Origin of the sequence: Pseudemcibacter sp., from assembly GCF_965661635.1 — a bacterium.
Lineage (GTDB): Bacteria > Pseudomonadota > Alphaproteobacteria > Sphingomonadales > Emcibacteraceae > Pseudemcibacter.
In genome coordinates, this window is the sequence record NZ_CBFIEP010000147.1 from 1 (window position 1) to 48,484 (window position 48,484).

General features: G+C 40.8%; 48 protein-coding genes and 1 tRNA gene. 14 read left to right on the top strand and 35 right to left on the bottom strand.

What is annotated here, in order from left to right; genetic code table 11:
• Positions 1–714, bottom strand: a 714-nt coding sequence (locus tag ACTF6W_RS09770; protein WP_438994354.1) for a tryptophan 2,3-dioxygenase, incomplete at its 3' end; no start/stop codon positions are given.
• Positions 715–871: 157 nt separating this feature from the next.
• On the opposite strand from ACTF6W_RS09770, the gene ACTF6W_RS09775 reads away from it, so the two are divergent.
• The 4 genes from ACTF6W_RS09775 to ACTF6W_RS09790 all read left to right on the top strand — a co-directional run bounded on the left by ACTF6W_RS09775 (position 872) and on the right by ACTF6W_RS09790 (position 7,014).
• On the top strand, positions 872–2,587 hold the full coding sequence (locus tag ACTF6W_RS09775; protein ID WP_438994355.1) for an arylsulfatase: 1,716 nt from the start codon (positions 872–874) through the stop codon (positions 2,585–2,587).
• Positions 2,588–2,619: 32 nt separating this feature from the next.
• Positions 2,620–3,858 (top strand): kynureninase, encoded by a 1,239-nt coding sequence (gene kynU, locus ACTF6W_RS09780; RefSeq protein WP_438994356.1) that lies wholly within the window; start codon positions 2,620–2,622, stop codon positions 3,856–3,858.
• A gap of 66 nt (positions 3,859–3,924) precedes the next feature.
• Positions 3,925–5,562: an AMP-binding protein gene (locus ACTF6W_RS09785; RefSeq protein ID WP_438994357.1), complete on the top strand. Its 1,638-nt coding sequence runs from the start codon at positions 3,925–3,927 to the stop codon at positions 5,560–5,562.
• A gap of 3 nt (positions 5,563–5,565) precedes the next feature.
• Positions 5,566–7,014: an NADH:flavin oxidoreductase gene (locus ACTF6W_RS09790; protein WP_438994358.1), complete on the top strand. Its 1,449-nt coding sequence runs from the start codon at positions 5,566–5,568 to the stop codon at positions 7,012–7,014.
• Between the two features lie 322 nt (positions 7,015–7,336).
• Here the strand turns inward: ACTF6W_RS09790 and ACTF6W_RS09795 are convergent.
• From ACTF6W_RS09795 to ACTF6W_RS09810, 4 genes are all read right to left on the bottom strand, one after another.
• A tRNA-Met gene (locus ACTF6W_RS09795) sits at positions 7,337–7,413 on the bottom strand.
• Positions 7,414–7,512: 99 nt separating this feature from the next.
• Positions 7,513–8,652: a tRNA 2-thiouridine(34) synthase MnmA gene (gene mnmA / locus ACTF6W_RS09800; protein WP_438994359.1), complete on the bottom strand. Its 1,140-nt coding sequence runs from the start codon at positions 8,650–8,652 to the stop codon at positions 7,513–7,515.
• A 51-nt stretch (positions 8,653–8,703) separates the two neighbouring features.
• Positions 8,704–9,300 carry a flagellin gene (locus ACTF6W_RS09805; protein ID WP_438994360.1) on the bottom strand — a complete coding sequence of 199 codons (597 nt, stop codon included), beginning with the start codon at positions 9,298–9,300 and terminating at the stop codon, positions 8,704–8,706.
• A gap of 126 nt (positions 9,301–9,426) precedes the next feature.
• Entirely contained in the window at positions 9,427–10,053 is a 627-nt protein-coding gene (locus ACTF6W_RS09810; RefSeq protein WP_438994361.1) for a histidine phosphotransferase family protein, read from the bottom strand.
• Positions 10,054–10,146: 93 nt separating this feature from the next.
• Here ACTF6W_RS09810 and cysQ point away from each other — a divergent pair, with 93 nt between their 5' ends.
• Positions 10,147–10,935: a 3'(2'),5'-bisphosphate nucleotidase CysQ gene (gene cysQ, locus ACTF6W_RS09815; RefSeq protein WP_438994362.1), complete on the top strand. Its 789-nt coding sequence runs from the start codon at positions 10,147–10,149 to the stop codon at positions 10,933–10,935.
• Here cysQ and ACTF6W_RS09820 read toward each other — a convergent pair.
• Positions 10,930–11,556, bottom strand: a complete 627-nt coding sequence (locus ACTF6W_RS09820; RefSeq protein WP_438994363.1) for a LysE family translocator — start codon at positions 11,554–11,556, stop codon at positions 10,930–10,932. The two genes, cysQ and ACTF6W_RS09820, sit on opposite strands and share 6 nt — an antisense overlap.
• 70 nt (positions 11,557–11,626) lie before the next feature.
• Here ACTF6W_RS09820 and ACTF6W_RS09825 point away from each other — a divergent pair, with 70 nt between their 5' ends.
• The gene (locus tag ACTF6W_RS09825; protein ID WP_438994364.1) at positions 11,627–11,941 is read left to right on the top strand and encodes a DUF3253 domain-containing protein; all 315 of its coding nucleotides are present in this window, start codon (positions 11,627–11,629) and stop codon (positions 11,939–11,941) included.
• On the opposite strand, the gene ACTF6W_RS09830 is transcribed toward ACTF6W_RS09825, so the two are convergent.
• Positions 11,938–12,294 carry a hypothetical protein gene (locus ACTF6W_RS09830; RefSeq protein ID WP_438994365.1) on the bottom strand — a complete coding sequence of 119 codons (357 nt, stop codon included), beginning with the start codon at positions 12,292–12,294 and terminating at the stop codon, positions 11,938–11,940. The two genes, ACTF6W_RS09825 and ACTF6W_RS09830, sit on opposite strands and share 4 nt — an antisense overlap.
• On the opposite strand from ACTF6W_RS09830, the gene ACTF6W_RS09835 reads away from it, so the two are divergent.
• From ACTF6W_RS09835 to ACTF6W_RS09845, 3 genes are all read left to right on the top strand, one after another.
• Positions 12,293–13,318, top strand: a complete 1,026-nt coding sequence (locus ACTF6W_RS09835; protein WP_438994366.1) for an RluA family pseudouridine synthase — start codon at positions 12,293–12,295, stop codon at positions 13,316–13,318. The two genes, ACTF6W_RS09830 and ACTF6W_RS09835, sit on opposite strands and share 2 nt — an antisense overlap.
• Positions 13,319–13,380: 62 nt before the next feature.
• Positions 13,381–14,274 carry an RNA polymerase sigma factor RpoH gene (gene rpoH / locus ACTF6W_RS09840; RefSeq protein ID WP_438994367.1) on the top strand — a complete coding sequence of 298 codons (894 nt, stop codon included), beginning with the start codon at positions 13,381–13,383 and terminating at the stop codon, positions 14,272–14,274.
• Between the two features lie 149 nt (positions 14,275–14,423).
• Positions 14,424–14,897: a hypothetical protein gene (locus ACTF6W_RS09845; RefSeq protein ID WP_438994368.1), complete on the top strand. Its 474-nt coding sequence runs from the start codon at positions 14,424–14,426 to the stop codon at positions 14,895–14,897.
• A 12-nt stretch (positions 14,898–14,909) separates the two neighbouring features.
• Here the strand turns inward: ACTF6W_RS09845 and ACTF6W_RS09850 are convergent, their stop codons facing one another.
• From ACTF6W_RS09850 to ACTF6W_RS09965, 24 genes are all read right to left on the bottom strand, one after another.
• Positions 14,910–16,217: an adenylosuccinate synthase gene (locus ACTF6W_RS09850; RefSeq protein WP_438994369.1), complete on the bottom strand. Its 1,308-nt coding sequence runs from the start codon at positions 16,215–16,217 to the stop codon at positions 14,910–14,912.
• A gap of 5 nt (positions 16,218–16,222) precedes the next feature.
• Positions 16,223–17,380: an ATP phosphoribosyltransferase regulatory subunit gene (locus ACTF6W_RS09855; RefSeq protein ID WP_438994370.1), complete on the bottom strand. Its 1,158-nt coding sequence runs from the start codon at positions 17,378–17,380 to the stop codon at positions 16,223–16,225.
• Between the two features lie 157 nt (positions 17,381–17,537).
• A complete protein-coding gene (gene serA, locus ACTF6W_RS09860) occupies positions 17,538–19,115 on the bottom strand; it encodes a phosphoglycerate dehydrogenase (RefSeq protein ID WP_438994371.1) in 1,578 nt (525 codons plus the stop codon).
• A gap of 42 nt (positions 19,116–19,157) precedes the next feature.
• Positions 19,158–20,312, bottom strand: coding sequence for a phosphoserine transaminase (locus ACTF6W_RS09865; protein ID WP_438994372.1), 1,155 nt, complete (start codon positions 20,310–20,312; stop codon positions 19,158–19,160).
• 113 nt (positions 20,313–20,425) lie between these two features.
• Entirely contained in the window at positions 20,426–20,959 is a 534-nt protein-coding gene (locus ACTF6W_RS09870; RefSeq protein ID WP_438994373.1) for a DUF6702 family protein, read from the bottom strand.
• Positions 20,959–23,391: a M1 family metallopeptidase gene (locus ACTF6W_RS09875; RefSeq protein ID WP_438994374.1), complete on the bottom strand. Its 2,433-nt coding sequence runs from the start codon at positions 23,389–23,391 to the stop codon at positions 20,959–20,961. The genes ACTF6W_RS09870 and ACTF6W_RS09875 overlap by 1 nt, the downstream gene beginning before the upstream one ends.
• An 83-nt stretch (positions 23,392–23,474) precedes the next feature.
• On the bottom strand, positions 23,475–24,269 hold the full coding sequence (gene thiD, locus ACTF6W_RS09880; RefSeq protein WP_438994375.1) for a bifunctional hydroxymethylpyrimidine kinase/phosphomethylpyrimidine kinase: 795 nt from the start codon (positions 24,267–24,269) through the stop codon (positions 23,475–23,477).
• Positions 24,270–24,271: 2 nt separating this feature from the next.
• Positions 24,272–25,627, bottom strand: a complete 1,356-nt coding sequence (gene glmM / locus ACTF6W_RS09885) for a phosphoglucosamine mutase (RefSeq protein ID WP_438994400.1) — start codon at positions 25,625–25,627, stop codon at positions 24,272–24,274.
• 86 nt (positions 25,628–25,713) lie between these two features.
• Complete coding sequence (folP, locus tag ACTF6W_RS09890; protein WP_438994376.1) at positions 25,714–26,796, bottom strand: dihydropteroate synthase; 1,083 nt, start codon at positions 26,794–26,796, stop codon at positions 25,714–25,716.
• 20 nt (positions 26,797–26,816) lie between these two features.
• Entirely contained in the window at positions 26,817–28,736 is a 1,920-nt protein-coding gene (gene ftsH, locus ACTF6W_RS09895; RefSeq protein WP_438994377.1) for an ATP-dependent zinc metalloprotease FtsH, read from the bottom strand.
• Between the two features lie 147 nt (positions 28,737–28,883).
• Positions 28,884–30,218, bottom strand: a complete 1,335-nt coding sequence (tilS, locus tag ACTF6W_RS09900) for a tRNA lysidine(34) synthetase TilS (RefSeq protein ID WP_438994378.1) — start codon at positions 30,216–30,218, stop codon at positions 28,884–28,886.
• A complete protein-coding gene (gene ybgF / locus ACTF6W_RS09905; protein ID WP_438994379.1) occupies positions 30,209–31,081 on the bottom strand; it encodes a tol-pal system protein YbgF in 873 nt (290 codons plus the stop codon). The genes tilS and ybgF overlap by 10 nt, the downstream gene beginning before the upstream one ends.
• A gap of 94 nt (positions 31,082–31,175) precedes the next feature.
• Positions 31,176–31,691: an OmpA family protein gene (locus ACTF6W_RS09910; RefSeq protein ID WP_438994380.1), complete on the bottom strand. Its 516-nt coding sequence runs from the start codon at positions 31,689–31,691 to the stop codon at positions 31,176–31,178.
• A 189-nt stretch (positions 31,692–31,880) separates the two neighbouring features.
• A complete protein-coding gene (gene tolB, locus ACTF6W_RS09915; RefSeq protein WP_438994381.1) occupies positions 31,881–33,227 on the bottom strand; it encodes a Tol-Pal system beta propeller repeat protein TolB in 1,347 nt (448 codons plus the stop codon).
• A gap of 32 nt (positions 33,228–33,259) precedes the next feature.
• On the bottom strand, positions 33,260–34,078 hold the full coding sequence (locus tag ACTF6W_RS09920; RefSeq protein WP_438994382.1) for a hypothetical protein: 819 nt from the start codon (positions 34,076–34,078) through the stop codon (positions 33,260–33,262).
• 21 nt (positions 34,079–34,099) lie between these two features.
• Positions 34,100–34,537, bottom strand: a complete 438-nt coding sequence (gene tolR / locus ACTF6W_RS09925) for a protein TolR (RefSeq protein ID WP_438994383.1) — start codon at positions 34,535–34,537, stop codon at positions 34,100–34,102.
• A gap of 5 nt (positions 34,538–34,542) precedes the next feature.
• The gene (gene tolQ / locus ACTF6W_RS09930) at positions 34,543–35,277 is read right to left on the bottom strand and encodes a protein TolQ (protein WP_438994384.1); all 735 of its coding nucleotides are present in this window, start codon (positions 35,275–35,277) and stop codon (positions 34,543–34,545) included.
• Positions 35,278–35,300: 23 nt separating this feature from the next.
• Positions 35,301–35,741, bottom strand: coding sequence for a tol-pal system-associated acyl-CoA thioesterase (ybgC, locus tag ACTF6W_RS09935; protein ID WP_438994385.1), 441 nt, complete (start codon positions 35,739–35,741; stop codon positions 35,301–35,303).
• A gap of 2 nt (positions 35,742–35,743) precedes the next feature.
• Positions 35,744–36,793, bottom strand: a complete 1,050-nt coding sequence (gene ruvB / locus ACTF6W_RS09940; RefSeq protein WP_438994386.1) for a Holliday junction branch migration DNA helicase RuvB — start codon at positions 36,791–36,793, stop codon at positions 35,744–35,746.
• On the bottom strand, positions 36,790–37,389 hold the full coding sequence (gene ruvA / locus ACTF6W_RS09945; protein ID WP_438994387.1) for a Holliday junction branch migration protein RuvA: 600 nt from the start codon (positions 37,387–37,389) through the stop codon (positions 36,790–36,792). Before ruvA ends, ruvB begins: the two co-directional genes overlap by 4 nt.
• Complete coding sequence (gene ruvC / locus ACTF6W_RS09950; RefSeq protein ID WP_438994401.1) at positions 37,386–37,946, bottom strand: crossover junction endodeoxyribonuclease RuvC; 561 nt, start codon at positions 37,944–37,946, stop codon at positions 37,386–37,388. Before ruvC ends, ruvA begins: the two co-directional genes overlap by 4 nt.
• 2 nt (positions 37,947–37,948) lie before the next feature.
• Positions 37,949–38,698, bottom strand: coding sequence for a YebC/PmpR family DNA-binding transcriptional regulator (locus ACTF6W_RS09955; protein WP_438994388.1), 750 nt, complete (start codon positions 38,696–38,698; stop codon positions 37,949–37,951).
• Between the two features lie 104 nt (positions 38,699–38,802).
• Positions 38,803–39,615, bottom strand: a complete 813-nt coding sequence (locus ACTF6W_RS09960; RefSeq protein ID WP_438994389.1) for a TIGR00282 family metallophosphoesterase — start codon at positions 39,613–39,615, stop codon at positions 38,803–38,805.
• On the bottom strand, positions 39,616–40,182 hold the full coding sequence (locus ACTF6W_RS09965; protein WP_438994390.1) for a 5-formyltetrahydrofolate cyclo-ligase: 567 nt from the start codon (positions 40,180–40,182) through the stop codon (positions 39,616–39,618).
• A 297-nt stretch (positions 40,183–40,479) separates the two neighbouring features.
• On the opposite strand from ACTF6W_RS09965, the gene ACTF6W_RS09970 reads away from it, so the two are divergent.
• A complete protein-coding gene (locus ACTF6W_RS09970; RefSeq protein WP_438994391.1) occupies positions 40,480–41,124 on the top strand; it encodes a glycosyltransferase in 645 nt (214 codons plus the stop codon).
• Positions 41,121–41,597, top strand: coding sequence for a glycosyltransferase (locus ACTF6W_RS09975; protein WP_438994392.1), 477 nt, complete (start codon positions 41,121–41,123; stop codon positions 41,595–41,597). The genes ACTF6W_RS09970 and ACTF6W_RS09975 overlap by 4 nt, the downstream gene beginning before the upstream one ends.
• Here ACTF6W_RS09975 and ACTF6W_RS09980 read toward each other — a convergent pair.
• Together ACTF6W_RS09980 and ACTF6W_RS09985 are read right to left on the bottom strand one after the other, a co-directional pair.
• The gene (locus ACTF6W_RS09980; RefSeq protein ID WP_438994393.1) at positions 41,594–41,911 is read right to left on the bottom strand and encodes a cell division protein ZapA; all 318 of its coding nucleotides are present in this window, start codon (positions 41,909–41,911) and stop codon (positions 41,594–41,596) included. The two genes, ACTF6W_RS09975 and ACTF6W_RS09980, sit on opposite strands and share 4 nt — an antisense overlap.
• A 16-nt stretch (positions 41,912–41,927) precedes the next feature.
• Complete coding sequence (locus tag ACTF6W_RS09985) at positions 41,928–42,245, bottom strand: hypothetical protein (RefSeq protein WP_438994394.1); 318 nt, start codon at positions 42,243–42,245, stop codon at positions 41,928–41,930.
• A 276-nt stretch (positions 42,246–42,521) separates the two neighbouring features.
• Here ACTF6W_RS09985 and tkt point away from each other — a divergent pair, with 276 nt between their 5' ends.
• Genes tkt through ACTF6W_RS10000 form a run of 3 tightly spaced genes read left to right on the top strand, consistent with a single transcriptional unit; the run spans position 42,522 to position 46,745 of the window.
• Positions 42,522–44,495, top strand: a complete 1,974-nt coding sequence (tkt, locus tag ACTF6W_RS09990; RefSeq protein WP_438994395.1) for a transketolase — start codon at positions 42,522–42,524, stop codon at positions 44,493–44,495.
• A gap of 23 nt (positions 44,496–44,518) precedes the next feature.
• Positions 44,519–45,526, top strand: a complete 1,008-nt coding sequence (gap, locus tag ACTF6W_RS09995) for a type I glyceraldehyde-3-phosphate dehydrogenase (RefSeq protein WP_438994396.1) — start codon at positions 44,519–44,521, stop codon at positions 45,524–45,526.
• Between the two features lie 7 nt (positions 45,527–45,533).
• Entirely contained in the window at positions 45,534–46,745 is a 1,212-nt protein-coding gene (locus ACTF6W_RS10000; protein WP_438994397.1) for a phosphoglycerate kinase, read from the top strand.
• Positions 46,746–46,792: 47 nt separating this feature from the next.
• Here ACTF6W_RS10000 and ACTF6W_RS10005 read toward each other — a convergent pair whose 3' ends face one another.
• Both ACTF6W_RS10005 and ACTF6W_RS10010 read right to left on the bottom strand, forming a co-directional pair.
• Complete coding sequence (locus tag ACTF6W_RS10005; protein ID WP_438994398.1) at positions 46,793–47,602, bottom strand: SDR family NAD(P)-dependent oxidoreductase; 810 nt, start codon at positions 47,600–47,602, stop codon at positions 46,793–46,795.
• Positions 47,603–47,631: 29 nt separating this feature from the next.
• Positions 47,632–48,484: hypothetical protein (locus ACTF6W_RS10010; RefSeq protein WP_438994399.1), on the bottom strand; the 853-nt coding region annotated here is incomplete at its 5' end.

Below are 48,484 nucleotides of genomic sequence, written 5' to 3' on the forward strand. Positions count from 1 at the left end.
ATATTCGAGAGACGTGATTTTTTCTCCTAAGGTATATAAATCCCAGTGTTTATCGACATTTGAATATATATCTCGCCATACATCTTCCACAACCGATGACGGTACATATGGTTTTGAAAAATCACGATCTAATTTATCCTGAGGAATGTTCTGCCCCTTATTGGCTAAAAATTTTAACGTGACGTCGTATAGCGACGGGGCGGCTAAAACATCATTCAAATGCTTATAGACCTGTTCATCTTCCTTATAAACAACGATAAGATCCTTATTTTTATTACCTAATAGAAATTCAAGTTCACGGTATTGATAAGATTGAAATCCCGACCCCTTACGCAGATATTCTCTAAATGTCAAAAAATCATGCGGTGTTAACGTGGCAAGTATTTCCCAAGAGTGAATCATGTGACGTAAGATTACCGCAATGCGATCAAGCGATTTATATGCCTTTGGCAAATAGTCCGATTGCAGAAAACCCGTCACCAAACGCGCTTCATGTATACACTGTTTTATCCATAGTTCCATTGACTGGTGGATAATGATGAACATAAGTTCTTCCGGCTCGTCAGAAACAGGAATTTGGCACGAGAGCAAAGCTTTTGTCTGAATATGCTTACTGTAAGTAAGTGCTTTATCCCACTGTATCTTCTCTCCGTTAATGTCCGCTTCGAAGGTTTCAACACCATCTTCTAGATAATTTTTTACCTTAATGCTCACGATGTCCCTCACTGATTAGTTGTTTTTTTAAACATTACATAAATGCTCTTGTTATGCAATGACCTGCTATTTGTGTTTAAATGAAATCAGATTTACAAGTCTCCCATAATACCCTAATAGTAATTATGTCCAAACTTAAAACTCGCAGGAGAGAGACGTGATTAGTAAAATTAAATATACAAAAAACGTAGAGTTTTTTTTAATAATCATGATCAGCTTTGTTACTGCCTCGTGTTCTGCTAAAAATCAAACAGAACAGATACAAAACACAAAAGCAGCCCAACCAAACATTTTATTAATCGTTGCCGACGACTTGGGCTTTTCCGACCTCGGTGAGTTTGGCGGGGAAATCAACACACCAACGCTCGATGGTCTTGCCAATCAAGGCGTTAAGTTTTCTAACTTTTATGCGGCACCAATTTGTTCATTCACACGTTCGATGCTTCTATCTGGAGTAGACAACCATTTGTCTGGCCTTGGTGGGTTCGATTCAGAAGGAGTAGGCCTCGGAACAGTTCAGGTGGGCTACGAGGGCTATCTAAACTTCAGGGTTGCCTCTATCGGTGAACTGCTGCAGGACGCTGGTTACAGCACTATAATGACCGGCAAGTGGCATTTAGGATTAGAAGAAGATCAGGTCCCCCATAGCCGCGGGTTTGAGCAGACTTATGTTATGCCGCGCGGTTCTTCAAGCCATTACTCGGAGCTAGCGGCTTCTAGCAAAATCCCAACAACAATCTATCTTGAAAATGGTAAAGAAGCAGTTCTACCAAATGATTTTTATTCAACCAAAACCTATACGGATAAGATGATTGAATACTTAAAGAATGTCGAAGATGATAAACCGTTTTTTGCATTTGCTTCATACACTGCACCTCATTGGCCACTGCAAGCGCCAGACGAATTCATCGAAAAGTACGAAGGAATATATGATAGCGGTTACGATGAAATTATGAACGTGCGTCTTAATAAAATGCAAAAGTTGGGACTTATATCTGAAATTCCTAAAGACTTTCCGCGATCACCCATAGTGGCAAATTGGCATGATCTCGACGAAAGTCAAAAAGCAAAGGAAGCCAAAAATATGGCCGTTTACGCGGCAATGGTCGAAGCGATGGATTTTCATATTAATCGAATTATTGAACACTTAAGAGCTTCCGGAAAGCTTGATAATACTTTGATCATATTCATGTCTGATAATGGTGCCGATGGTAATGATCCTTACCATATTGAAGACAACGTAAATTGGGTGCCTGAAACCTTTACTACAGATACAGATAGTCTTGGGAAACCTGGCAGCTTTACGGCTTATGGCCCCGGTTGGGCAAGCGTTAGTTCTGCTCCCTATAAGTTATACAAGGCCTTTTCCAGTGAAGGCGGCATTAAAGTTCCTGCTTTTGTTGTTTGGCCCACGGAAATAGCCGAAAAATCATCATTTGAAAGTAGTTTCATGACGGTTCTTGATGTCGTACCAACGCTGCTGGATGTTGCAGGGGTAACATACCCAACTAGTACGTATAAAGGCCGAGAGCTGTTTCCTCTGCAGGGACGCTCATTACTGCCATATCTTACAGGGAAAGAAGACAACCTAGACGATCAATATACTATGGGATGGGAGCTATTTGGCCGCAAAGCCATTCGCAAAGGCGATTGGAAAATAATTGATAATAACAAACCATACGGCAAGAGTAGGTGGGAGCTTTATAATTTAAAAAGCGACCCTTTTGAACGAGAAGATTTATCAGAATTTGATCCCGCAAAGCTTTCTGAAATGATAGAAGTCTGGGACCAATATGCTGAGCGGAATGGTGTTATCCAATCTGGTTATGCCGATGTGCCTTATAGTAATAAAAATGAGCATTATAAACGCTAAGGTAAGGGCAATATTAATTAAGGAATGAAACTATGACTATATCTCGAGAACAGATGTTGAAATTTGATGAGACCGATCCTGTTAAAAGATATAGGTTAAAGTTTAAATTACCTGAAAAAACGATTTATATGGATGGTAATTCACTTGGTGCGTTACCTATAGCAGCAATAAAGAGAATACAAAATGCGGTCGAAGATGAGTGGGGCCGCGGTTTAATTACCTCATGGCTCGGTGCGGACTGGGTTACGCTGCCACAGAGAATTGGTGATAAAATAGCCAGTTTTATTGGAGCCGAAAAGGATGAAGTGACGGTCTGTGATTCCACTTCAGTTAATTTGTTTAAAGCTCTATGTGCAGCACTACATATTAACGATGACCGGAAAATCATGCTTTCTGAAAAAGGAAATTTTCCAACCGATCTATATATTATGAATGGCATTGAAAACTTCGCAGGACAAAATATTACGTCTAAGATTGTCGAGCCGGAGCAGATACTTGATGCGATTAACGAAGATGTCGCGGTGTTATTGCTTACTCAGGTTCATTATAAAACTGGTGTGATCAGAGATATGGCTGAAATAAACCGAAGAGCACATGAAGTTGGTGTTCTGGTTGTATGGGACTTAAGCCATTCAGCGGGTGCAATTCCATTGGATTTGAATGCTAGTGAAGCAGATTTTGCAGTCGGGTGCGGATACAAGTTTTTTAATGGTGGACCGGGGGCACCTGCTTTTATCTATGTTGCAAAGAGGCACCAGAACGATCAAAGTCCTGTACTTTCTGGATGGTTTGGCCATCAAGACCCTTTCCTATTTACCGACGACTATGCGCCGGCAAATGATGTTCGTAAGTTTTTATGCGGTACTCCACCTGTTTTGGCGTTAACAGTGCTCGAAATTGGGGTAGACATCTTTTGTGAAGTCGATCAGCATCTATTGAGAAAAAAGGCACAACGGCTAGGGGCTTTATTTATAACTCTAATGCAAGAAAAATGCGGGGATTATGGTTTTGAAATTATTAGTCCAGTTGAAGATGAATTAAGGGGTGGTCACGTATCACTTTCCCATGAGAATAGTTACGAAATAATGCAAGCTCTAAAAGCAATGGGTCTTATTGGGGATTTTCGAGCGCCAGATGTAATGCGTTTCGGCATAACACCCCTCTATTTGAGATATGAAGATATTTACGATGCAGTGGGTATCATTTCAACCGTTATGAAAACCAAAGCTTGGGATAACGAAGAATTTAAACATAGAGCAGATGTGACTTAATAAACCTTATGGAAACAATAGTTGGGCACTATACAACATAAAAAAGGCCACTTTGAACGTTAAGACATGGATAACTTTAATCACAATATCGATGAATTTGTCAAATTAAACCAGCCAGGTATTTCGGAGCAACCGGAATATTTGTTTGAAAATGATGCATTGAAATTTCCTAGAAATTTGAATTGTGCGGCAGAATTAATTGACAAGAATATCTGCGAAGGCCGCGGTGATAAAACTGCGATTCTCACGCCTGACGTGCGATGGAGTTATTTGAAACTCTTCCAAATAAGCAATCGGATCGCACATGTTATTAAAGATGAAATGGGGCTGTTAAAAGGTAACCGCGTTTTGCTTCGTTCTGCTAATACCCCAATGGCTGTAGCTTGCTGGATTGCTATAATTAAAGCCGGAGGTGTTGTTATATCAACTATGCCGCTGTTGCGCGCGCCGGAATTAGACACTATCATTAATAAAGCTGAAATACAGTTTGCCTTGTGCGACGAACGCTTAAAAGAAGAAATTGAAATCACCGATACAGTTTTTCTAAAACAGGTTTGTTTTTTTAATGCTATGGGCGAAAATTCTGCTAACTCAGAATTAGAAGCCTTAATTCAGGGTAAACCTACAGAATTTTCAAATGTCGAGACAAAGCAAGATGACCCAGCTTTAATTGCATTTACAAGTGGCACAACTGGTGAACCGAAAGGAACTATACATTTTCATAGAGATGTGATGGCGATGTGTATATGCGCGGCAGACGCTCTTCTAAAACCGACCGAAGATGATATATTTATCGGTAGCCCTCCAATGGCCTTTACGTTTGGTCTTGGTATGCTAATCACATTTCCATTCCATGTTGGCGCAACGACCATTTTACTAGAAAAAACTAATCCAAGCAATCTGATCGCTGCAATCGACAAATTTAAAGCAACGATCTGTGCGACCGCGCCTACAGCTTATAAATTTATGCTCAAAAATTATCATGACTATGATTTATCAAGTTTAAAAAAAGCAGTCTCTTCTGGCGAACATTTACCAGTTGCTGTTTTCGAAGAGTGGTACACAAAAACCGGAAAGAAAATCATCAATGCTCTTGGTTCAACCGAAATGACGCACATGTTTATTTCAGCAATAGAGAATGACATACGACCCGGCACAATTGGCAAAGCGATTAATGGATACGAAGTACGTATTCTTGGCCCTGATAATGTGCCAGTTGAACCAGAAAGAATAGGTCGTCTTGCGGTAAAAGGCCCGACCGGGTGTAAGTACCTGGCAGATAAACACCAACAAAAATATGTGGTTAATGGGTGGAACATAACTGGCGATATGTGTTCAATGGACAACGATGGTTACGTTAGCTTTGAAAGTCGAAGTGATGATATGATCATTAGCGCGGGTTACAATATTGCCGGACCAGAAGTCGAAGATGCTCTTTATACTAATGATAAAGTGTCTGAATGTGCGGTGATCGGCGTTCCAAATGAAGAGAGAGGCTCCATCGTTAAAGCCTACATTATACTTAATGATGGAAACACTCCCTCAGATGAAACTGCACTTGAATTGCAGAACTATATAAAAAAAGTTATTGCGCCCTACAAATATCCAAGAGAAATAAAATTTGTTGAAACTTTACCTAGAACAGCTACAGGGAAAGTAAAAAGAAACAAATTGAGAGAATTGAACCAACAAAATTGGAATTGATCAATGTGGAAACCACCAGAACGAATTAAACATTATCCTGATCCCGGGAAATGGCCAAGCGCTGACCAAGCTGGTGGAGCATTATTGTTCCAACCCGTAAAAATTGGTAAGGACGTATTGAAAGAAAGAAGTTGGGTTCCCGCCATGGTACCTTGGCGGTCTAATGATGATGGAATAGTCACAGACGAAGTTATTGAGTGGTATAGGAGGTTTGCAGAGGGTAAACCTGGCGCAATAGTAGTTGAAGCAACTGGTATTAGAGATATACCATCAGGTCCATTGTTACGGATAGGACATGATCGTTATGTTGATGGGCTTAAAAAACTTGTTGATGCGGTCCTTATAGCAAGTGATGGGCAAACAAAATTATTTATTCAAATTATCGACTTTCTGGCCATGAATAGAAGACCAGATCCGAAAAAATATTTTGGACGGCACTTAAAAATCACTGATGAGCATAGAACGGCTCTGAAAGCTGAAAACTGGTCAGAAGAAGCAATTCGAGATCATCTTATGACATTGGCTGATGAGCAGCTTGAAACAATATTAAATGTCCGCGAGCTTGAATCATTGCGCCTAGGTCATCGTGACCGAGTTACAGATATCGACCTTCAGCGTATAAAAGAACTTCCTGATACACTGCCGGAATTATTTTCTGATGCCGCTGAGAGGGCAAAAATTGCTGGTTTTGATGGTGTTGAATTGCACTACGCGCATGCTTACACAATGGCATCTTTTCTATCGGCTCACAATACTCGTACAGACGGTTATGGGGGCAGCAAGGAAAATAGAGTTCGCCTCCCATTGGAGGTATTTAATGCTGTGCGTAAGCGAGTAGGTGCTGATTATACATTAGGGTGCCGTTTCTTATCTGAAGATTGTATTGATAATGGGAACACTCTTGAGGACACCTGTTACTTTGGCAAACAATTTGCAAAAGCTGGTATGGATTTTATATCTCTCTCAAGGGGAGGAAAATTTGAAGACGCACTACAGCCAAAAGTTGGTAGTGCAGTCTATCCTTACACTGGACCTAGCGGTTACGAATGTATGCCCCAATTTATGTCTGACGAAAAAGGTCCTTATGGTCGTAATGTGGAGCCAGCATATCAAATTAGAAAAGTAGTTCGCGATGCAGGCTATGATATTCCTATAGTTGTTGCAGGAGGTATCCATAGTTTTGAACAAGCGGAAGAAATTTTGCAGTCTGAGAAAGCTGATATAATTGGTATGGCGCGCCAAACGTTGGCTGATCCTGACTGGTTTAGAAAAGTAAGAAAAGGTAGGGGGGATGAGGTGCGCGTTTGTAAGTACACCAATTACTGCGAAGGCCTAGACCAAAAACACAAAGTTGTTACATGTCAGCTCTGGGATCGAGTAGACTTGGGTTCAGATGACATACCAAAAACTCTGGATGGCAAAAGACGTTTAACAGCTCCTAAATGGGAATAGAACAATATGGCTATATATTTTCCCTAAAACTGGATTCAAAATCAGGTTATCAGATATATTTATGCAACGACATTACTAAAGCGAGTGTCCGCTTTGGGTCGAAAGCGGACATTCAGATTTTAACGAAGGTAGGGTATAAATGACCCCATCAGACCAAGTTGGACTAACTAAGGTTATTGCATACAAGGATGTTGATATTTCGGTGTGTTGCCAAAAAATGAAGTTAACTACGATTGATCGTATAATAACTAGATGGTGGACCATATATGGACCATATAATAAAAAAGGACTAAGCCAATATTAGCTAAGTCCTTGTTTTATTTGGTAGCGGGAGAGGGACTTGAACCCCCGACACGCGGATTATGATTCCGCTGCTCTAACCAGCTGAGCTACCCCGCCGCTCCAAATAAATATTGCCCGACTCTAAGGTGTCATCGGACAGCGCATCTTATAGTGAATTGTTATTTGGCTGTAAATAGATATTTTTCATATTCACAATTATAGAGAAAAGGATGTTTCTGCTTTTGTGATCCAGCCGCCGCCAAGTAATCTATCCTCATGGTAAAAAACAGCGGCCTGACCGCTAGAAACACCATATTCCGGTCGTTTCAGAAGAAAATAGGCTTCATCCTGTTTTTGACCTTTATAAAGCTTCGCTTCCTCTGCTGGCCTTGTGGAGCGGACTTTTACCATTATATCAATTCCATCTTCGGGAATATCAGTATTTCCGAGCCAGTTTAATTCTTTGATTTCGACTTTTGAAATTTCTAAAGCTTCTTTTGGTCCGACGATGACTTGCTTTTTCACGGGGTCAAGCTTAATGACATAAAGCGGATCACCACCACCAATTCCGATACCACGACGCTGACCTATTGTGTAATAAATAATTCCTTTATGTTCACCAAGAACACAACCATCAAGGTGAACAATTTCACCGGGTTCACCCGCACCAGGCCTTAAACGTTCGATAACACTTGCATATCCTCCATCAGGTACAAAGCAAATATCCTGGCTATCCGGCTTATTGGCAATCGTTAGTCCATATTTCTCGGCTAGTTTTCTCACATCTTCTTTCACCATGCCACCAAGAGGGAAACGTAAAAAGTTAAGCTGCTCTTGAGTTGTTGCAAAAAGGAAATAGCTTTGATCTTTAAGCGGGTCTACGGCTCGGCGCATTTCAGCATCATTGATGTCCCCTTCTCTTCTGACATAATGACCAGTTGCTAAGACATCAGCATCCAAATCTTTTGCCGTTAAAAGAAGATCTTTAAATTTCACTTCCTGATTACAGCGCACACAGGGGATTGGCGTTTCACCTCGAATATAACTATCGGCGAAATCTTCCATGACGCTATCCTTAAAGCGACTTTCATAATCCAGAACATAATGTGGAATTCCAATGGCCTCTGAAACGCGGCGCGCATCATGTATATCTTGACCTGCACAGCAAGCGCCTTTTTTTTGAATGGCAACGCCGTGGTCATAAAGCTGCAAGGTTATACCAATTACATCGTAACCTTGATCTTTAAGCATTGCAGCAACGACAGAACTATCAACACCGCCGGACATAGCAACAACCACGCGCGTGTCTTCTGGGGCTTTATCTATACCGAGACTATTTAACTGTTTCTTTTCCATTCCCGTCACATAGTATGCTTTTAGGGAAACTTCAAGTCTTTACGTACTTGGTTATATGAAGTTCAGTAAAGAAAGTCTTGATAACTCACTTGTTAATTTATAGGAAACCTCAAGCGCGGTCTGGTCGTTATTCACTCTTGTGATGGCTTCGGCCATATTAACATCCTCAATATCAGAAATGAAATTTAGCATAAACGTTTCTTGCTCTTGATGTTCTTCTAATAATTCGTCTGCGCGGCCATAACGCATACCATTGCTGGATAATACAATTCGCAAATCTTCGATGACATTCTCAAAAACGCTCAATTGACTTTCAAGAAACGTATTCTGAGCCGGCGTTAATTCACCTGATATCGGGGTAAGATTATCAAAATCAGCCAAGACCTTAATTGCCATAAATAAATCTTCCGCAACTTCATCTGCTAAAAGGCTATATTCCATATCCGTATTTTGTCCGATTTTCGCAATTGCTTTGCGTCCATCATTTTGAAACATGTTTCCGCCAGCTGTTGCTGCGACTAAGTCCCCTAGATTATCGCCGACAATTGGCGGTACGTCTGTTCGACCGCCACTAAATATATGTACCCCACCGATGTCTGTGTTAAGTGATGCAATCATAGAGCTAAATGCTTCTTCAACAGTATCCATGCCAATTACCTCTTTTACTAGATTCTGGGTATACCAGCCTCTAATCTCTACGAAATTGGTTAAAATGAAGTAAAGCTTTGCTATTTTTTCTCAAATAATAAGATTTTTTAAGCAGCAAAAATGCTGTTAGGTAGAAAATTTTAAGGTAAAACTATTTTCATTATGCTCGATATGTTCAATTTTACTACCGAGCTCACGTGCAACACTGGATGCTAAATAGGCAGGTGCTATTTTTGGATCCCCATCTAAAGTCTCTGTATTGCCGCATATCATTTCGCGTGCTTTATCTTGGAAAATCACGCGGTCGGCTCGCACTGATACTTCAGTAATGATGCTTTCACCCGTTTTGGTAATATTAACGGCCATGTCACCGCCGCGAATTAAACTTTCACTGGCGACAAGTATCATATTTAATAGCACTTTTAATGTGCTTTTATCCATTTCACCGATTTCAGAATTCCAATCAAGGTTAATTGGTGTCCCTTCAAACAACGAAGTAGCTGCATTTTTGGCATCTCGAATTGGAACGTGAGCGCCAATACCCCCAGCAGCACCAAATGCTAATCTATAAAACTTAAGTCTATTAGATGTTTGTCCAGCACTAAGCTCAAGAAGTTTCATTACTTCTGCACGCATCATCTCGTCTTCTTCGTCACTTAAAATTTCAATACCATTAGAGATCGCCCCTACAGGGCTAATTAAATCATGGCAAAGACGTGAGCATAAAAGGGCGGCAAAATCTAATTCTTTCATAAAAAAACTTTCTATCTTGTAGTATGATGCGAATGGTTCATATAATACTCAGCAGAATAAAAACGACAACATAAATTAATTAGAAAAAATCAAATGATCGAAAATAAATATCAAAAATTTGCTGAAGTTCTTCGTCCTACCGCTGTTAAAGCCGGAAGAAAAATTCTTGAAGTCCGTGAAGGAAATTTAGGCATATCTATAAAAGGTGATCAGTCACCAGTTACAATCGCAGATCAACAGGCTGAAAAAATAATTTTATCCTCTCTCAAAAACATTGCCCCTGAAATTCCTATCATTGCAGAAGAAAGTGTTAGTGCTGGTATTGTACCTGAAACAAAAGAAATCTTTTGGTTGGTTGATCCATTAGATGGAACAAAAGAGTTTATATCTGGTGGTTCTGATTTCACAGTTAATATTGCGCTTATTGAAAACGGCATTCCTACTTTTGCTGTTATTTATGTTCCGGCAACATGTAAATTATATACGGCATTAAATAGAGATACTGCTATTTTGCAAAATGTTACGCATGACGTAATCTCACCCGATGAAATCCCTATAAGAACGCGCCCCATACCCCAAGAAGGAATGACAGCAGTAGCCAGTAAATCCCATCTGGATGATCAAACTAAAGCATTTTTAATAGATAATAATATTGAGAATACTGTTTCCGTAGGCAGCTCGCTCAAATTTTGTATTGTCGCCACTGGCGATGCTGATATTTACCCTCGTTTTGGCCCGACAATGGAATGGGATATTGCCGCTGGGCATGCGATTTTAAATGCTGCTGGAGGAAGCGTCACTAATCCCGATGGAACTCCATTTAGATATCAGAAAAAAGGTTATTTAAATGGGGCATTTATTGCGAAAAGCCATCCTTCATAAAAGAAAACTTAAATTCTTTATAAATGCACTCAAACCAAATAACATTATAATGACCGCTGATATTTTGTTGATTTTTTCTAGCCCTTTATCAGTTATCCCTTTACCAATTTTTGCTGACACATTCGAAATGATAGCCCACCACAAACATGATCCTATAAATATCCCTAATGAAATGAAACTTGCGTTAAAATAGTTATTACCCATTTCACCTAAGCCCATACTTACGAATATAGCCACAAAGCCCAAAACCGTTAAAGGGTTCGACATGGTTAAAAGAAATGTGCCAATAGCAGCTTTTATTCTATCTTTATAAGTATCTCTAATATCATCAATATGAGGGTGGCTGAACCAAAGTTTTAAAGCGATCACAATCAATGCAATCCCGCCAATCACCTGGAACCAGACATTAAATTCCTCGATAAAGGTGGTTAATCCAGCCAACCCAAATGCGGCCAAGGCCCCAAATAGTCCGTCTGCAAAAGCGGCTCCTGTTCCAACGACAAAACCATTCTTAGGTCCCTTGGTTAGGGCGCGTCTTATGCATATAATATTCACTGGGCCAATATGGGCTGCCATAACTAGGCCGATCAACATTCCCCAAAGCAGATAAACAGGCGACATTTATTTATTCTCTTTCTTCATAGCTTCAATTTATCGTGCATAACTTAACAAAACATGTTACATGGCGATCATGACAGATGTAAACGAACAAAATGACGAAGCTGAAAAAAAGGAAGACCCTGTTCAGCTCTATATCCTAGAGGCGATTGCTGATGGTTCAGTAGTAAGTCCAAATGATATCGCCATCAAAATTTCAAAGGATCGCGCCAAAGACAGTGACCCTGAGGATGTTTGGCGAAAATATATGCTCGCAGTCAAGCAACAAGCAAAGTATCTCGCCCGAGAAGGTCGAATAAGTATTTTAAGACGCGGAAAAGTAATAGACCCGAATAAAATGAAGGGTTTGGTGAAATTTTCACTGCCCGTTGAAAGTGCTGATGATTAATTAGATTTTATCGTCGCAATTATATTGCCTGCGTAATCAACTAAAATTACTCTTTCAATAGTTTGATTTCGGCCAATATTAATCAAGATTCCCTTATCACTGTTGCTGCTAGAAATAATTTCTTCGCCATTTGAAAGTTTTAAGTTTATTTCAAATGGTTTTGAATTTGTCGGTTTTACAATTTGTGATGTTTGATATTTTTCAACCAACGCGGCTTCGGCCGATTTTTGATCATTATATTTCATTATGGAAGCAACAATGATAACAACGACCATAACGACAATTAAAACACCCAAAGTAATCACAATTCCCTTGAGTAATTTATAATTTTTTGGCATTGGTTCTTCTGACATGACGATAATTACACCTAAATATTATGAAGCAGCAGCTGACGAAGAGGATAAAGGCTTACGCCTAGATAAGTTCCTCAGCAATAAGCTTCCGGACATTAGTCGTTCCCGTCTTAAAAGCCTGATCGTCGAAGGTCAAGTCTTTCTGAAAGATTCTGAAAAGAAATATGAAGACCCTTCAGCAAAAATAAAAGGGCATGAGATATTTGGCTTAAATATTCCTGATCTTGTAGAGCCTATCCCTGAAGGCGAAGATATCCCACTGGATATCTATTATGAAGACGATCATTTAATAGTCCTATATAAGCCTGCTGGTATGGTCGTCCACCCTGCCCCAGGAAACTATAGCGGTACTCTTGTCAATGCACTCATCTACCATTGTGGCGAAAGTTTATCAGGCATCAATGGAGTTAGAAGGCCCGGTATTGTTCACAGGATAGATAAAGATACAAGCGGCCTTATGGTTGCTGCGAAGTCCGACAAAGCACACAAAGGTTTGGCAAAACAATTCGCAAAACACAGCATGGAAAGAGCTTATTATGCTATTTGCTGGGGGGTTCCAAACCCAACAGCCGACGAAATTTATGCTCCGCTTAAAAGAGACCCTAAAAATAGATTGAAGATATCTGTCCAACCAAGCGGAAAAGAAGCGCTCACACATTACAAAGTTATAAAAAGATTAGAACCTCCCAGAAAAATAACATCCCGGCAAAATGTTAAGCAAGGCTTGCCACCAAGTCTCTCACTAGTTGAGTGCCGCCTTGAAACGGGTCGAACACATCAAGTGCGGGTTCATATGTCACATTTGGGATATCCTCTTGTTGGTGATCCTCTTTATAGCCGTCGCAATAATCCTTCCAAAAATTTATCGGAAGGCGCAAAAGAGGCACTTTCCAATTTTACACGTCAAGCACTTCACGCTTATTTGATCGGATTCATTCATCCGATTACCAAGGAGCACTTGACATTTGAAACAGAATTACCAAATGATATGAAACACCTTATTCAAGCATTAGTCGCTGTCTAAATACTGCCATAATGTTTTTATAAGATAAAATGGATAAAAAGGACTGAGGGTAAAAACTTAAGATGGCGCAAAATAATCTACCAGTGATATCACCGGACGGTAGTTTAACGAGCTACCTACATGAAATTCGTAAATTCCCAATGCTTAAGCCGGATGAGGAGTTTATGCTCGCAAAAGCATGGACGGAGCATGGCGATACGGATGCTGCCCATAAATTGGTTACTTCTCACCTTCGTCTTGTGGCTAAAATTGCGATGGGTTATCGCGGATATGGTTTGCCGGTAGGTGATCTTATTTCCGAAGGTAATGTCGGCATGATGCAAGCAGTTAAACGTTTTGACCCTGATAAAGGTTTCCGTTTGGCCACTTATGCAATGTGGTGGATTAAGGCCTCAATTCATGAATATATCCTTCGATCTTGGTCGCTCGTTAAAATTGGAACGACGGCAGCACAAAAGAAATTGTTTTTTAATTTACGTCGCATCAAGGGCCAACTTGAAGCCGTTGATGAAGGTGATCTTCATCCGGACCAAGTTACTGAAATTGCCAATAGACTTGATGTTAAAGAAGACGAAGTTGTTCAAATGAACCGCCGTATGTCTGGTGGTGATCATTCATTGAACGCGCCAATGCGTGCCGACATCGAAGGTGAATGGCAAGATTGGCTTGTAGACGAAAATACACCAGATCAAGAAACAGCATATGCAGATGAAGAAGAGTTAAATTACCGACGCGGACTTATGGCTAATGCCATGAGTGCTTTAAATGAGCGTGAGCAACATATCATTTCAGAACGTCGCCTAAGTGATAGCCCTAAAACTCTTGAAGAATTAAGCATCGAATATAGCATTAGCCGCGAACGCGTGCGTCAAATCGAAGCACGCGCCTTTGAAAAACTGCAGATCGCAATGCAGGCTGCTGCCGCCGAAGATGACATGCTCACAATCGAGCAGTAATAAGTATCCGGAAAGTAAATTATTGGGGGAATACTATTATAGAAAAATCAAAACTATTACTCATTTTTTGGCTTATTTCGTTTGCTTTAATCTTAATCTTCCTATTTAATTTTCCTATAGCATTATACTTCATTGATTGGGAATTCCATGTGATCTTCCAAAGTGGTGCTTGGATTATTTCCTTATTCATTTTGATAAAGTTATCTACATTTTGGAAAATTAGATATCTCAGATATCTACATCATATTGTAAGTTTTTTATGGGCTATACTGGTATTAACAGCATTAAGCGGCACAGCTTTAATCGGTAAAAATAGAGTGGATAAAAAGTTAATTTCGGAACACAAAACCAAATCCTGCCTCTATAGAGCTTATCAATTTGACCCAGGTGCAATCGGCAGTTCATCCATTCAGATTATCGCCGAATATGAAATTCTATACTCATTAAAAGTCGAAAAGAAAAAGCTTGTTGTATTTCGTGGCTCTAACCCAGAAATCAAAATATCCAAGGACAATCACATATTAGTGCAAATTGGCACGTATAATCCCCATAAGGAAGATGAAAGTCATTTGTTCCAAACAGAAATAGAGAGTTGCCTAACAGGAAAAACGATCTATCTTTAATATCTATATTAGTTAGCCTTCAAATGGATTTTTAACGAGGATTGTGTCTTCTCGCTCAGGGCTTGTAGAGAGAATAGCCACGGGTGTTTCAATCAACTCTTCAATGCGGCGCACATATTTAATGGCATTTGCAGGAAGATCAACCCAACTTCTTGCTCCAAAGGTGCTCTCGCTCCAACCTTCCATGCTTTCATAGATAGGCGTTACTGTGGCTTGATCATCCGTTGATGCGGGGTAATAATCCAGCTTTTCACCATTTAAATCATAACCAACGCAAATTTTCAGTTCTTCCATGCCATCCAGAACATCAAGCTTTGTAAGTGCAATACCGGTAATCCCTGAAATTTTCATCACTTGTCGCACCATGATGGCGTCAAACCAACCGCAACGGCGACTGCGTCCCGTAACAGTGCCAAACTCATGGCCACGTTCACCTAACCCTTGTCCAACTTCGTCAAATAATTCTGTTGGAAATGGGCCACTGCCCACACGTGTTGTATAGGCTTTCGTAATGCCAAGAATATAATCAAGGCTATTGGCACCCATTCCGGAACCGCCCGCAGCTTGGGAAGCAACAACATTAGAAGACGTCACAAAAGGATACGTACCATGATCAATATCAAGCATGATGCCTTGTGCGCCTTCAAATAGAATTTTTTTACCGTCTTTTCTCGCCTCGTCTAATATTTTCCAACTTGCGCCAACAAGCGGAAGAACATGTTTAGAAACATCCATGATTTGTGCAATTAAATCATCACGGTCAACTTCATCAAATCCTAAGCCTTTACGAAGTGGGTTATGATGTCCAAGAAGAACGTCAACACGTTTTGCAACTGTTTCTTGTGATTTTAGGTCGCATACTCTCAGGGCGCGACGCGCTACTTTATCTTCATAAGCTGGGCCAATTCCACGTCGTGTTGTGCCAATTACAGGGCCTGTTTCACTACGTGCTTTTGCGGCATCTTCACGAATTGCATCAAGTTCACCGTGAAGTGGCAATATAAGTGAGCAGCCTTCAGAAATAAGCAAACTTTCAGCATTAATAGTTACGCCCTGATCGCTTAATTTTTTCATTTCATTAACTAGCGCCCATGGGTCAACCACAACACCATTACCTATCACTGATAGCTTGCCGCCACGAACAATCCCAGAAGGAAGAAGACTTAATTTATAAACTTTTCCATCAATAACAAGTGTATGTCCCGCATTGTGTCCCCCCTGAAATCTTACAACTACATCGGCTCTTTCGCTTAACCAATCTACGATTTTACCTTTTCCTTCATCGCCCCACTGGGACCCTACTACGACAACGTTAGACACAATTATTAACCTTTCGATATTTCGTTTATCTTATTATTTTGCCAAATAAAACCGCATTTCATTCGTTTCGCTTCTGAAATTTCGTCTTTCACATCTTCTAGTCCCAGAATGGTTCTATAACCATCTTTCTGTAAGTCACTTAATAATGTGCGTTCGGTTCCATTTGGAATAAAAATCTTTCTTTCTTGCTCTTCGACAATGATCGCACGCATTAAACTATCAAGGTAAAGTGAAAAACCTGTTGCCAGTTCACCTTCACCGTGTTCTGCATTTACGACATAACGACCGCCACGTCCAAGTTCGCCTCTCACGCCGCCTGCAAAAATACTAAAACTGATACCTGTTTGATATTCAAAACCCGTGTATTCACCGGGATCAATCGTAATTGTTAAATCCGGCGCAATATCTGATAATTTTCCAACAAGTTTAATTAACTCATCACATAGCGCGCTTGCCTCTTCAGGCAATGATAAGTTTGATAAAATTCCGAGAGACTTTTCTGCAGGCCCTGCTGCATTTAAAATTGCTCGACTAATTTCACCAATATCGCCTTCTATATTGGCTAATGCGCCGATGTCTTTTGCGTCAAGCGCGTCTCGAACCTGATTTGATAAATCCGCATCTATTCCAAGGCCGCTTGTAATAGCCGGAACCAATTGCGGCAACGCAAGGTCGACACTTAAATTATCAACACCGACATCACTGAGCGCTTCATAAGCGAGCAAAATTATTTCAACATAAGCTTCCGTTGAATTCGATCCTATAAGTTCAACGCCGGCTTGTTTAAATTGGCGTTCAGGTCTTAATTGTGTTCCTTTAATACGTAATACATCACCCGCATACCCAAGACGAAGTGGTCGAGGGGCGTTACTTAAACGTGATTGTGAAATCCGGGCAACCTGCCCCGTCATATCAGTACGCACGCCCATCATACGCTGCGAAACAGGGTCAAGTACGCGAAACATGTTTCTCGAATGAGCTTTTCCAGGGCCCAAAAGCAAACTTTCTTCAAATTCAACTAATGGCGGCAGGATTAAGTCAAACCCATGAGCAGAAAAGGCTTTCAGCAATTTCTCAACTGCTTTCGTTTCCTTATTAGCTTCACCCACAAGACTGTCATGCAATCCTTCTGGCAGCAGGGCTGTTTCATTCTGTTCTGACATAATTAATTGTCGCTTTAAAATTAGACTCGCTTTTCGTTGTGCTTATATCACCAATATTAATAAAGCCCAACGCCAAAAAGTAGCAAAAACACAAAAAAGGGAGGGTTAATAACCCTCCCTAATCGTAGAAATCGTTTGGATACAGTTTTCTACAATTTTAAAAATTTAAAGCCTTCACACTATGTACCTGGCCAATTTTCTCAATTTCGCCGATGACATCATTAGAAGCATGCTGGTCAACTGCAACGAGTGCAATTGCACGACCACCTTCATTATGACGACCAAGATTAAATGTCGCGATATTTAGACCACCCGTTCCAAGAATTGTTCCAAGAGAACCAATGAACCCTGGCTTATCTTCGTTGGTCGCGAAAATCATATTTTCAGTTAATTCACCCTCAAGTCGAATATCATCAACTTGAACGATACGAGGACGGCGGTCCGCAAAGAGTGTTCCAGCTACTGAGAACTCACCTTTATCGGTAATAACTTTTACAGTCACCAGCGTATTGTAATCGCCTTCGCCTTCAACTTTACTTTCAACAACATTAATATCACGCTCTTTTGCGACACTTAATGCATTGACCATATTTACACTGCTTAAAAGCGGGCGAAGCAAACCTTCTACGACAATCGCCGTAAGAGGACGAACATTAAGTTCCGTTACATCACCTTGATATCCAATATGGATTTCTTTCATTACAGCATCATTTAACTGGCCAACAAAACTGCCTAATTGTCCAACAAGTGACATATAAGGACTTAAACGTTTTGATTCTTCTGCCGTTAAGCTTGGCATGTTAAGTGCATTGGTTACTGCACCATCTAAAAGATAATCGGACATTTGTTCGGCAACTTGAACGGCAACATTAACTTGTGCTTCCGATGTTGATGCACCTAAATGAGGCGTCACTACAACATTATCATTTCCGAAAAGAACGTTTTCTTTAGCAGGCTCAACTTCAAAAACATCAAGCGCAGCGCCAGCAACTTTTCCACTATCAAGTGCGTCTTTAAGGGCCACTTCATCAATAAGACCACCACGCGCGCAGTTAACGATACGCACACCATCTTTCATTTTGGCAAATGCATCCGCATCAAGAATACCACGAGTGCTGTCTGTTAAAGGTGTATGAAGAGAAATAAAATCTGCACGTCCTAAAAGGCCATCAAGTTCAACTTTCTCTACACCAATCTCTTCTGCGCGTTCTTCAGATAGAAATGGATCAAATGCAATTACTTTCATTTTAAGACCTATTGCACGACTAGCGGCAATTGCACCAATATTCCCACATCCAATAATACCCAATATTTTTGATGTTAATTCAACACCCATAAATTTCGACTTTTCCCATTTTCCTTGGTGTGTTGATGCACTTGCTTGTGGGATTTGACGAGCGACTGCAAACATCATCGCTATTGCATGTTCAGCGGTTGTGATGCTGTTACCCATCGGCGTATTCATCACAACTGTACCGTTACTGGTTGCTGCTGGAATATCTACATTATCAACACCGATACCGGCACGACCAACGACTTTCAGGTTTTTTGCTGCCGCTAAAATCTTTGGAGTGACTTTCGTTGCTGAACGAATAGCAAGACCATCATATTCATGAATTTTCGCTTCTAATTCTTCTTTTGTTAAACCAACGATTTCATCAGTTTCAATACCGCGTCGTTCAAAAATTTCTTTGGCGAGCGGGCTCATTTTATCAGAAATAAGTACCTTAACCATAAGGATTACCTTTCATATAAGTGTAAAAATAAATATGTAAAATTAGTTATATTGTGTTTTGACTTCGCCGTAGGCCCAATCTAGCCATGGCGTTAAATCTTTAAGATCAACTGCTTCAATTGTGGAACCTGCCCAAATACGAAGCCCCGCAGGAGCATCTCGATATGCACCAATGTCATAAGCGACACCTTGCTCATCTAAGAGGCTAGCAAGTTTCTTAGCGGCCGCTGCTTTATCTTCATCAGATAGACTTTGAAACCAATCTGCTGATATTTTTAAGCAAACAGACGTATTAGAAACTGTCGCAGGATCTATGGCAAGAAAATCAACCCAATCCGTGTGGTCAACCCATGCTTTAAGCACAGCGAGATTGTCTTCTGAACGTTTGATTAGTCCATTTAATCCGCCGACTTCTTCGCCCCAATTAAGGGTATCAAGGTAGTCTTCAACACAAAGCATTGATGGTGTATTGATAGTTGCGCCTTTAAAGATGCCTTCTATCAGTTTACCATTTTTAGTCATGCGGAAGATTTTCGGAAGTGGCCACGCTGGAGAATAATTTTCCAAGCGCTCGACAGCGCGTGGTGACAAGATAATAATACCATGTGCTCCTTCGCCACCCATTACTTTCTGCCAAGAGAAAGTCGTTACATCAAGCTTTTCCCAAGGAAGATCCATTGCAAAAGCAGCTGATGTCGCATCACAAATGGTTAAGCCAGCACGATTATCCGCAATCCAGTCACCATTTGGAACCTTAACACCTGATGTTGTGCCATTCCATGTGAATACCACATCACGTGCAGGATCAACTTGTGTAAGGTCCGGAAGCTCTCCATATGGTGCTTCAATTTTACGGACATCATTTAATTTCAGCTGCTTCGTTACGTCGGTAATCCAACCTGAGCCAAAACTTTCCCATGCAAGCATATCAACGCCGCGCGTACCTAACAATGACCATAAAGCCATTTCAACGGCGCCTGTATCAGAACCTGGAACAATACCAACACGGTAATCATCCGGCAGGCTAAGTAAAGCATGCGTTTTATCAATTGCGTCTTTTAAACGGGTTTTGCCGACTGCGGCACGATGAGAACGCCCTAATGGCGCTTTTTTTAAATTTTCAATCGTCCATCCCGGGCGTTTCGCGCACGGTCCTGACGAAAACAGCGGTGAAGCTGGCTTCTTTTCTGGTAACATAATGTGTCTCCTATTCCTTCCAGAATAGCTGTACCTCGTTGGGGAGGGATAGCCCACGGCGGAATATAGAGAAACAAAATTAATTGTCAATCAGAAGATTTGTGAATTAAATATTACTGATCAATTGGGTAGTCGCCCGAACGTCCACTAAAGGATATTTGATAGAGTTTACTGTCATATTGAAAAGTATGACTTTTTACTTTACGGCCATGCTTAACATTGACTGTATTGCTTTGTTCTTGGAAGAGATCCATCAAAATTCGATTGGTCAAAATTAAGGTGTCTTGACCTTCAGAAAGGGGCGCTTCTTGAAAGACATAAATATCATTAAAGGTAACTTCAACACCAATCCAATTAAGTGGGATTTGCTCGCCATCAGTGCCATAAATAGCAAAAGATTGAATAATGTAATCTTTAAGAAACGATTCGACTTTTTCATCGGTTAATTCGACAGGCCCACCATTAAATCGCATCAACAAGTCTTCAATATCATGGGTGAAGACACGGTGAGTAATTTCGATGGTGCCTTTATCAGGCTGCATGTCCACTTGACTAAAGGAAGCGTAATAACGGTGTGCGTAACCAATATTGGCTACGCACATCATAGAAAATAGAATTAGAAATTTAGATAAATTTCTGGAAATCACTACTGATATTCTTTCACCAGATCATTAAATTTGCCTTCAGCAGAACGCGCATCATCAGAATCTTTCTTCTCTTTTTCTTTACGGTAATCTTCAACAGATTTAACCTCTGTCAGATTTTCATTTAGCATGTCACGACGGTTTCTTCCTCTTTGTTTTGCAAGATCAAAACGACTTTCAAGAATACGGCGTGGGAAAAAGTTATTGAACATATCAGCATCAGCTGTTTCATACTTCGGATCAAGTGTCACTGAAGCAATTTCTTTATCACTCACAATCATCTTGGTCATGTTTTTATAATTGAGTTTCCATATTTCAGCGGGGAAGCGTTTTTCTTCCTTTGAGCCGTCAGCATATTCAATTTCAAGATAAATCGGCATAATTACGCCACCTATATTTGAGAAATCTAACATATAAATATGACTGTCATCATTTAACAATTCAATTTGCCAATCTTCTAGATCCGCAATTAATTTATTATAATCATTACGTTGCTTATTGGTAACGGTGAACTCGTCATTATCATTATAAAAATCTTTGATACTTGGGAATTCATCAATGCGTTTTGGCAAGTCATCGTTACTGAGATATGATGGATGTCTACGTTTCTCCATTTCTTGACGGCGCTTAAAGGCTTCTTCAATTTCCGGATCTTCGGTATTGATGGTGAAATGACGCACGTTATCAAGCGCAATATCCACATGCTCAGTGGTATAGAACCAACCACGCCAGAACCAATCTAAATCTACACCGCTGGCATCTTCCATCGTACGGAAGAAATCAGATGGCGTAGGGCGTTTGAATTTCCAACGCTGTGCAAATTCACGAAACGCAAAATCAAAGAGTTCTGGCCCCATGATACTTTCACGTAGAATGTTTAAGGCAGTAGATGGCTTCGCATAAGCATTATTTCCTTTTTGAAGTAATGAATCTGCATTGCTCATAATCGGAACCTGATTTGTACTTGTCATATAACCAGTAATATTACGCGGATCAATTCGTCCAAGCGGATAATCATCTTTCCATTCTTGATGAGCAAGGTTTTGAACAAACGTATTTAAACCTTCATCCATCCAAGTCCATTGGCGCTCATCGGAATTTATAATCATTGGGTAATAGTTATGCCCAACTTCATGAATAATTACGCCAATCAATCCGTGCTTTGTGCGACGGCCATATGTACGCGTTCCATCGGGGTGTGTCGTTGGACGGGCACCATTAAAACTGATCATTGGATATTCCATGCCGCCAATAGGGCCATTAACTGAGATAGCCACGGGATATGGATACGTCATCGAATATTTATTATAAACTTGTAATGTGTGCATTACGGCTTGTGTCGAAATATCAGACCAAAGCGGTTGACCAGCCATAGGATAATATGACATCGCCATAACAGTTTCACCGTTTTCTTTCATCTTATAACCCATCGCGTCCCAAATAAATTTACGAGACGAGGCAAAGGCAAAATCGCGGACATTTTCTGCTTTATAATGCCACGTTTTTGTTTCAGAAGCCTTTTCTTTTTCGTTATTCACCGCTTCTTCTGGCGTGACAATAAAAATAGGAACCGATGCAGTGCGCGCTTCGATTAAACGATCGCGCTGATCTTGCGTTAAAACATCAGCTTCATTTTGCAACACACCTGTTGAGGCAACAATATGATCGGCCGGTGCCGTAATAGTCACATCGTAATTTCCAAACTCAAGGGTGAATTCACCACTACCTTGATATTCTTTATTATGCCATCCTTCGTAGTCTGAATAAACGGTCACTCTAGGATACCACTGTGCAATTTCATAAATATAATTGTCATCACGTTCAAAATATTCAGCCGCTTGACGGGACCGTAAAATTTCAGAATCAAGGATGTTATAGGACCAATCAATAGCGAAATCTGTGGCTTGATTTGGACCTAACTCGGTTGGTAAATCAATACGTAAGTTCGAGCCTACAACTGTATATGATAGATCATTTCCGCTTAAATCCTGAAGACGACTTACTTTGAAGCCACCATCGAAATTTCGACGTTCAATATGGCTGCGCATAGCAGAAAAAGACATCCCATCCATATTTGGTGATACTGTTTCACCCGCGATATCCATTGACGTTTTAGGATCAAAACGATTCTGATCCATTTGCAGCCAAATGTATTTCAAGCTATCTGGAGAGTTATTATAATATCTAATGTTTGCAGAACCCGTAACACTTTGATTTTCATCATCAAGAGTTACATCAATTTTATAATCTGCCTGTTGCTGCCAATATTCGTGACCCGGCGCACCTGAAGCTGTACGGTAAGAATTTGGCGTCGGCAAATACTCATTAAGCTGCCTGAACTTATCATTAAGCTGTTCCATGGTTTGCGCATAAGAATTTGTAGAAATCAATGCAAAACCCATTAGACCCAAGATTACGGTTTTGATCTTAAACATAGTAAATTATCCCTCACAATATAGATATATTCATTGTTATAGGGTGATACTATATATTATTACGTGCTTAGTCCAGTATGACTTTAGTCAACCTTCACGAGGTGATTAAGAGGGCCGCAACCACTACCAAACCCGGGCGCATTTTCAAGCGCTTTTTGTACAAAATTATGAGCTCTGCTTACTGCTTCTTCAAGTTTAAGACCTTGAGCAAGTCCTGTCGCAATACCTGATGCGAGTGTACACCCTGTACCATGATTATCTTTACCAGGTACCCTAAGAGCGGAGAATATTTTTTCTGAATTTTGTGTAACCAATAAATCTGTCAAAATATCACCTTTAAGATGCCCCCCTTTAACCAAAACCGCTTCCGGTCCCATCTTTAAAAGAGCATCTGCAGCTTTGCGCATCTCATCCATATTTTTGAGAAAATCTACGCCTGTTAGTTTAGATGCTTCAGCCAAATTTGGTGTTAATAATGTCGTCTTGGGTAGTATTTCACTTACCATCGCTTTTACGCTTAATGGTTTTAAAAGCGTATGTCCGCTCGTGGACATCATCACGGGATCAACCACCATAGGAATATCAGCACCGTATTTTGCAAGAATATCTGAAACACCCTCGATAATTTCAGGTGACATTAACATTCCGGTTTTAATGGCATCAGCACCTATATCACCTAACACCGACAGTATTTGTGCCCGTACAGTATTAGCCGGAACGGGAAACACTTCACTGACCATATTGGTGTCTTGTACAGTAATTGCTGTAATCGCGGACATGGCATATCCACCAAGTGAAGAAATGGTTTTAATATCCGCTTGAATTCCAGCGCCACCGCTAGAATCCGATCCAGCTATTGTTAAAACCTTACCTTTCATGATTATACGCTTCTGATTGTCGCTTCAACGGAAGACACAATGTCAGAAGCAACATTTTCAATCAAAGTATCATTATCACCTTCAACCATCACTCGAATTAATGGCTCCGTGCCCGATTTCCTAATCACAACACGACCATTACCATTAAGTGAATTTTCACCATCACTTATAGCTTGTATTACATGATCATCCGCAAGCGGGTCAGTTGCCTCGTTATACCGCACATTTTTGAGTAGCTGCGGATATGGTTCGAACAATTTAAATAAATTACTGGCCGGACGCCCTTTTTCAACCAAGACAGCCAAGACTTGAAGCGCAGCAACCAAGCCATCACCTGTTGTATTAAAATCGCTTAAAACGATATGACCGGATTGTTCCCCACCAACATTACAACCTAATTTTTGCATAGCTGCGACTACATAACGATCACCAACATTGGTGCGCTCCAATTCCAATCCTAATGACTTCATATGTTTTTCAAGTCCGAGGTTTGACATCAATGTTGCGACCAACGCCCCACCTTCAAGTTTACCTTCTTCGTGCCAATTGGTTGCGATAGTAGCCATTAATTGGTCCCCATCAATGATAAGCCCTGTTTCATCACAGATGATTAAACGATCTGCATCACCATCTAAGGCAATACCAATATCAGCACCTTCTTCAATAACTTTTATGCGCAGAGCTTCAGGCTTCGTGGAACCGAAATTATCATTAATATTGGTACCATTTGGTGTGGCACCAATAACAACAACTTCAGCACCAAGTTCCCATAAAACACTCGGTGCCGTTCTATATGCGGCGCCATTAGCACAATCTAGTACTACTTTTAAACCGTCAAGACGTAAATTTTTTGGAAAAGTATTTTTCGCAAATTCAATATAACGACCAACTGCGTTATGTAATCTTTGGGCGCGGCCTAAATCTTCTGAAGGAACCAAATGCTTGTTATATCCATTGTCCATTCTGCGTTCGAGTTCTTCCTCAATCTCATCAGACAATTTGTTGCCATCTGGGCCAAACAATTTAATTCCGTTATCATAAAAGGGATTATGAGAAGCAGAAAGCATTACGCCCAAATCAGAACGCAAAGACCTTGTTAACATCGCCACAGCGGGTGTCGGCATTGGTCCTAAAAGGACAACGTCCATACCCATGGAAATAAACCCTGATGTTAATGCAGGCTCAAGTAAATAACCGGAAAGACGCGTATCTTTGCCAATAACAACACGGTGTTGATGATCTCCACGTGTGAAATAACGTCCTGCAGCCATACCCACTCTCATGGCTAACTCTGCAGTCATTTTCCCTTCATTCGCTTTTCCGCGAATACCATCAGTTCCAAAATATTTTCTGGTCATATCGTTTCGTTCTTCTCGACATTTATTCAAATATATCTCATTCATAGCAAGAGTATGTTAATAGAAGCTGAATATTAGAAAAAAAATTAACTAGACTGTATATTTTGTAAGACTGTTATCGCTTGTTTGGTTTCTTTTACATCATGAACCCTGATGATATGAACTCCGCGATTAATGCAATGCTGCGCAGCTGAAATAGATCCGTGAATTCTATTTGCAGGAATTTCTTCATTACATATCTTACCGATGAAACTTTTTCTCGACACTCCAATTAACAAGGGAACACCAAGTCCGTGAAATATTGAAATGTGTTTTAATATTTGTAAATTATGTTCAACCGTTTTCCCAAAACCAATACCGGGGTCAACAATTATATTTCTTCTTGAAATACCATTTTTCACACAGTGCTCTATACGTTCCTCTAAATAATCATAAATATCCAAATAAACGCATTGATAATCTGGGTTATCTTGCATTGTTTCGGGCGTTCCTTGTGAATGCATAAGAATAATTGGCACATTTTCCCCACGGACGATATTCACACTATCAACATCATATTCTAAGGCACTGACATCATTTATTATGTGAGCACCCGATTTCATTGCCATTTTCATAACTTCACTGTTTCTACTATCAATTGAAATCGGTATTTTTTTATTTTTTATATTTTTAATCACAGGAATGACGCGGCTTAATTCTTCGTCGATGGTAACGGCTTTTGCCCCCGGTTTTGTAGATTCCCCTCCAATATCAATGATATCTGCACCATCCGAAATCATTGCACTTATTTGATCCATAGCAGAACCAAATTCATTAAATTCACCACCATCCGAAAAACTGTCCGGTGTTACATTGAGGACACCTTGAATAATAGGATTTTTAAAATCGAATTTGAGGCCATTTTTTAATTCTAATGGCTCACGAATACGTTCAATATTTTCAATTAATTTTTGAACTTCTCGTTTATCATTTTCATTTATTTTAGAAAAATAATCATCTAGCTCAGTAACAGAGATAATTTCGTGATGTACCGATTGAGAATTTCTTTTAATTATTTTCAAATGAGAATAATAAGCTTCGCTATTTTGTAATTTGCGAAAATATTTACCAGATGCAGTTAAGCCTCTGGTTATACCCAGAGGCTCAAGATAAATTTTATGTTTGTTCATAATGCCAACCAACGAAATGTTTAACTTTCTGGCACCGGATCAGAACCAATGTTATTGCCTTTATCTTTCGGCTTCTTGGTTGTCGGGACGGAACCAGTCGGTTTGTTTTCCGGCTTATCTTCATCATCAAAATCTTTTTGAATTTCTTTGCCCGCTAATAAATCATTAATTTCATCACCACTTAATGTTTCATATTCAAGCAATCCTTTGCCTAACGTATGCAAATCATCAAGGTTCTTATTCAGAATATCCGTTGCTTTCTGATATGATTCATCGACAAGTCGGCGAATTTCTTCATCAATGATTTTTGCTGTCGCAGAAGACACATTTTGCGTTTGAGATACGGAATGACCCAAGAAAACTTCTTGTTGGTTTTCACCATATTCAAGCGGCCCTAATTTATCGCTCATACCCCATTGAGTAACCATGGCACGAGCCATTTTAGTCGCATATGAAATATCAGACGATGCACCTGATGTTACCTTATCATAACCAAAAATAATTTCCTCAGCTACACGGCCACCCATCGCAACGGCCAAATCTGCATGCATTTTTTCGCGCGATCTTGAAAGCTGATCATGCTCAGGGAGACGCATCACCATACCTAATGCGCGACCACGTGGAATAATAGTGGCTTTATGGATTGGGTCGGATGCTGTACAATGAATCGCAACGAGAGCATGACCCGCTTCATGATAAGCAGTTAGTTTTTTCTCGTCTTCTTGCATGACCATCGAACGACGTTCCGCACCCATCATCACTTTATCTTTTGATTGTTCAAAATCGTCCATTGTAACAACGCGTTTTCCTTTGCGTGCTGCAAGTAATGCTGCTTCATTCACAAGGTTCGCAAGATCAGCGCCAGAGAACCCAGGTGTACCACGTGCTATAACACGTGGCTTAACGTCGGCAGCAAGTGGCACTTTTTTCATATGAACTTTAAGAATTTTTTCACGGCCCAATATATCCGGATTAGAAACGACAACCTGACGGTCAAAACGACCCGGACGCAATAAAGCCGGATCAAGAACATCAGGACGGTTTGTCGCTGCAAGTAAAATAATCCCTTCATTGGCTTCAAAACCGTCCATTTCAACAAGCAATTGGTTTAATGTTTGCTCACGTTCATCGTTACCACCACCTAGGCCAGCACCACGATGGCGACCTACGGCATCAATTTCATCAATGAAAATGATACATGGGGCATTTTGCTTACCCTGTTCAAACATATCGCGCACACGGCTCGCACCGACACCCACAAACATTTCAACAAAGTCAGAACCAGAAATCGTAAAGAATGGCACGTTCGCTTCACCAGCAATCGCACGCGCAAGAAGTGTTTTACCAGTTCCTGGAGGTCCAACGAGTAAAGCACCTTTCGGAATGACTGCACCAAGGCGTTGGTACTTACTAGGGTCCTTAAGAAATTCAACTATTTCTTCAAGTTCTTCTTTGGCTTCTTCGATACCCGCCACATCATCAAAGGTCACACGGCCTGACATTTCATTTAGAAGCTTGGCTTTAGATTTACCAAAACCCATTGCTTTACCGCCACCGCCTTGCATCTGACGCATAAAGAATATCCAAATACCTATTAGAATAATAAATGGCAACCAACCGACCAAGAATGTCATAAACGCACTCGTTTCAATTGGTTTCGCGTTAATATTAACGCCTTTGGCATTCAACTTATCAATTAAGGTCGCATCATTCGGGGCATAAGTTTGGAAAGTTTGACCATTGGCCATTTGGCCCGCAATATTATTTTCCTGTATAGTAACACTTGTAATGTTACCCGCATCAATACCCGCTAAGAACTCAGAATAAGAGATATCTTGTCTGCCGTCGCCGCCTTCTGGCCCCTTAAAGGCACTAAACAAAGCAAGAAGTAAAATTAAAATGATAAGCCAGAATGCGAAATTACGTTTCATATTGTCCACGTATTAAACCTTTATTTTGTTACCTGATATACAATCATCAAAGTTTCATTATCAATAGATAAGAGCAAATGTGCCAGAAACAAGTTGAAAGTTTATCTTTTTTGTCATGATAGCCATTTTTCTATAAAAACAACACTTTTATAGTCTTTAATGCTGAAAAGAAGCTGAAAAAACACCTACTTGAATTTGGTTTTTATCAGCAAATAAAAAATTTGGGAGTATTATTTTTTCATCATTTGTTAAAATGATTGGTAAAGTCTGTAATAACTTATCTCTCAAAACATGACTTTCAAAATTTTTATAGATATCCCCTTTAACTTCTGGATGCTGTTCAAAAAGAGTTGCCTTCATTTCATTTGAAAAGGCAATTACTTTTCCAGAAGTCTCTTTCGAATTAACAATAAACCTATTATCCCATAATAGTTGTTTCTTATCCGTAATGATTTTTTCATCATTAATTGAAACCGCTTCTCGGACAAATATAATCTGTTCTTTTTCATTTTTATATACAATCACGCCACATAAAGTCTGCCCAGAAAAATCAACCTGTTTAAGATTTTCAAATAAAGTGAATAATTTTTGATACCTACCGGGATGTTTTGCGCCGCTTACTTTTTTTAGCAATCGACTTAACAATCTTAAGGCAATTTCTTCATGAAGATTCTGACTGAAATTTCTCGATAATTCAGCATAGCCGAGCGGATGATAATTCACTAACTCCGATTCGGCGTGATCAGTTAATTGATCAAGGAGTGATTTTACGCGTGACATCTTAGTGGCTGTCGCCGTTAATCTTTCACGGTCTAAGCCTTCTATCTGAGTATCATTTAATAATTTACGGATTTTAATTCGCGTGAATGCCTCATTTTCATTACTTGGATCAGTAACCCAAGTCTGTCCCATTTCTTCAAGAGTTTTAAGAAGTCGTTCTTTTCCAATCGATAGAAGCGGTCGATATATCTTAATGGCATCCTTCTCATAACCTTCCACAGGTAATCGAGACACCTTCTCCATCGCAGAAAGACCATCTACACCGCTACCTCTGAAAAGGCGAATAAGAAACGTTTCTGCTTGGTCATCTTTATGATGCGCGACAAAAACATGATCAATTTCCTTTGACTTACACCATTTACTGATAAGGTCATATCGAGCTTTGCGGGCTTTATCTTGAATATTTGAAGTCGGTTTTTCGCCTATCCAGCTGAGTATCTCATGATGGATATTTAACTTTTCCAACCACTTTGAAACATCTTTAGCTTCTTGTTTTGAAGCTTTCCTTAAACCATGGTCAACCGTTACTGCATGAAGTTTTACGTGATTATTAAGGCACCACTGATGAAGCAAGAGTGCAAGCGCCATGCTATCGCCACCGCCAGATACAGCCACCGCAATGTTTTTTGGCTCCCCAATCTCAAGGGGCATCATCAGATCATGAAATTCATCGCCAGAAAGAGGGAGAATATTACCCCCGTCTAACTGCATCCTGCTTTTCTTTCTTCGGTTGGACGTAGGCGGGTGCTCTCTATGCTATTTGGAAAACGAGCACCAAGCTCACGAAATACTTCGCAGGCTTCGGTTTTTTCTCCCAAAAGATTAAGAGACATTCCTACTTTCAAAAGATACGCGGGTGCTTTAGAACTTTCGGGATATTTGCTCATCCCTTCAAGAAAGGTTCGTGTCGCATCAGCATAATTTCCGCGCGCATAATAAGTTTGCCCTAGCCAATATTGCGCATTACCAGAAAGTTCATCTTGAGGGTATTGTTCAAGGAATTCAAGAAAACTAATTTCTGCTTCCACATAATTAGCGTTGGATACAAGGCTATAGGCTTGATCATATTTTTGTTTTGCCGTCGATGCAACAGGAGCCGCTGTGGCTGCGGGTAGAGCTGACCCAGCACCCGTTGAAGGTAATGATGCCATTGGACGGGCACCACTTTCTAATTCTTTAAAGCGAAACTCATTGTCTTTTTCAAGGGTTTCAAGTTTTCGCGTTAAATTAGTGACCTTAAAATTAGCTTCTTCCAATTGCCCTGTCATTTGTCTAATTTGCGTTTCAAGTTCAGAAATTCGAATGTTGATTTCTGCCATCAATGCGCCTTCCGAACCAACAGGAATGTCCGCAGGAGCCGCATTATTCCCGCCGCCATTATCACCGGACCGGAAACGCGTTCCGGGTGTAAAAACACGTCGCTGTATCGCGTTAAGTTGTTTTTCAATTGCATTTAATCTTTGGCTCGTCGATTGTGCTGAAGATCCCATAGTCGACATTATTAATAATACCAATGATAATAATAAACAGATACCAGTCATCATTATGTTATGAGAATTAAACAAACTTTTCATCGTATTTTATGCTCCAAATATTTCTTGGGATCTTTAAAAAAAATGCCCGTGTGACAGTGTTAGTCGCACGGGCATTTTAAAATTAACTGTAAAATTAATTTACGCGAGTGTATCCGCGACGGTTTCTGTCGTTGTTTGTACCAATTGGACGTTCTTTACCGTAGCTCACTGTGCGGATGCGTGAAGCACTAACACCCATAGCTACAAGATAATTTTTAACGGCATTAGCACGACGATCACCAAGAGCAATATTGTATTCACGTGTACCGCGCTCATCACAATGCCCTTCGACTACAATACTCTTGTTGTTGCTTTTCATCCAGTTTGCTTGTGCTTGAAGAATGTTACGTGCTGACGCGTCAACATCATAACGATCAAAAGCGAAATAAACTGTTGATCCGTCCATACCGCCCATAATCTGATCAAGTTCTTCTTGTGAACCAGGAGCTGGACCTGTTTGAACTGGCTCCATAGGAGCTGGTGCAGGTGCTGGCTGAGCTTCAACAGGAGCTTCTGTCATTGCTTCGTCATTTGTATTCGCACAAGCACTCAAAAATAGTGCTGCCCCGACCATAATTAAAAATTTTGCATAAAATTTATTTTTTAGCATTTAGTGATCCTTCACATATATTTATGTATTTTCTTATTTTTCCTAAAACTTCTGTCATTTCCCCACAAGAATTGACATGCGCAATTAATCATATTTTCCCACGGCCCATATAATCTATCGTGACTATAAACGTAGATTCGTTAAGAATCAAGCGAGTATAAGGGTATAAGACGATTATTTATTTCTTCTTTATCTTGAATTCAACAACGGTGACCACGCAGGGTCTGATCCATCAAGAGGTGTTATAATCTGTCTTTCGTTATATCCAGTGAGGTCAATGGACCATAATTGGGTCTCACCACCGCCACCACGGTTATCATATGGGTACTTTTTATAATACATCAAAACACGGCCATTTGGTGACCACGTTGGCCCTTCTTCGAAGTAACTTTCGGTTAAAATCCGCTCTCCGGTGCCATCGGGACGCATTACGCCTATGAAAAATTTACCCCCTAATTGCTTGGTAAAGGCAATCAAATCACCGCGCGGCGACCAAACTGGCGTTGCATAACGTCCTTCACCAAAACTAATGCGCTTCACATTTGCGCCATCACTATCCATGACATATATTTGCTGAGATCCCCCACGGTCCGAATTAAATACTATTTGACGTCCAAACGGTGAAAAACTTGGCGACGTGTCAATTGCCGAATGGGTCGTTAATCGTTGAATCCGCCTTGTGCTTAATTCCATCGCAAAAATATCGGAATTTCCACGTTCCGCTTTTGACATAATCACTTTTTTGCCGTCCGGCGAAAATCTTGGCGCAAAAGTCATACCGTCAAATTCACCCAACATTTCCGATCTACCCGTATCAATGTTAAACAGATAAACGCGCGGTGTATCATTATAATAAGAAAGATACGTGATTTCCTGAGAGGACGGTGAAAAACGTGGGCTCAATATCATATATGAACCATCCGTTAAAAACTTATGATTATGACCGTCTTGGTCCATAATTGCCAAACGGCGGATACGATCAAGATAAGGACCGCTTTCTGAAATATAAACAATCCGAGTATCAAAATAACCATCTTCACCCGTTAAACGCTTATAAATTGCATCTGAGATTAAATGCGCTATTCGGCGCCAATTATTTGGCGCTGTGAAATAACGAAGACCCGTCATTTGTGAGCCTGCGAGTACATCCCACAGTCTAAACTCCACTCTTACACGGCCATCTTCTTCTAGTACGGCCGATCCTGTAACCAAGGCTTGCGCACCAATAGCGCGCCAATTGGCAAATTGTGGCGCTGTGCTTGCTGCACCAGAATTAATAAACGCGCGTTGATCAATCGGTGCAAATAAGCCTGATCTTTCGAGATCCGCTGTGACCACTTGCGCTATATTCGCGCCAATATCGCGGACCGATCCACTCGATGTCATTGCCGCTTCGCTGCCTTCAAAATTCGCAAGCGCAATAGGCATTGGCTGAACATTCCCGCGGGTAATATCAATTTCAATTACCGCATGGGCGGAAATTGTGCCTGCAATAATCCCAATGAGGGCAATTAATAAAATTTTCAAGTGTGTCACACTGTTTCTCCAGTCGTTAAACTAATTATACTTTATGATATCATACCGGATGGATCAAAATTCATTTTAATCTCCCGCCATTGGTCATGTAAATTCTGTGGTAATTCTAAATCACTATAAGGCGCGCACATGCGAACTGCACGAAGTGCGCTATCCGCTGCCACTTTTAAAGGGCCACTCATCCGACTATAATCATCTGCAGTGGGTGGTCTTGCCAAATCACCATCTGGTGTTAATTGCATATAAACGGTTACTTTTAATGTCCCCGCCTCCAAGGCACCGGCCGGTGGGTTCCAACATTGATCTTGTATCTTCTTTTGTATCGCCGCACTGATAGACATCGTTTGGCGACGTACATCCAATGAAGTCATTTGTTGTTCTTGCTGTCCGTATTTTTCCGCCAAACGCTCTGTCGCCGATTGGCTTTCCGGAATTTTATTAAGGAGCGCGGCTATTCTGTCACTGCTGAAACGGCTTGGCGGTTTTGGTCGTGATCTTGGGGCCACACTTGGTGCTTCTGCGCGCTGAACAGGTTTTGGTTTAGGCTTCGCTGCTGGCTTCTCTTTTGGTTGATCAAGCAGCGGCATCGTCGACGCCATTTTCGGTGGTGGTGGCGGTAAGGCCGCAGCTACACGCTCAGGCCTTTTTTCCGGCGGTTTTGGTTTTTCTTTTGTTGGTTCAGGTAATTTTGCAATTTCGACTGTTTTTGTCACTTCGGCAATATCAACCATTTCAACGGGAATAATTTGCATCTCCATATCGCGTGGTGTGTCAAACCACGGAATGCCGAATGTGGCTGCTAAAAATAGCCCCACATGCGATACTCCTGATATAATTAATGCGTTTTTCAATTTATTCTCTATACTTTCATTTTATCTTGCCGGGTCCGTCACCATGGCAACACGGGAAAATCCGTTGCCATTCAACAACCCCATCACTTCCATCACACGGCCATAACTAACACCTTGGTCACCGTGAACATAAATTCTGTCCTCTTTACGGTTTTCAAAAATCACCGTAATGCGGGCTACGAGCTGTTGAAGCTCAACTTCTTCATCTTGAAGATAAATACGCCCTTCTTCATCGATAGTGATCGATAGCGGCGTATTATTTTCTGGCAAGTTGTTAGCCTGACTATTCGGAAGGTCAATAGGAACGCCAACGGTTAATAATGGTGCTGTCACCATAAAAACAACAAGCAGCACCAACATCACATCAACAAAAGGCGTTACGTTAATCTCACTCATTTGTTGATGGCGTTTTGAAAATCCGGTGCGGTGACCGCCGCCTTTATTTCCATGCATTTGCATAAATGCTACTCCTCATCCATTTGACGTGACAAGATGGTGCCAAATTCTTCAGCGAAACCCTCTAGACGGTTGGCATATCGCCCTAAATCATTGGATAATACGTTATATGCAACAACCGCAGGGATCGCAGCAACTAGTCCCATGGCTGTCGCTGCCAGCGCTTCTGCAATACCCGGTGCCACAACGGCCAGTGACGAATTATTTGAAGATGCGATTGATTGAAAGCTGTTCATGATACCCCACACGGTACCAAACAGTCCAACAAACGGTGCCGTTGAGCCAACAGTGGCCAGCACACCAAGGTAATGTTCAAGCCGTTCCATTTCACGGCTAACCGTCACTTGCATAACACGATAAATACGTTCTTGTGCACCCATAGCAATTTTACCGGTAAGCGTGGTTGTTGATCGTTGCCATTCACGCATAGCAGAAACAAATAACATCGCAAGTGGGTGATCAGGGTTATGACGGGTGCGTTCATAAAGATCTTCAAGGCTGTTGCCGGACCAAAATTCGACTTCAAATTCATCTGCTTTTTCACGTACAGCGCGAAGACGCTTATATTTATCATAGATAATCGCCCAGCACCAAACCGATGCGCCGAGTAACATAATCATTACAGCCTGCACAATAAAATCAGCTTGCGCAAACATGCCGAAAAATGAAAAATCGGGTGCCGTACCACCTAAATCTAAAGCTTCAACTGCGGCTACTGCACTTGCTTCTAATTCTTCTTCCATTTCCGTTCCCTAAAATTCAATAATTATACGTTTAATTTTTCTTTTATGTTTTGCGGTAATCTTTTGGTTTTACCATTCTCACCGATTGCCGCTATTTTTATCATTCCTGTGACCAATATATGATCATTTTTTGTTACATCCTGCTTTATTATCAAGCTGGCGCCACCTAATTTTATAATCTCGCTCTTAATAACAAGATGATCATCAAATCTCGCGGGACTATTGAAATCAATTTCAGAGCGCTTTACTACAAAACTGACATCTTCAGGGTTGTTATAATCCAACATCTCCGCCTGATCAATACCAAGATCCCTTAACATTTCAGAACGTGCACGTTCCATAAATTTCAAATAGTTGGCGTAGTAAACCACGCCCCCAATATCCGTATCTTCATAATAAACCCGGACATTAAAATTATGTATTTTTCCATTCATAGAACCAGAATGTGGCAAAATTTCAGTCATTATTACTTTTTTGCCTCTTCACTTAATAATTCTAGCTGCGAAGTATCAAAATTCTTAGGCGCTTTTAGCCCAATATGCTCAAATGCATGTGCGGATAACATCCGGCCTCGCGGCGTGCGTTGCACCAATCCTTTTTGCATTAAATATGGTTCGATAATGTCTTCGATGGCGTCCCTAGGCTCACTTAATGCCGCCGCCAAAGTTTCGATACCAACTGGACCGCCCCCATAGCTTTCACCGATGCACCGTAAATACTTATGATCCATCGCGTCCAATCCTTGTGCATCAACTTCCAATCTTCTAAGCGCGCTATCTGCACTTTCCGCTGTGACAGCATCACCGCCATCTACTAAAGCGAAATCGGCTACACGTCTTAATAGACGTCCAGCGATGCGGGGAGTACCGCGCGCTCTTCTTGCAATTTCTAAGGCACCGTCTTCTGTCATTTCAACCCCTAATACGCGAGCCGCGCGACTTACAATTTTTTTCAAATCTTCCGGTTCATAAAAATTTAAGCGTGTCGGAATACCAAATCGATCACGTAAAGGCGTAGTTAGCAGTCCTGATCTCGTCGTCGCCCCTACAAGTGTAAATTGCGGTAAATCAATACGGACAGAGCGAGCCGCTGGCCCCTCACCGATTATTAGGTCAAGATGAAAATCTTCCATCGCCGGGTAGAGAATTTCTTCTACAGCTGGGTTAAGGCGATGGATTTCATCAATAAAAAGAATGTCATTTTCTTCTAAGTTTGTAAGAAGCGCAGCGAGATCACCAGATTTAGAAATAACCGGCCCCGCTGTCGCGCGAAAATTCACACCTAATTCACGCGCCATAATTTGGGCAAGTGTCGTTTTTCCAAGCCCCGGAGGTCCAAAAAAAAGAACATGATCAAGAGCTTTTCCACGTGCCTTTGCCGCCTCAATAAATACTTTTAAATTATCACAAGCTTTACGCTGTCCAATAAATTCGCTCAACGTCGCAGGTCGAATTGAGGCATCAAAATCACCATGCAACTCACCACCACTGATTAATCGGTCTTGCTCATCGCTCATTTTGCAAGCTCCTTAAGACCAAGACGTATAAGCGTCTGCACATTGTCATCGGCGCCTTCATTTAGAGCTTTATTGACGACCGTAAAAGCCTCCGCTTGTTTATAGCCAAGGTTTGTCAGTGCTGATACGGCGTCTCCCAGGGATGACGCTCTTGCCGGTTTGCCGCTCTCCACCTTCATAGGAGCAAGTGCAAATTTCGCCACTTTATCTTTCAGTTCAGTCACAATTCGAGTGGCAAGCTTTGGTCCGATGCCGCTGGTTTGCCCTACAACTGTCTTATCCTGTGCCGCAATAGAATTTGAAAGTTCATCCGGATTAACGGTAGAGAGAATAGCAAGTGCTACTTTTGCACCAACACCTTGCACGGTTTGTAATAATCTAAACCAATCCCGTTCAAGCTCAGTTGCAAAACCAAATAAATGGAAATGATCTTCACGGATATGTGTTTCAATAAATAAGGCTGTTTCTTCCCCTAAACCATTTAATTTATCAAGGGTCCTAGACGAGCAAAAAACATGATAGCCAACACCATTAACATCAATGATACACCAGTCTTCACCGAAACTATCTAGTAATCCTCTTAATTTCGCAATCATGCCTTTGCACCCTTCATAATGATTTGAGCGCCACTTCCTTTAAGTCCACTATTGCCGATGGCTTCACTCAATCGCCCATGCGCGCCACCACTATGGGCATGACATATTGCCACGGCGAGCGCATCACCCGCATCTTCACCGTTAATTTTCACACTGGGTAATAAAATTCCGAGCATGGCCGTGACTTGCTCTTTCCCAGCGTGGCCGGATCCGACAACTGACTTTTTAATATGATTTGGTGAATATTCAGAAACGGGCAATCCCGCCATTGCCGGAACAAGTAGCGAAATACCGCGCGCCTGACCAAGTTTTAATGTTGAATTAGGGTTTTTATTCACAAATGTTTCCTCGACAGCAGCAGAAACGGGCTCCCAATCGGAAATAACTTGGCTTAGTCCATCATAAAGTTGCACCAATCGCTCGGCCAACGATAAAGAATTGTCTGTTTTAATTATACCATTAGCGACATGACTTAAACGTGAGCCTTGCACATCTATAATGCCCCAGCCTGTTTTACGCAGACCAGGGTCAAAACCCACAAGACGTTGTCCTTTTATTGTCACGCGCCAAGTTTCTCCATTACATCATCAGGAATATCATAATTGCCATATACATTTTGTACATCATCAAGATCTTCAAGTGCATCAATCATTTTTATGAGTTTTGTAGCCCCATCGAAATCCAACTCAATCATATTCTGAGCTTTCCAAATCAGTTTGGCTGATTTTGGTTCTTCGCCTGTTGATTCAGAAAGGGCCGTTGAAACCGCATTCAAATCTTCCATAGCACACGTAATTTCATGTGTATCATCATCAGTTTCAACATTATCAGCCCCTGCTTCAAGCGCTTGTTCAAACATATCATCAGCAGAAATACTGCTTTCTTCATAGATAATTTCACCAACATGATCGAATTGATAAGCAACGCTACCGCTTTCACCCATGTTGCCACCATTTTTGGAAAATGCTGTGCGAATATCCGTTGCTGCTCTATTTCGATTGTCCGTTAAGCTTTCAACAATTATCGCCGTTCCACCGGGTCCAAACCCTTCATATCTAATTTCATCATAATTTGCACTGTCACCTGCTTGTGATTTATTAACAGCGCGCTGAATATTATCTTTTGGCATACTGTTTGATCGGGCGTTTTGAATGGCGAGGCGAAGGCGCGGATTAGAATCCGGATCTGGGCCACCCATTTTCGCTGCAACTGTGATTTCTTTTGAAAGTTTACTAAATAATCCGGAGCGTTTTTTATCCTGAGCTCCTTTACGATGCATAATATTTTTGAACTTGGAATGACCTGCCATTTTCTTCTCTCTTCTTTGCCTTTAGGCGAGCATAAATATTTAATGAATTAATGTATGAACCCTTGATAAACCACCGAGTCCCATTTGTGAATAGCTTTTAATTATTAATTGGGAAATGTTTCGTGCAAACGCGCACCCATTCTTATCGGATCAATACGTTTTGCAAGTCCCGTTTTATCATCCGTCTCTACAAATACGCCGCAAAGCGTGCCATCGCCATTTGCCGGTGTATATCGGTCACCACGAACTTTTTTTGTAAATCTATTTATGGGCTCTGCTTTATCCATGCCTATAACACTATCGTAATCACCACACATACCCGCATCGGTTTGATAGGCGGTGCCGCCATCAAAAATTTGTGCATCAGCCGTTGGAACATGACTATGTGTTCCCACCACAAGTGACGCTCTTCCATCAAGAAATTGTCCCATGGCCATTTTTTCAGAAGTGGCCTCTGCATGAATATCAACCAGAACAAACTTAACAGAGCTGCCCAAAGGATATTTTTTAAGTTCTTCGTCCACGGCTTTAAAGGGATCGTCAAGCGCATCCATAAAGACACGTCCCATAGCGTTTACCACCAACATTCTTCGGCCGCGCGTGTCTTCAACCACTATTGATCCTTTTCCAGAAGTACCCGCAGGGAAATTAATAGGGCGAATTAAACGTTTTTCCGTATTGATATAGGTTTTTGTTTCTTTTTGGTCCCAAACATGATTACCGGTCGAAATGACATCAACCCCCATTTCAAAAAGCTCTTTAACGATTTTACTGGTTATTCCAAAACCGGCAGCGGCATTCTCGCCATTAACGACGATAAAATCCGGTTTAAGGCGTTCTTTGATTTCTGGTAATTTTTCGGCAACGATTTTTCGGCCACTTCGCCCCATAATATCACCTAGGTAAACAACTTTCACTTATGAAAAATCCTTATAAATGTTCTGATCAGTTACAATCATGTCCAATTTTTGATCATAGTCATCAACTGGCACTTGCGCAATCTTTTGTCCTTCAAAGGCTATACCAATGGCTATCAAATCAGAATTGACCTCTTTTAACGATGCTATTGTGCGATCATAATATCCACCGCCATATCCTAATCGGTTCCCACTTTCGTCAAATGCGAGAAGCGGCACTAATAACACATCAGGTATTATAATCTGCTCCGAACTTTCTTTGGTATTAAAAGGGCCATCTATAAGATCCGTCTTCATATCCCATGAATGAAATTCAAGTGGCTGATTGCTTGCAATTATTGACGGAAGAGCAATTGGAAAACGTGCCGCATGCAATACTTTTAAGCATATCAAGGCGTCAAGCTCATCAATAATAGGATAATATCCGGATACCGTTTTAATCGTATCCAATTCTTCGAGCATAATTATTTTTGCCGCGACTTTTCTTGCCGCCATACCATTATCATTGCGGAATATTTCAGCACGTACCTCTTTGGCTTTTTTTCGGATTTTATTTTTTTCAGACATTTTCAATCATATTGCTTTGATAAAAAGAGTGCGGGACCGTTTGGCCGTGAATGCTATTTTATCCTCCAGAACCTAATACGTATAGGTGGGCGCCACGATAATAAGGCCACGGCCCTAACAGAGGCAGCTCCCGATGGAGAATTATCGCCCCGGGGATAATATGAAACACCAACGAAACAGAACCCGCTTTTCCTTATGTAATGCTTCTTTATGATATGAGCAACGTCAAGTTTGCATTATTAATCAAATTAACATAAATAATGGAGTTAGATATCAATCAGGGGCCGAAAATAAATCATGAATAATAACATACCCCATTTACTGCATGTGTTTCCTTCTTTTGGTCGTGGTGGTATTCCCATTCAAATTAGTCACGCCATCAATTATTTCGGAGATCAAGCTCGACACACAATTATATCGACCAACGATGACTATGGTGCAAAAGAAGTACTAAACGCAGAGTTAGATGTCAGTTTTCCTAATTTAGATCATTTAGCTGAAGGCGGTTTATTAAAAAGGCTTAAAAATTACCAACGATATTTAAAAGACACAAAACCCGATGCTTTACTTTCTTATAATTGGGGAGCCATTGAATGGGTGCTCGCCAATAGCTTTAGTCCAAAAATCTATAACCTTCATTCTGAACACGGATTTGGGCCCGATGAAGCAGATAAAACACTTTTAAGACGTGATCTATTTAGACGCTTTTCACTACGTAATACTGAAACCGTTTTGGTTCCCTCATTAAACTTAGAAAATATTGCCCTAAATACATGGCATATCCCTAAGGAAAAGATCGTTTATATTCCTAATGGTGTCGATATTGCGAAATTTGAAAAAAATGAACCATCCTTCATTATTCCTGGATTTCAAAAACAAACGGATGAAACCATTATCGGTACAATCGCGCCTTTAGCCCTGAAAAAAATATTGGCCGCATGATTGAAGCCTTTGCTGCATTGCGTAAGAAAAATATCAAATCACGATTATTAATCATTGGCGATGGCGCAGAACGGACAAAGTTGGAAGCATTGTGCGTCACACTCAATATACAAGATCAAGTGGTTTTTGCTGGATACATTTCAAAGCCAGAAACTGTTATTGGTTATCTTGATGTGTTTGCCATTTCGTCTGATACGGAGCAAATGCCAAATACGATACTAGAAGCAATGGCTGCCTCACTTCCTATTGTCGGCGTTGCGGTAGGTGATGTAAAAAATATGGTAAGCGTTCAGAACCAAGAATTCATAACGCCACTTAATGATGATCTAGCATTCTCAAGTATGATGGAAAAATTAACAGGTGATAAAGAGAAACAGATTAAATTGGGCGAACTAAACCTTAGTCATGTAAAAGAAAAATACGATCGACTAATCATGTATAAAAAATATGCAAAATTATGGGGTATTAATTAAGAAAGTTCGAGCGTTTTTGCCATTTCTTCAATTTTTAATATCGCCTTACCCATAGCGACATCCATGCGCTTCACTTCTGCCGCTGCTTCGGAATGAGATGGTAATTCACCATCATTTAATTCATGTAGTTCGTCAGAAATCATTATAGCCGTCATCAAAAGCAGACGCGTATCACCAGTGGACCCTAAATGTTCAATCAGGGAGGATGCACGTTGATTAATATAATCTGCCAACATTTTAAGGCGTTCTTCACCACCATCCTGACAAGCTAAATGATGATCTTGATTATTAAAAGTTACCGTTACCTGCCCCATAATAATTCCTTAAAAATTAATGTGTGTTTTGTTCCGAAATAAGAACATCAAGTTGCTTGATCATCAATCCCATTTCTTTTTGCGCCGAGTCGCCAGCTTGCTCTAAAGTTTCAATTCTTTCCTCAAGCTTCTCAACATTAGTGCGCGCCACTTCAAGTTCACGTGATAATGCACGGTTTTCTTTTTCGAGTTGATGAATAAAATCTGCCTGCTCACTAGACCCTGACTGGGATCTAGCCTGTTTAGAAACGATGGCCTTCTCTAAACGACCCAACACTTCTTCTAAGGCCATGACCGTTTTATCAGCTGTTAAACGTTGATCGTTATCACTCATTTCATCATCCCAATCTCTTTTTATTTCTTTGCCACGAGCTTTTAGACTAGCAACATTTTGATAAAAAAATCCACCAAAAAGCTTAAAGAGAGAAAAATACAAGAAAAAAAGTAAAAAGTTGATACAAAATCAGCTATTTTTAACATAAGAATATTGACCCTGAGGCCAAGAAAGTCCATTGTGCGCCGTGAAAAGAGATTGAAATTACTTTTACACAATCCCTCTCAAACGATAGAGGGAAAATTATAGAAACTTAAAAGGTTATATTTAGATAAAATGACTGTGACAGCGAATGAAATGGCAAATGCAATCCGCGCACTTAGCATGGATGCAGTTCAACAAGCAAATTCCGGACACCCAGGCATGCCTATGGGTATGGCAGATGTCGCAACAGTGCTCTTCACAAAACATATGAAATTTGACCCTTCATGGCCAGAGTGGCCTGATCGGGATCGCTTCATTTTATCTGCAGGGCATGGATCAATGCTGATCTATTCTCTCCTTTATTTAACGGGTTATGATAATCCAACAATTGAAGATATTAAAAACTTCCGCCAACTTCATCAACCTTGTGCTGGTCATCCAGAATATGAAGAAGCTCCTGGTATTGAAATGACAACAGGGCCGCTTGGTCAAGGACTTGCAACATCAATTGGATTTGCAGTCGCAGAAAGACTAAGCAATGCTCGATTGGCTGATCTAAGCGATCATTATACTTATGTTGTTGCAGGTGATGGTTGTTTAATGGAAGGAGTTTCACAAGAAGCAATTTCACAAGCGGGCCATTTAAAACTTGGAAAACTTGTTGTTCTTTGGGATGACAATGAAATTTGTATTGATGGTAAAACGGAAATGACCGTTTCCGACAACCAGCTTATGCGCTTTGAAGCATCAAATTGGCATACAATCGCCGTTGATGGTCATGATATGGATGCTGTTAATGCGGCAATCGAAGAAGCCAAAAATGATGATCGTCCTTCTCTAATAGCTTGTAAAACAACCATTGGTTATGGAGCACCAAATAAAGGGGGCACATCCGCCACCCATGGTGCACCGCTTGGACATGATGAAATCGCGGCTAGTCGTGGATTTTTAAATTGGCCACATGAAGCCTTTTTTATACCGGATGATATTCTATCTGCGTGGCGCGCTGCCGGTGCCCGTGGTAAAGAAACTTCTGCTGCATGGAAAGTAAAATTCGATGCTCTTGATGACGCGACCAAAGCGGATTTTAACCGCCGCTTAAATAAAGATTTGCCTGCGGATTTAACGGATGCCATTAAACAATATAAACGTGACCTTGTTGCAGAGCCCGTTGGCCCTGCGACACGAAAAGCATCACATATGGCGTTAGAGGTCATCAACCCAATTGTAACCGAAACTATTGGTGGCTCTGCTGACCTTACCGGATCAAACCTTACTTTAACTAAAGATTTAGGCGTCATTACTGCAAATGATTTTGCGGGACGTTATCTCTATTATGGTGTTCGTGAATTTGGTATGGCGGCGCTTATGAACGGCCTCGCGCTTCATGGTGAATATATTCCTTATGGTGGCACATTCTTTGTATTTACGGATTATTGCCGTTCCGCAATTCGCCTGAGCGCGCTCATGAAACAACGGGCGATTTACGTTATGACACATGATAGTATCGGGCTTGGTGAAGATGGTCCAACCCATCAACCGATTGAACATCTTGCCTCTCTTCGAGCGATGCCTAACGTAAATGTTTTCCGTCCTTGTGACGCGGTTGAAACGGCAGAATGTTGGCTTGCCGCACTTGAAGATAAAGAAACACCATCAATTCTGGTTTTAACTCGCCAAGGATTAAAACAAGCTCGTCTTGAAAATAATGATGATAATCTTTCGGCCAAAGGCGGATATGTCATCAGCAAGGCAAGTAGTGATGCAGCCGTTACAATCATTGCAACAGGCTCAGAAGTTGAGATTGCAATTGAAGCTCAAGCGGAACTTGAAGCTATGGGAACAGCTACTAAAGTCGTTTCTATGCCTTCATGGGAAAAGTTTGATGCCCAATCACCAACCTATCAAGAAGACGTCCTAGGCAATCCTCAAGTATTTGCTTCTATTGAAGCTGGTTCAACGTTTGGTTGGGAAAAATATGTTGGACGTGACGGTGTAAAAATAGGTATTGACGAATTTGGCGCCTCTGCCCCTGCAAGTGATCTTTATAACCATTTTGGTGTTACGAAAGAGAACCTCGTTTCACAAATTAAAGCTAATTTATAAATTATTAACTGGAGAAAATAATCATGACAATTCGTGTCGCAATTAACGGTTTTGGTCGTATTGGCCGTTTAGCCCTTCGCGGGATCTACGAAAGTGGTCGTGACGACGTAAAAGTTGTCGCAATTAATGATCTTGGCGATGTAAAAATGAATGCATACCTTCTTAAGCGTGACAGTGTGCATGGCAAGTTCCCGTTTGATGTAAACGTCGACGGAAACAACATTGTTATCGGTGATGATAAAATTGCTGTATCTGCAGAACGCAATCCTGCTGATCTTCCATGGGGTGATCTTGATGTTGACGTTGTCTATGAATGTACAGGGTTTTTCTGTGATAAAGATAAAGCATCGGCACATCTTGACGCTGGCGCTAAAAAAGTTCTTATCTCTGCACCAGCATCAGGCGTTTCAAAAACCATCGTATTTGGTGTAAACCATGAAACACTTGAAGCGGGCGATAAAGTTATTTCAAACGCGTCTTGCACTACAAACTGTCTTGCACCTGTTGCACAAGTCTTAAATGAAACAGTTGGCATTGAAAAAGGTATTATGACTACCGTTCACGCTTATACTGGTGATCAACGCGTTCTTGATACACTTCATAGTGATCCACTTCGCGCACGTGCATGCGGTCTTAGCATGATCCCTACATCAACAGGTGCAGCACGCGCCGTTGGTCTAGTACTTCCTGAACTCTCTGGAAAACTTGATGGCACATCAATCCGCGTACCAACTCCGAATGTGTCACTTGTTGATCTTACATTTGTTGCGAAAAAAGATACAAGTGCCGATGAAATTAACGCTGCAATTAAAGCAGCCGCTAATGGCCGCTTGAAAGGTGTTCTTGCTTATATAGACGAGCCTGTTGTGTCAATCGATCTTAATCATGATGCGCACAGTTCAAGCTTTGATTCTGCTCAAACATCCGTCATGGACGGTAATCTTGTTCGTATTCTCACATGGTACGATAACGAGTGGGGCTTTGCGAACCGCATGTCTGATACTGCTGTTGTCCTTCATAACGTCGGCTAGGGTTTAAATGACGACTTTTAAAAATATTAAATCGTTGGGCGCGCTTGCTGGCAAGCGCGTCCTTCTTCGTGCTGATCTAAATGTACCCATGAAAACCGATGAAGACGGACATCGTGAAGTCACTGACGATACACGCATCCTTTCTGTAACACCTACCATAAAAGCATTAGCTGATGCTGGTGCACGTGTTTTGGTATTATCTCATTTTGGAAGGCCCAAAGGGGAACGTAATCCGGATATGTCGCTAGAACCTCTTGGACAGCCGCTTGCTAATGCAACGGGTTTACCCGTTTCTTATATTGATGACTGTATCGGTGATGAAGTTCTCGACGTTATTGATGCCATGGAAGATGGTTCCGTGCTTTTGCTTGAAAACGTTCGTTTTTATCAGGCTGAAACTGATAACGATGCAGATTTTGCCGCTGAACTCGCTAAAAATGCTGACTTTTTTGTTAATGATGCGTTCTCCTGCTGCCACCGCGCGCATGCTTCAACAGTTGGTATTGCAGAAATTTTACCTTCTGCTGCTGGTCTGGCGCTTGAAAAAGAATTAATCGCCCTTGAGGGTGCTTTAGGTAATCCAGTTCATCCGGTTGCCGCTCTTGTTGGTGGTGCTAAAGTTTCAACAAAGCTTGATGTGTTAACTAATTTAGTTGCTAAAGTAGATCATTTGATTATTGGCGGCGGCATGGCGAATACATTTCTTGCGGCACAAGGTATTGATGTTGGTGCATCACTTTGTGAACATGATCTTGCTGATACGGCAAACTCTATTCTTAAAAATGCCAAAAAAGCAGGCTGTAAAATTCATTTACCTGATGATGTTGTGGTTGCAAAAGAATTTGCCGCAAATGCTGAAAATAGAACCACCACTTCTGATGATGTTGCCTCTGATGAAATGATACTTGATGTTGGTGCAGCCACAGCTGCAAAAGTCGCTGAAGCCTTAAATGATTGTAATACACTTATTTGGAATGGTCCCATGGGTGCCTTTGAAATTGAACCATTTGATGTCGCTACGGTAACAGTCGCAAAAGCGGCCGGCGCCTTGACCGAAGATGGCACTCTTGTTTCTTTAGCCGGTGGTGGTGATACAGTTGCTGCACTAAACCATGCTGGTGTCGCAGAACAATTTAGCCACATTTCGACAGCTGGCGGCGCCTTCCTTGAATGGATGGAAGGTAAAGAATTACCCGGTGTTAAAGTATTACTGGCTTAAGTTATAAATTTTAAATGATATAAAGCTGAGCCTTTTGCTCGGCTTTTTTATAAATTTAATTTATCGATAGTGAGTTCAATACTTTTAACTATTCTCTCGCACTTTTTATTATCAAGTGCATCAGGATGTTGCGATGCAAAAGCCGCATTATCGTTATCATAGTATTTCCCTGTAGCATCTGAAAAGTCTGGATCTAATGCAGCGCGCACGAGAATTGAAACACCAATATTTATATCATTTCCAGCCACTCCAAATGCATCTTTTACCATCTTACTGGCTAAAAATGATCCAGGATTTACGGCAATAAATATTGGTCCCATTTCTTTATTCATTATCCCTAAATATCGGGACCACATTGTAATCGCCAATTTACTCTGTGCGTAAGCGTCGCCATCAGATAGTTCTTGTTTTCCTTCCATAGCTAGCAAATTAACTGGGGACTGCGCAGCAGAAGAAAGATTGACTACCCTCGCTTCTTTATCAAGCAACGGACTTAACATTTGCGTTAACAAATAAGGTGCAAATGTATTGACCACAAAACGAATATCATACCCTTCTGAGGTAATAGTATTTGCCGTTTTATAAATTCCGGCATTGTTTATAATTACATCAATTTTTTGATGTCTTTTCATGACTTGATGTGCAAATGATCTAACATCATTCAAATTGGATAAATCACAAATGTAACTTTCGATTATGCCCGTTTCAGGCAATGCTGAAAGATTTTTAACGATATCATTTAGTTTCGTTTCGTTGCGGCCATGTAATAAAAGGGTATGTCCCATTGAGGCTAATTTTTTTGCAGTTTCTAACCCAATACCGTCTGTCGCGCCGGTAAGTAATATTATCTTAAGCATTATGAAGTTCTTTCAAAAATATACTCACATTAGCGATCAATCACTACACTGACTGTTGCAGGGCCTGATGGGTCAAGATTAATATAACTGACTGTGGCCGTGTTTCCTTTAAATAATGGACGAATAGCGGGATCAAAAAACGGGATTGGTTTAAGCGGTCTAATTGCTCCCATATTACCCAATGATAAGATATCTCCTGCCTTTAACGGACGCCCTCTTTTCATCATTTGATCACGCAAATGTCTAACGCGATATAAAGGCTCATACGCACTTTTAATTTCACCTGAGGCAAGAACTTCACCTTCTTCATTTGTCATGTTAAAGCTAAAATTATTAAGACGCTCAACCCATTCTTCGGTAGCTTCCGTTTTAATAAGTTCGCCAACAATACCGTTTCGAAAATCATAATTGCTTGCAATTCCGCCTTTTTCTGACCTGCCCTCTGGTGTTTGTAGCATATCCGGCATTTCTATAAACGGCTGAAATCCGGCAAGTGCCGCTAGAATTTCCATGTCTGTTTCTGCCGTATTAATATCTTCAGTTCCAACTACCGCTGCAAAATCAGCTTCAACAAAAGTCATATAACAACAATTAAAATCAATATGTGCGCCGGATGGATGAATTCCTTTTTCAAACATTGCAGCTGTAACGGGACCCGATAATCCATCAACAGGACCATTATCATATTGTCCTTTAGAGAATGAGCCTATTTTATAACCAGCTATCTTCCCTCTAAATTTAAGCTGTTCTTCTATAAAGTAATCCGCAATTTGATAGGCCTCTTCTTCTGAAATATCATCTGAAGAAATGGGATCAATTGGCCTTGCTTCGTTAAAATTTTGAACGAAGCTTTTAGCCAAGATTTGTTGATCTTCCCTATTA

Excerpts from the sequence above, each read along its gene's own strand:
- tkt (WP_438994395.1), top strand. The coding sequence starts at position 42,522 with ATGACTGTGACAGCGAATGAAATGGCAAATGCAATCCGCGCACTTAGC.
- ACTF6W_RS09865 (WP_438994372.1), bottom strand. The coding sequence starts at position 20,312 with ATGTTACCAGAAAAGAAGCCAGCTTCACCGCTGTTTTCGTCAGGACCG.
- ACTF6W_RS09830 (WP_438994365.1), bottom strand. The coding sequence starts at position 12,294 with ATGTCAGAAGAACCAATGCCAAAAAATTATAAATTACTCAAGGGAATT.
- ACTF6W_RS09805 (WP_438994360.1), bottom strand. The coding sequence starts at position 9,300 with ATGGATACTGTTGAAGAAGCATTTAGCTCTATGATTGCATCACTTAAC.
- ybgC (WP_438994385.1), bottom strand. The coding sequence starts at position 35,741 with ATGACTGAAATTTTGCCACATTCTGGTTCTATGAATGGAAAAATACAT.
- thiD (WP_438994375.1), bottom strand. The coding sequence starts at position 24,269 with ATGAAAGGTAAGGTTTTAACAATAGCTGGATCGGATTCTAGCGGTGGC.
- ACTF6W_RS09975 (WP_438994392.1), top strand. The coding sequence starts at position 41,121 with ATGATTGAAGCCTTTGCTGCATTGCGTAAGAAAAATATCAAATCACGA.
- ruvB (WP_438994386.1), bottom strand. The coding sequence starts at position 36,793 with ATGAGCGATGAGCAAGACCGATTAATCAGTGGTGGTGAGTTGCATGGT.
- ACTF6W_RS09980 (WP_438994393.1), bottom strand. The coding sequence starts at position 41,911 with ATGGGGCAGGTAACGGTAACTTTTAATAATCAAGATCATCATTTAGCT.
- ACTF6W_RS09835 (WP_438994366.1), top strand. The coding sequence starts at position 12,293 with ATGACGATAATTACACCTAAATATTATGAAGCAGCAGCTGACGAAGAG.
- ACTF6W_RS09790 (WP_438994358.1), top strand. The coding sequence starts at position 5,566 with ATGTGGAAACCACCAGAACGAATTAAACATTATCCTGATCCCGGGAAA.
- ACTF6W_RS09785 (WP_438994357.1), top strand. The coding sequence starts at position 3,925 with ATGGATAACTTTAATCACAATATCGATGAATTTGTCAAATTAAACCAG.
- ybgF (WP_438994379.1), bottom strand. The coding sequence starts at position 31,081 with ATGAAAAGTTTGTTTAATTCTCATAACATAATGATGACTGGTATCTGT.
- cysQ (WP_438994362.1), top strand. The coding sequence starts at position 10,147 with ATGATCGAAAATAAATATCAAAAATTTGCTGAAGTTCTTCGTCCTACC.
- serA (WP_438994371.1), bottom strand. The coding sequence starts at position 19,115 with ATGGTTAAGGTACTTATTTCTGATAAAATGAGCCCGCTCGCCAAAGAA.
- ACTF6W_RS09965 (WP_438994390.1), bottom strand. The coding sequence starts at position 40,182 with ATGTCTGAAAAAAATAAAATCCGAAAAAAAGCCAAAGAGGTACGTGCT.
- glmM (WP_438994400.1), bottom strand. The coding sequence starts at position 25,627 with ATGACCAGAAAATATTTTGGAACTGATGGTATTCGCGGAAAAGCGAAT.
- ACTF6W_RS09970 (WP_438994391.1), top strand. The coding sequence starts at position 40,480 with ATGAATAATAACATACCCCATTTACTGCATGTGTTTCCTTCTTTTGGT.
- mnmA (WP_438994359.1), bottom strand. The coding sequence starts at position 8,652 with ATGGAAAAGAAACAGTTAAATAGTCTCGGTATAGATAAAGCCCCAGAA.
- tolR (WP_438994383.1), bottom strand. The coding sequence starts at position 34,537 with ATGCAAATGCATGGAAATAAAGGCGGCGGTCACCGCACCGGATTTTCA.
- ruvA (WP_438994387.1), bottom strand. The coding sequence starts at position 37,389 with ATGATTGCGAAATTAAGAGGATTACTAGATAGTTTCGGTGAAGACTGG.
- ACTF6W_RS09825 (WP_438994364.1), top strand. The coding sequence starts at position 11,627 with ATGACAGATGTAAACGAACAAAATGACGAAGCTGAAAAAAAGGAAGAC.
- ACTF6W_RS09875 (WP_438994374.1), bottom strand. The coding sequence starts at position 23,391 with ATGTTTAAGATCAAAACCGTAATCTTGGGTCTAATGGGTTTTGCATTG.
- folP (WP_438994376.1), bottom strand. The coding sequence starts at position 26,796 with ATGAACAAACATAAAATTTATCTTGAGCCTCTGGGTATAACCAGAGGC.
- tilS (WP_438994378.1), bottom strand. The coding sequence starts at position 30,218 with ATGCAGTTAGACGGGGGTAATATTCTCCCTCTTTCTGGCGATGAATTT.
- rpoH (WP_438994367.1), top strand. The coding sequence starts at position 13,381 with ATGGCGCAAAATAATCTACCAGTGATATCACCGGACGGTAGTTTAACG.
- ACTF6W_RS10005 (WP_438994398.1), bottom strand. The coding sequence starts at position 47,602 with ATGCTTAAGATAATATTACTTACCGGCGCGACAGACGGTATTGGGTTA.
- ACTF6W_RS09810 (WP_438994361.1), bottom strand. The coding sequence starts at position 10,053 with ATGAAAGAATTAGATTTTGCCGCCCTTTTATGCTCACGTCTTTGCCAT.
- ACTF6W_RS09820 (WP_438994363.1), bottom strand. The coding sequence starts at position 11,556 with ATGTCGCCTGTTTATCTGCTTTGGGGAATGTTGATCGGCCTAGTTATG.
- gap (WP_438994396.1), top strand. The coding sequence starts at position 44,519 with ATGACAATTCGTGTCGCAATTAACGGTTTTGGTCGTATTGGCCGTTTA.
- tolQ (WP_438994384.1), bottom strand. The coding sequence starts at position 35,277 with ATGGAAGAAGAATTAGAAGCAAGTGCAGTAGCCGCAGTTGAAGCTTTA.
- ACTF6W_RS09910 (WP_438994380.1), bottom strand. The coding sequence starts at position 31,691 with ATGCTAAAAAATAAATTTTATGCAAAATTTTTAATTATGGTCGGGGCA.
- ACTF6W_RS09985 (WP_438994394.1), bottom strand. The coding sequence starts at position 42,245 with ATGAGTGATAACGATCAACGTTTAACAGCTGATAAAACGGTCATGGCC.
- ACTF6W_RS10000 (WP_438994397.1), top strand. The coding sequence starts at position 45,534 with ATGACGACTTTTAAAAATATTAAATCGTTGGGCGCGCTTGCTGGCAAG.
- ACTF6W_RS09855 (WP_438994370.1), bottom strand. The coding sequence starts at position 17,380 with ATGTCAGAACAGAATGAAACAGCCCTGCTGCCAGAAGGATTGCATGAC.
- kynU (WP_438994356.1), top strand. The coding sequence starts at position 2,620 with ATGACTATATCTCGAGAACAGATGTTGAAATTTGATGAGACCGATCCT.
- ACTF6W_RS09955 (WP_438994388.1), bottom strand. The coding sequence starts at position 38,698 with ATGGCAGGTCATTCCAAGTTCAAAAATATTATGCATCGTAAAGGAGCT.